The organism is Streptomyces specialis (genome assembly GCF_001493375.1).
Classification (GTDB): domain Bacteria; phylum Actinomycetota; class Actinomycetes; order Streptomycetales; family Streptomycetaceae; genus Streptomyces; species Streptomyces specialis.
The window spans coordinates 351,658-409,328 of record NZ_LN929894.1; the positions used below are offsets into that span (position 1 = coordinate 351,658).

The following is a 57,671-nucleotide window of genomic DNA, read 5'->3' on the forward strand; positions in this document are numbered from 1 at the left end:
CGTTGTTCAAGTGCCGTCCGGCTGCCGCGCGGTCGTCGCTCTCCCTTCTCCCTGCTCGCTTCTCCGCCCGCGCGGCGGCCTGCGGGTTTCGTTGTTCAAGTGCCGCTCGGCTGCCGCGCGGTCGTCGCTCCCCCTTCTCCCTGCTCGCTTCTCCGCCCGCGCGGCGGCCTGCGGGTTTCGTTGTTCAAGTGCCGCCCGGCAGCCGCGCGGTCGTCGCTCGGGGTGTCAGTGGGCCGCAGTAGGGTGGCGACCATGGCCGACCCCTCCAGCTACCGCCCGAGGCCGGGCGAGATCCCCGACTCGCCCGGGGTCTACCGCTTCCGCGACGATCACCGCCGGGTGATCTACGTCGGGAAGGCGAAGAGCCTGCGACAGCGCCTTTCGTCCTACTTCCAGGACATCTCGGGCCTGCATCCCAGGACGGCCACCATGGTCACCACCGCCGCCTCCGTCGAGTGGACCGTGGTCTCCACGGAGGTCGAGGCCCTCCAGCTCGAATACTCCTGGATCAAGGAGTACGACCCCCGTTTCAACGTCAAGTACCGCGACGACAAGAGCTATCCGTCGCTCGCCGTCACCATGAACGAGGAGTTCCCCCGCGCCCAGGTCATGCGCGGCCCCAAGCGCAAGGGCGTGCGGTATTTCGGGCCCTACGCCCACGCCTGGGCGATCCGGGAGACCGTGGACCTCCTGCTCCGCGTCTTCCCCATCAGGACCTGTTCCGCCGGTGTCTTCAAGCGCGCCACCGCCGTCGGCCGCCCCTGCCTCCTGGGCTATATCGAGAAGTGCTCCGCCCCTTGCACCGGCCGCGTCTCCGCGGAGGAGCACCGCGAGCTGGCCGAGGAGTTCTGCGACTTCATGGCCGGCCGCACCGGCACGTATCTGCGCCGCCTGGAGGAGCGGATGCACGAGGCCGCGGAGGAGCTGGAGTACGAGCGGGCCGGCCGGCTCCGCGACGACATGGAGGCGCTGCGGCGCGCCATGGAGAAGAACGCGGTCGTCCTCGCCGACGCCACCGACGCCGACGTGATCGCCCTCGCCGAGGACGAGCTGGAGGCGGCCGTACAGATCTTCCACGTGCGCGGCGGCCGGGTCCGCGGCCAGCGCGGCTGGGTCACCGACAAGGTCGAGCAGGTCACCACCGCCGATCTGGTGGAGGACGCCCTCCAGCAGCTCTACGGCGAGGAGCGCGGTGACACCGTGCCCAAGGAGGTCCTGGTCCCCGCCCTCCCGGAGCCCGCCGGGCCCGTCGGCGAGTGGCTCAGCGAGCGCCGCGGCTCCCGGGTCAGCCTGCGCGTCCCGCAGCGCGGCGACAAGAAGGACCTGATGGCGACCGTCGAGCGGAACGCGCAGCAGGCCCTCGTCCTGCACAAGACGAAGCGCGCCTCCGACCTGACGACCCGCTCCCGCGCCCTGGAGGAGATCGCCGAGGCTCTCTCCCTCGACTCGGCCCCGCTGCGCATCGAGTGCTTCGACATCTCCCATCTCCAGGGCGATGACGTGGTGGCGTCCATGGTCGTCTTCGAGGACGGCCTCGCCCGCAAGAGCGAGTACCGCAGGTTCCAGATCAAGAGCTTCTCCGGGCAGGACGACGTCCGGGCCATGCACGAGGTGATCTCCCGCCGGTTCCGCCGCTATCTGCGCGAGCGCGAGAGGACCGGCGAGTGGGCCGTCGAGGAGCCCGGCGAGGACGAGACCCCGGACGCGTTCCCGGACGGGACGCCGGCCAGGGACGAGGACGGCCGCCCCAAGCGCTTCGCCTACCCGCCGCAGCTCGTCGTCGTGGACGGCGGGCAGCCGCAGGTGGCCGCCGCCCGCCGGGCCCTGGACGAGCTGGGCATCGACGACGTCGCCGTCTGCGGCCTCGCGAAGCGCCTGGAGGAGGTCTGGCTGCCCGGCGACGACGACCCCGTGATCCTGCCGCGCACCAGCGAGGGGCTGTACCTCCTTCAGCGGGCACGTGACGAGGCCCACCGCTTCGCCATCCGCTATCAGCGGGGCAAGCGGTCACAATCGATAAGAAGGGGTCCTCTCGACGCCGTGCCCGGCCTCGGGGAGACCCGTAAGAAGGCCCTGCTCAAGCACTTCGGCTCGGTCAAGCGGCTGCGCGCCGCGACGATCGAGGAGATCTGCGAGGTTCCCGGGGTGGGCCGCAGGACGGCGGAGACCGTCGCCGCGGCCCTCGCCCAGGACAGCCGGCCCGCTCCCGCGGTGAACACCGCGACCGGCGAGATCATCGAGGACTGAGCGGGGGCGGCACCACCGCACCACGGACACCGCACCACGGACACCACCACACCAGACACCCGGCACGAACGAGAGGCACACGGGGGGACCGCATCATGAGCGAACAGATCAGCGGCGCAGACGAGCCGACCGCGACGGCCGACGACGAGGTGCTGACCACCCCGGAGCTGGTCATCATCTCCGGCATGTCCGGCGCGGGCCGCAGCACCGCGGCCAAGTGTCTGGAGGATCTCGGCTGGTTCGTGGTGGACAACCTGCCACCGGCCCTGATCCCCACCATGGTCGACCTCGGCGCCCGCTCCCAGGGGAACGTCGCCCGCATCGCCGTCGTCGTCGACGTCAGGGGCCGCGGGTTCTTCGACAGCCTGCGCCAGTCCCTGACCGACCTGGACGCCAAGGGCGTCACCCGGCGCGTCGTCTTCCTGGAGGCGTCGGACAACGCCCTCGTCCAGCGGTTCGAATCGGTGCGCCGCCCGCACCCCCTCCAGGGCGACGGCCGCATCGTGGACGGCATCGCGGCCGAGCGCGACCTGCTCCGCGAGCTGCGCGGCGACGCCGATCTGGTGATCGACACGTCCAATCTCAACGTGCACGAGCTGCGCGCCAAGATGGACGCCCAGTTCACCGCCGGCGCCGAGCCCGGGCTGCGGGCCACGGTGATGTCGTTCGGGTACAAGTACGGCCTCCCGGTTGACGCCGACCATGTGGTCGACTGCCGGTTCCTGCCCAACCCGCACTGGGTGCCCGAGCTGCGCCCCTTCACCGGCACCAGCGAGGAGGTCGCGGGCTATGTGTTCGACCAGCCAGGCGCCAAGGAGTTCCTCGACCGGTACGCCGAGCTGCTCCAGCTCGTCGCCGCCGGATACCGCCGCGAGGGCAAGCGGTATGTGACCATCGCCGTCGGCTGCACCGGCGGCAAGCACCGCAGCGTCGCCATGTCGGAGAGGCTCGCCCGCCGGCTCTCGGCCGAGGGCGTCGAGACGGTCGTCGTGCACCGCGACATGGGACGCGAGTAGGGATGCCGCTACGAGGCGTCCGGCAGCGCCGGACAGCGGAGAGCGAGAGCCGGGCCCGGCGCGCGGTCAGGTCGCCGCGCGGCGGGCGCCGCGCCGCCCAGCCCAAGGTCGTCGCCCTCGGCGGCGGCATGGGTCTGTCCGCCTCGCTCACCGCGCTGCGGCGCATCACGGGCGACCTGACCGCCGTCGTGACCGTCGCCGACGACGGCGGGTCCAGCGGCCGGCTGCGGGACGAGCTGGGCGTGCTGCCCCCCGGCGACCTGCGCAAGGCGCTGGCCGCCCTGTGCGGCGACGACGAGTGGGGCCGCACCTGGTCCGAGGTGGTGCAGCACCGCTTCACCAGCGGCGGGGCCCTGCACGACCACGCGGTGGGGAACCTGCTGCTGGTGGCTCTCTGGGAGCAGCTCGGCGACCATGTCCGCGCCCTCGACCTGATGGGCAAGCTGCTGGGCGCCCACGGCCGTGTCCTGCCGATGTCCGCCGTGCCGCTGGAGCTGGAGGCCGTGGTCAGGGGGCACGACCCCGCCCGCCCCGACGAGCTGGGCCGGGTCCGCGGCCAGGCCGCCGTCGCCCTCACCCCCGGCGAGGTCCGGCAGGTGGTGCTCGTCCCGCACGACCCGCCCGCCGTTCCCGAGGCGGTACAGGCCGTCCTTGACGCCGATTGGGTGATCCTCGGCCCCGGTTCCTGGTTCTCCTCCGTCATCCCGCATCTGCTGGTGCCCGACCTCCTCCAGGCCCTGACCGACACGAAGGCACGCCGCGTGCTGTCCCTCAACCTCGCTCCCCAACCCGGCGAAACTGATGGGTTCTCCCCGCAGCGTCATGTGGAGGTTTTGGTACAACACGCCCCTAAACTCGCCTTTGACGTGGTGCTGGCGGACCGCGCCGCCGTGCCGGACGAGGAGAGTCTGCGCCGGGCGGCGAAGCGGCTGGGGGCCGGAGTCGAGCTGGCGCCGGTGGCCGCGCCGGACCGTTCCGCCCGGCACGATCCGGAGCTGCTGGCCGCCGCGTACGACCGTATTTTTCGGATGCATGGAAGGATCGGCCCATGGCGATGACGGCTGCGGTGAAGGACGAGATTTCCCGGCTTCCCGTCACCCGCACCTGCTGCCGCAAGTCGGAGGTGTCGTCGATCCTGCGCTTCGCGGGCGGCCTGCACCTGGTCAGCGGGCGGATCGTGATCGAAGCCGAGCTGGACACCGGGATCGCCGCGCGGCGCCTGCGCCGGGACATCCTGGAGATTTTCGGCCACTCCTCCGACCTCGTGGTGATGGCCCCCGGCGGGCTGCGCCGCGGCAGCCGTTACGTGGTGCGCGTGGTGGCGGGCGGCGACCAGCTCGCCCGGCAGACCGGCCTGGTCGACGGCCGCGGCCGGCCGATCCGCGGCCTGCCCCCGCAGGTCGTCTCCGGCGCCACCTGCGACGCCGAGGCCGCCTGGCGTGGCGCGTTCCTCGCCCACGGCTCCCTCACCGAGCCCGGCCGCTCCTCCTCCCTGGAGGTGACCTGCCCCGGCCCCGAGGCCGCCCTCGCCCTGGTCGGCGCGGCCCGCCGGCTCCAGATCGGCGCCAAGGCCCGCGAGGTCCGCAGCGTGGACCGCGTCGTCGTCCGCGACGGCGACGCCATCGGCGCCCTCCTCACCCGGCTCGGCGCCCATGACTCCGTGCTGGCCTGGGAGGAGCGCCGGATGCGTCGCGAGGTGCGCGCCACGGCCAACCGCCTGGCGAACTTCGACGACGCCAACCTCCGCCGTTCCGCCCGCGCCGCCGTCGCCGCCGGTGCCCGCGTCCAGCGCGCGCTGGAGATCCTCGGTGACGACGTGCCCGAGCACCTGGCCGCCGCGGGGCGGCTGCGCATGGAGCACAAGCAGGCGTCGCTGGAGGAGTTGGGCGCGCGGGCCGACCCGCCGCTGACGAAGGACGCCGTCGCGGGCCGCATCCGCCGCCTGCTGGCCATGGCCGACAAGCGGGCGCAGGATCTGGGCATCCCGGGCACCGAGGCGTGCCTCACCGAGGAGATGGTCGGCTGAGCCGGTCGGCCCCGCCCGGCCCGAACACGCATGGCCAATGTCACCGGCGAAACCGGGGCGCGGTAGGGTCGGAAGAGGTCGGGGACATCCCAAATACAGTTTCGCCGGTGTTCGTTTCACCGGCGTACCAACGAGGAGATCGGTTCGTGACGATCCGCGTAGGAATCAACGGCTTTGGCCGTATCGGTCGCAACTACTTCCGCGCGCTCCTTGAACAGGGAGCGGATGTCCAGATCGTCGGAGTGAACGACCTTACCGACAACGCCACCCTGGTGCATCTGCTGAAGTACGACAGCATCCTCGGCCGCCTCAAGGAAGAGGTCACCCACACCGAGGACACCATCACGGTCGGCAACCAGACGTTCAAGACGCTGGCCGAGCGCGACCCGGCCGCGCTCCCCTGGGGCGAGCTGGGCGCCGACATCGTCATCGAGTCCACCGGCATCTTCACCAAGCGCGACGACGCCGCCAAGCACCTCGCCGCCGGCGCCAAGAAGGTCCTCATCTCCGCGCCCGCGAAGAACGAGGACATCACCGTGGTGATGGGCGTCAACCAGGACAAGTACGACGCGGCGGCCCACGACGTCATCTCCAACGCCTCCTGCACCACCAACTGCGTGGCGCCGATGGCCAAGGTGCTCGACGAGAGCTTCGGCATCGTCAAGGGCCTGATGACGACCGTCCACGCCTACACGAACGACCAGCGCATCCTCGACTTCCCGCACAACGACCTGCGCCGCGCCCGCGCCGCCGCGCTGAACATCATCCCGACCACCACCGGTGCCGCCAAGGCGACCGCCCTGGTCCTCCCGCAGCTCAAGGGCAAGCTCGACGGCATCGCCATGCGCGTTCCGGTCCCCACCGGCTCGGTCACCGACCTGGTCGTGGAGCTGGACCGCGAGGTCACCAAGGAAGAGGTCAACGCGGCCTTCAAGACCGCCGCGGAGGCCCAGCTCAAGGGCATCCTGGAGTACACCGAGGACCAGATCGTCTCCTCGGACATCGTCAACTGGCCGGCCTCCTGCACCTTCGACTCCTCGCTGACCATGGCGCAGGGCAAGCAGGTCAAGATCGTCGGCTGGTACGACAACGAGTGGGGCTACTCCAACCGTCTCGTCGACCTCACCGTCTACGTGGGCGAGCGGCTCTGACCGTTTTGTAACGCAGGGCTCGCAGGGCGCGTCACCGCGCGCTGCGGGCCCTGCGCCATACGGCGCCCTGCGGCGCCCGCGGAAGGCAAGCGGCAATAGCGGCCAGAGAAGCCTCTAGGAGTCCAGACAACCATGAAGACGATCGACGACCTCCAGGTCGCCGGGCAGCGGGTCTTCGTCCGCGCCGACCTCAACGTTCCGCTCGCGGACGGGACCATCACCGACGACGGCCGCATCCGCGCCGCCGTCCCGACCATCGCCAAGCTCGCCGGCGCGGGCGCGAAGGTGATCGTCGCCTCGCACCTGGGCCGCCCCAAGGGCGCGCCCGACCCGCAGTTCTCCCTCGCCCCCGTCGCCGCGCGACTGGGCGAACTGCTGGGCACGAGCGTGGCGTTCGCCCACGACACCATCGGTGACAGCGCCCGCGACACCGTCGCCGGCCTCGCCGACGGCGGCGTGGCCCTGCTGGAGAACCTCCGGTTCAACGCGGGGGAGACCAGCAAGGACGACGCCGAGCGCGGCGCGTTCGCGGATCAGCTCGCCGGGCTGGCCGACCTCTACGTGGGCGACGGCTTCGGCGCGGTGCACCGCAAGCACGCCTCGGTCTACGACCTGCCCGCCCGCCTCCCGCACGCGGCCGGTGGCCTGATCGCCACCGAGGTCGGCGTGCTGCGGAAGCTGACCGACGACGTCAGCCGGCCCTACGCCGTCGTCCTCGGCGGCGCCAAGGTCTCCGACAAGCTCGGCGTGATCGACCACCTGCTGGAGAAGGCCGACCGCATCCTCATCGGCGGCGGCATGGCGTACACCTTCCTCAAGGCCCAGGGCCTGGAGGTGGGCGACTCGCTGCTCCAGGAGGACCAGGTCCCGGCCGTCCAGGAGTACCTGCGGCGCGCGGCGGAGCGCGGCGTGGAGTTCGTGCTCCCGGTGGACGTCGTGGCCGCCAAGGACTTCCCGGACCTGAGGACGAAGGCCCCCGCCGACCCGGTGGTGCTCGCCGCCGACGCCATCCCGGCGGGCCTCCAGGGCCTCGACATCGGCCCGGCGACCCGCGAGCTGTACGCGGCGAAGCTGGCCGACGCGGCCACCGTCTTCTGGAACGGCCCGATGGGCGTCTTCGAGCACCCGGACTTCGCCGAGGGCACCAGTGCCGTGGCGCGGGCGCTGCTCGACAGCCCGGCGTTCACCGTGGTGGGCGGCGGCGACTCCGCCGCCGCGGTGCGCATCCTCGGCTTCGACGAGAACGCTTTCGGCCACATCTCGACCGGCGGCGGGGCGAGCCTCGAATACCTCGAGGGCAAGACGCTCCCCGGCCTCGCTGCATTGGAGGACTGACGACCATGGCGTCGCGCACCCCGCTCATGGCGGGCAACTGGAAGATGAACCTCAACCACCTCGAGGCCATCGCCCACGTCCAGAAGCTGGCCTTCGGGCTGTCGGACAAGGACTTCGACGAGGTCGAGGTCGCCGTGCTGCCGCCGTTCACCGATCTGCGGTCCGTGCAGACCCTGGTGGACGGCGACAAGCTGAAGATCAAGTACGGCGCCCAGGACATCTCGGCGCAGGACTCCGGCGCGTACACCGGTGAGATCTCCGGGCCGATGCTCGCCAAGCTCAACTGCACCTACGCGGTGGTGGGTCACTCGGAGCGCCGGCAGTACCACGGCGAGAACGAGGAGATCTGCAACGCCAAGGTCAAGGCGGCCTACCGGCACGGGCTCACCCCGATCCTGTGCATCGGCGAGCCGCTGGAGGTTCGCCGGGCGGGCACCCACGTCGCGCACACCCTCGCCCAGCTCGACGGCGGCCTCGCGGACATCCCGGCCGAGCAGGCCGCCACCGTCGTCATCGCCTACGAGCCCGTCTGGGCCATCGGCACGGGCGAGGTCGCCACCCCGGAGAACGCGCAGGAGGTCTGCGCGGCGATCCGGGCGCGGCTGGCGGAGCTGTACGACGGGGCGCTGGCCGACAAGGTCCGCATCCAGTACGGCGGCTCGGTCAAGTCCGGGAACGTGGCGGCGATCATGGCCCAGCCCGACGTGGACGGCGCCCTGGTGGGCGGCGCGTCGCTGGACGCCGAGGAGTTCGTCAAGATCGTGCGGTTCCGCGATCAGTAATCCGTGACGGCGCGGTCCGCCGCGCTCGCTGTACCCTGTCGGGGGCCGGACCGTACGTGTCCGGCCCCCGGTCCACCGTTCGTCCGTCGAGAGAGTTGGTCCAGTCGTGGAAACGGCGTTCCAGATCGCCCTGATCGTCTTCAGCTTCCTGTTGGGACTGCTCGTGCTGATGCACAAGGGCAAGGGCGGCGGCCTTTCCGACATGTTCGGCGGCGGCATGCAGTCCTCGGTCGGCGGTTCGTCCGTCGCCGAGCGGAACCTGGACCGGATCACCGTGGTCGTGGGCCTCATCTGGTTCTCGATCGTGGTGGTACTCGGTCTTCTCATGAAGTCCTAAGTCAGTAACTCGTAGCACTGGACGTGCGTTGTGCCTTGCATAGACTGAGGACTTCGCAGGACGTCAGGCAGGGAGTAACGACCGTGGCAGGTGGCAACGCGATCCGGGGCAGCCGGGTCGGGGCGGGGCCCATGGGTGAGGCCGAACGCGGGGAGTCGGCGCCTCGGCTGAGGGTCTCCTTCTGGTGCGCGAACGGGCACGAGACGCAGCCCAGCTTCGCCAGCGACGCGCAGATCCCGGACACCTGGGACTGTCCGCGCTGCGGCTTCCCGGCGGGCACGGAGCGCGACGCCCCACCCGCTCCGCCCCGCACCGAGCCGTACAAGACGCATCTCGCGTACGTCCGCGAGCGCCGCAGCGACGCCGATGGCGAGGCCATCCTGGCCGAAGCCCTGGCCAAGCTCCGCGGCGAAATCTGAGACAAAACCCCCCGTGCCCGGCCCCCGCTCCCCGAGCGGTCGGCCGGGCACCGGTGCTTTCCGGCTACTTTTTCCGCCGCCGCACTCCATACGCCTGCGTATGCCCGTTTTGGTGGTGTGGACGGGTGTGCGAGCGGTCTCTACGGTTCCTCTGGATCTGCGTGCTCCACGTGAAGCGCGTGTGGGTGCGGGGGAGGGGCTGGGATGGGAGCAGGAACGCGTGGCTCGCTGCTGCGTGGCGGGTTGGGGCTCGCTCTGGTGGTGGGTCTGCTGGGCGCGGCGCAGCCCGCGCACGGCGCGGACCAGGCCGGCGGCATCCCGGCACGCAGCACCGAGGAGCCCGCCGAGCCCGCCGCGCCCGGCGCCGAGGCCGGTACCGGGGCCGCGACGGAGGACGAGGCGCTGGCGGAGGCCGCGCGGACCGGCGAGCCCGTCGAGGTGCTGTCGCTGCGCGGCGAGAGCAGCGATGTCCACGCCACCCCGGACGGCACGCTGGAGGCCCGGGAGTACCTGCGCCCGGTCCGCGCCCGCGTGGACGGCGTGTGGCAGGACATCGACACCGACCTCGCCCCGGCCGGCGGCGGGATGGTCGCCCCGGCGGTGACCACCGTCGACCTGGCGTTCTCCGGCGGCGGTGACGAGCAGCCGATGGCCCGGATGACGCGCGCGGGCCGGACCCTGGAACTCCACTGGCCCGGCACTCTGCCCGCGCCGCGCCTGGACGGATCGCTCGCGGTCTACGAGAACGTGCTCCCCGATGTCGACCTCCAGATGGGCGCCGAGGCCGACGGCTTCACCCAACTCCTGGTCGTCCACACTCCCGAGGCCGCCGCCGACCCCGGACTGGCCGAGCTCTCACTGCGGTTGGAAGCGGACGGCATGACCGTCCAGATCGCCGCCGACGGCGGCCTGGAGGCTGTCGACGACGGCGCCGGCACGGCGGTGTTCGAGGCGCCGGCCCCGCTGATGTGGGACTCCAGCACCGGCGAGGAGACCGCCGCCCGCTCGGCGGCGGCGACCGAAGCCGCGACGACCGCGACCACGACCACCGCGACGACGACGGACGAGCAGGTCGGTGAACCGGGAGCGGGCGAGTCGGCGCGGCAGGGCCGCGTGGACGTCGAGGTGACGGACGACCACCTCGTCCTCACCCCCGACGAGGAGATCCTCCACGGCGAGGAGACCACGTACCCCGTCTACATCGACCCGCAGTGGTACAGCCCCCGGGCGTCCGCCTGGACCATGGCCTCGCGGTACTGGCACGACTCCCCGCAGTGGCTGTTCAACGGTGAGAACAACGCGGGTATGGGTTACTGCGGCTGGGACGGCTGCATGCCCAAGGACCTGAAGCGGCTGTTCTACCGCGTCCCCACCTCGCGTTTCGCGGACACCGACATCCGGTCCGCCGAATTCGTGGTGCCCGCCGTGCATTCCGCCTCCTGCACCGCCCGGGAGGTGCAGCTCTGGCGCACCCGGGGCATCAACTCCGGCACCACCTGGGACAGCCAGAACGCGTCCGGCTTCTGGGTCGACCACCTGGACACCCGGTCGTTCGCCTACGGCTGGGACGGCTGCGCCGCCAGAGACGCCGAGTTCGACGTCACGTCCGCCGTCCAGCAGGCCGCCGACGGCCGCTGGTCGACGCTGACCTTCGGCATGCGGGCCACCAGCGAGGACGATCCGCTGACCTGGAAGCGCTTCTCCGACAACGCCCACCTGCGCGTGGAGTACAACCGTCCGCCCGGCCAGATCAGGACCTCGCAGCTCAGCATGGAGTACGGCGGCACGTGCAAGCCGCCTTCCAGCCCGGCGATGGTCGCCACCCGCGGCAAGCTCTACGCCGTCAACGTCACCGACCCGGACGGCGATCGGGTGAGCGTGGAGTTCGCCGCGCGCTGGGACACCGGCGACGGCCAGGGCAACATCATCCGCTGGTCCACGACGACCACCGCCAAGGCGTCCGGGTCCACCTTCTCGGCGACGCTGCCCTCGACCATCCCGCAGAACCGCCGCATCGAGTGGGCGGCCCGCGCGTACGACGGCGCGCAGTACGGGGCGTGGTCCTCCACCGGCGCACCCGAGCGCTGCGCCTTCGTCTACGACACCACCAAGCCCAGGGCCCCGGCGGTGACATCGCCGCAGTACCCGGAGCCCGACACGGCCGACCCCGACGACCCCTGGTACGACGGCGTCGGCAAGTACGGCAGCTTCACGTTCGACGCGGCGGAGACAGACGTCGTCCGTTACGAGTACCGCGTCATGGCACCGACCGGTACGACGACGCCCACCACGTCCGTGACCACCAGCGGCGGCGGCGCCAGGACCGTGCAGGTCCTGCCGGAGACCGCGGGCGTCAACCGCATCGTCGTCCGGTCCTTCGACGGCGCAGGCAACGGCTCGGAGGAGCGCACCTACCTGTTCGCGGTGCGCGCCGGGGAGCCCGAGCGGATGGTGTGGGACCTCGACGAGGAGAGCGGGGCGACGGCGGTGACCGGCCAGGGCGAGCCATGGGACGCCGCCCTGTCCGGGGACGTGACGGCCGGTGCGGCCGGGGTGCGGGGCGAGGCGCTGGAGTTCGCCGGGCAGAACGGCTACGCCTCGACGGTGACGCCCGTCCTGGACACGTCCAAGAGCTTCTCCGTCTCGCTGTGGGCCCGCCTCCCGGAGACCGGGCTGACGCGTGAGGGGACCGCCGTCGCCGCGAGCGGGATGAACACCTGGGCGTTCCGCGTCACCGCCCACCCCACGGACGGCTGGGTGTTCTACCGTTCCAGCGGGGATACTGCTCCGACCACCACCGGCTGGTTCGCGAGGCAGGACACGCCACCCGTGCTGGGCCAATGGACTCATGTGGTCGCGGTCTTCAACAACGTCACGCAGCAACTGCTCCTCTACGTCGACGGCCAGCTCGCCGACTCCTCGCCGGTCAGTGGCGGTCCCTGGGAGGCGCGAGGCGCCACGACGCTGGGCGCGACGCTGGGCAGCACGAATCCGGGCGCCTTCTTCAACGGCCGACTGGACGAGGTGCAGTTCTACGACTACGGCCTCAGCGCCGCGCAGGTCACCCAGCTCCACGCCCACCAGCCCATCACGCAGACCAGCCGCCCGGCCAAGACGATCTGGTCCCTGGACGAGCCCGCCGACGCGGTATCCGTCGTGGGCCACAGCCAGCCGACCGAGGCCCAGGTGCACGGTGCCGCGCAGACGGGCGAGGCGGGGTTGCGGGGCCGCGCGGTCTCGTTCGACGGCTCGACCGGCCACGCGGCGACCACCCAGCCGGTGCTCGACACCTACCAGTCCTTCACCGTTTCGCTGTGGGCGAGGCTGCCGGCCGACAAGGAGAACCGCGTCATGGTGGCGGCGGACCAACTGGGCCTCCAGCAGCACGGCTTCGCGCTCTACCACCGGGCGGACGGCCTGGGGTGGTCGTTCCTGCGCTCCACCGCCGACACCGCGGACGCCTCCCACGTGCGCGTCAACCAGAATCCTTGTTCCGCCACCACACCCAACTGTCCGGCGGCGGGCCTGGGGACCTGGACCCATGTGGTGGGCACCTACGACATGGACGCCCAGACCATGCGGCTCTACGTCAACGGCGAGCTGGAGGGCACGGCCTCGTTCACCCAGCGCTGGAACGCGACCGGACCCGTGCTGCTCGGGTCGGCGCGGAACAGCGCCGGCCTGTACAACCAGATGGAGGGCACGCTGGACGACGTCCGGTTCTTCGACCGGACCGTCACCGCCACCGAGGTGCGGCAGCTCTTCGAACAGCGCCCCGTTCTCACCGCCCGCTGGCAGTTCGAGGCGACGAACCCGGGCGGGGACGGCGGAGTCGTGACCCCGGACGCCTCGGCCTCCGCCAACCCGCTGCGGCTCGGCGGCAACCCCGTGGTCGGCCCCGGCTGGGTCGACAGCGGCGCCCTGACGCTGGACGGCGTGGACGACCACGCCGCCACGACCCGCGTGCCCGTGGACACGACGGCCAGCTTCACCGTCGCGGCATGGGCTCAGGCGGCGGCGGCCCCGGACGGCGCGGTGACGCTGGTCAGCGCGGCGGGCACGACACAGAGCGCGTTCTCCGCCCGCTTCGTGCCCGATCCGGAGTTCCCCGGCTGGGGCTCGTGGCAACTCGCCCTGCCCAACGGCGATTCGGCGACGGCGACCGTCACCCGGGTCCATCACAGCCAGGCGCCCGATGTCCGGGACTGGAATCATGTCGCGCTCGTCTACGACGGGTTCCGGCGCGAGGCCCGGCTCTACGTCAACGGACGGCTGGCCGGCAGCACCTGCGCCGACGAGGGCGACGCCGCCTGCGAGCCCGGGTCCCTGGCCGAGAACGTCCTGACGTTCCGCGCCGGGAACTCCCTGCAAGTGGGGCGCGCCCGCACCGGCGGAGCCTGGGGCGAGTACTGGCCCGGCGCCATCGACGACCTCTGGACGTTCCAGGGCACCCTGTCGCCCTCGCAGATCGCGAACCTGGCGGCGGGCATCCCCGACGCCCCGACCGAAGTGCCCTGACAGACGTCCCGTACCGCCGGTCCGCCACGAGGCCCGGCCGACGTTCTCGACAAAGGATGAGTGACGGATGAACGGCACGGTCCGCCCGCACCGGGCGAGCGGGGTGACGCGGCGGCGACTGGCGTGGTTGCTCTCGCTGATGATGGTGGCCTCGCTGCTGCAGGCCCTGACGCTGCCGTCCGCGATCGCGGCGGACAGCGACGACTTCGGCAGCCACCTCTCGGACGAGGAGCCGGTCGGCGGCCGGGACGGCATCCCCGTGGAGCCGCGCCCGGAGGAGGAGACGCCACGCATCCCTCAGGAGGAGCCGCGCGGCGCCTGGCCGGAGCCCGGGACGGGCGCCGTGCGGCTGACCGGGGAGCCGGCCACCGCCCAGTCCGCGCGCTCCGGCGAACTGCCCGTGCGGCTGGCCGCCGACGAACCGGCGGACACCACGGCCGAGGTGCGGGTCCTGGACCAGGACGCCAGCGCGGCGGCGGGCGTCGAGGGCGTGCTGCTGACCGTGCAGCGGCGGGACGGCTCGCGCGGGCGGCCCGAGGGCGTGGACGTCGAGCTGGCGTACGGCGACTTCGCCGGCGCGTACGGCGGCGGCTACGGGTCGCGCCTGACGTTCTACGAGTTGCCCTCCTGCGTGCTGCGGACGCCGGACGAGCCGGAGTGCCGGGAGGCCACTCCGGTGACGTCCCGCAACGACACCGAGCGGGAGACCCTGACGGCCAGTGACCTCCGGCTGGCGGGGGGAAGGCCCGGTGGTGCTGGCGGCCGTGGCCGACGAGCAGGGCGTCGAGAGCGACTACACCGCCACCGAACTGGCGCCCTCCTCGACCTGGGACGTCGGCCTGAACACGGGTGACTTCCAGTGGTCGTACGAGATGCCGGTGCCGACCGTGCCCGGCGGGCTGATGCCGACCGTGGGGCTGTCGTACTCCTCGGGAGCCATCGACGGCCAGACCGGTGGGACCAACAATCAGGCGTCCTGGGTGGGCGACGGCTTCGACCTGTGGCCCGGCTACATCGAGCGGACGTACCAGTCGTGCGCCGAGGAGGGCGTGGAGAACGCCGACGGCAACGAGGTCGGGGACCTGTGCTGGGAGTACGACAACGCGTTCATCTCCTTCAACGGCCACGCCGGTGAGCTGGTCCCGGCCGGCGGCGACACCTGGAAGTTCCAGCAGGACGACGGCACCCGCATCCGGCACCTGACCGCGAGCGCGCGGGCCAACGGCGACAACGACAACGAGTACTGGGAGCTGACCACCCCGGACGGGACCCGCTACTACTTCGGCTACCACCGGCTGCCGGGCTGGGCCTCCGGCAAGGAGACCACCGACTCGACGTGGACCGTGCCGGTCTACGGCAACGACGCGGGGGAGCCCTGCCACGCCTCCACCGTGGCCGCCTCCTCCTGCACCCAGGCGTGGCGCTGGAACCTCGACTACGTGGTGGACGTGCGGGGCAACGCCATCGCGTACTACTACGACACCGAGACCAACACCTACGGCCAGTTCCTCGACAAGACCGACAACGCCTCCTACATCCGGGGCGGCTCCCTCGACCGGATCGAGTACGGCCTGCGCTCCGACACCGTCTACACCACCCCGGCCCTGGCCAAGGTGGACTTCACCGGCAGCACCCGCTGCCTGCCGCAGACCGGTGTGGACTGCTCGGCGTCCGCCATCGACGCCAACGAGCTGTACTGGTACGACACTCCGTGGGACCTCGACTGCGCCGCCACCGAGGACTGCGACACCGGGCGGTACTCGCCCACGTTCTGGACCCGGTACCGGCTGACCGGCGTCAGCGCCCAGGTGCTGCGTTCCGGCTCCTACGCGCCGGTCGACTCGTGGGCGCTGACCCACCGCTGGGGCGCGGCGGACGTCGACTACCAGCTCCTGCTGGACAGCGTTCAGCGGACCGGCCAGGGCACGACGTCCCCGATCACGCTGCCCAAGGTCTCGTTCACCTACGACCAGCGGCCCAACCGGCTGGACGCGGTCGGGGACGGCTACGCGCCGTTCGTCAAGGAGCGGCTGGCCACGGTGACGGACGAGTTCGGCGGGCAGATCGACGTCGAGTACTCCGGGGAGGCGTGCGACGCGGGGAACCTGCCGACGCCCGAGACCAACACCACCCGGTGCTTCCCGCAGTACATCGGTGGCGGCGGGGACATCGCGCCCGACCTGGAGTGGTTCAACAAGTACGTGGTGACGTCCGTGACCGCGACCGACCGTACCGGCGGCTCACCCGATCAGGTGCGGCGGTACCAGTATCTCGGGGGCGCCGCCTGGCACTTCGACGACGACAACGGGCTGGTCCCCGACGACGAGAAGACATGGTCGCAGTGGCGCGGCTACGGCCAGGTGCGGGTGCAGACCGGCGGCCAGGGCACGGACGGCATGATCAGCCAGGAGGACACGTTCTTCCTGCGCGGCATGGACGGCGACCGGCTCAACGAGTCCGGCGGCACCAAGGACGTGTCCGTCGCTCTGCCCACGGGCGAGGGCGACCCCATCACCGACCACCCCGCGACGCAGGGTTTCGCCTACCGGACGGTGACCTATGACGGCGTCGGCGGTCCCGTGCTGGAGAAATCGGTGACCAGGCCGTGGCACCACGAGACGGCGCGCAGCGTCCGCGACTGGGGCACGATCACCTCCGACTTCACCGGCGAGGCCCGGACCACCGCGTGGACCTCGCTGGACGGCGGCGCGGGCGCCCAGTGGCGCACGACCCGCGTCGACCACACCTACGACACCGTCGCCGGGCGCCTGACGGAGACCAACGAGCTGGCGGACACCGCCACCACGGCGGACGACCGGTGCGTCCGCACCACGTACGCCACGAACACCGGCGCCAACCTGCTGACGCTGCCCAGCAGGACCGAGACCGTCGCCGTGGCCTGCGGCGCCACACCGGACCGGGACACCGACGTCATCACGGACGAGCGGTTCGCCTACGACGGCGGCACGTACGGCCAGGCACCCACCGCGGGGAACGTCACCGCGACCGCCGTGCTGAAGAACCACGACGGCACCACCGCCACCTACCTGGAGAGCGGCGCGACCTACGACACGTACGGCCGGATGCTGACCAGCACCGATCTGACCGCGAACGTGACGGTCACCGGGGGCACGCTCACCCGGACCGCGCGCACGGACGGCCGCACGACGACCACCGCCTACAGCCCGACGACGGGCTTCGCGACGCAGGTGACCGAGACGTCGCCCCGCGCCAATCCGTCCGTGGCGACCTCCACCCAGGTCACGGTCACCAAGCTGGACGCGCTGCGCGGCCTGCCGACCGACATCACGGACACCAACAATCTGCGCACGGTCACCCAGTACGACGCGCTGGGCCGCGCCACCAAGGTCTGGCTTCCCAACCGCCAGACGACGCAGGTCCCCAACTACCAGTTCACCTACCGGATCAACGACGGCGAGCCGGTCTCCGTGGGCACCCGGGTGCTCGACGCCGACGGCACCCAGATCATCTCCTACGGCCTCCTCGACGGCTTCCTGCGGGAACGCCAGACGCAGCAGCCCGGACCGGGCGGCACCCGCCTGCTGACGGACGTCCTGTACGACGAACGCGGCCTGGTCGCCAGGACCAACGCCACCTACTACACCTCCGGCGCGCCGAGCGAGACGATCTTCGTGCCCGTCGAGGTCGACAAGGTGGAGACCCAGACCCGGCACACCTATGACGCGCTGGGCCGGGAGACCGAAGCCCGCGTCATGGCGGGCAGCACGGACGGCGGCGACACGCTGGCCACCACCACGACCAGCTACCGGGGCGACCGCACCACCGTCATCCCGCCCGAGGGCGCCACCGCCACCACCACGCTGCTCGATGCCCGGGGCCAGGTCACGGAGCTGCGCCAGCACCACAGCCGGTCGGCGACCGCCCCGTACGACACCACCCGCTACCGCTACACCCCGGCCGGACAGCTCGCCGAGGTCACCGACCCGGCCGGGAACACGTGGACGTACACCTACGACCAGCTCGGCCGGAACACCGCGACCACCGACCCCGACGCCGGAAGCAGCGTCAGCACCTACGACGACCGGGGGCTGCTGACCAGCCGCACCGACGCCCGTGACGTCACGCTGGCCTACGTCTACGACGGTCTCGGCCGCCAGACCCACCTGCGGGAAGGCACCGCGACCGGCCCGCTGCGCGCCGAGTGGGTGTGGGACACCGTCTCCGGCGCGGAGGGCGAACTCGCCAAGTCCATCCGCCACGAGGGCGGCGCGGCGTACACGCAGGAAGTCACCGACTACGACTCCCTCTACCGGCCGGCGCGCACCCAGACGGTGATCCCCTCGGCGGAGGGGGCCCTCGCCGGCACCTACACCACCCAGACCCAGTGGGACCTGTCCGGGACCGTCCGCAGCGTCGCCTACAACGCGGCGGGCGGCCAGGCCGGTTACGGCTACTCGTACCTGTACGAGGCCGACACGCTGCGGCCCACCGTCATCGACGGTCTGGGCGATCCCGGTCTTCTCGTCAACGTGGGGTACAGCCCGACCGGCAAGCCTCTCCAGTACGTCATGTCCGACCGCGGCGGCGGCGATGTGACGGTGGCCAACACCTACGAGTGGGGCACCCAGCGCCTGGCCACCACGCAGATGCGGCGGGAGAACCAGCCCGGCTGGGACCGGGGCGAGACGTACACGTACGACCAGGCGGGCAACGTCCGTTCCATCGCGGACGTGTCCCGGACCGGCACCGATGTGCAGTGCTTCCGGTACGACTACCTGCGCCGCATGACGGAGGCGTGGGCGCAGGGCACCGAGGGCTGTGCGAGCACGCCGTCCGCCGCCGCCATGGGCGGGCCGGCTCCGTACTGGCACTCGTACACCTATGACGCGGTGGGCAACCGGCTGACCGAGAACCTGCACGAGCAGGACACCGAGCGGGCCTACGACTACCCCGACCCGGGGACCGCGCAGCCGCACACCCTGACCTCCGTCACCGAGGACGCCCCGGGCGTCCAGTCGCTGGAGGAGTACACCTACGACGCCGGCGGGAACACGCGCACCCGCCAGATCGGCGGCGACACCCAGACGCTGAGCTGGGACCCGGAAGGGCACCTGGCGTCGGTGGAGGAGGCCGGCGGTTCCACGACCGAGTACCTCTACGACGCCAACGGCCAGCGGCTGATCGGCCGGACCTCGACCGAGACGACCGTCTACCTCGGGCACACCGAACTCACCCTGGCCACCGGTTCCTCCACCGTCCAGGCGACGCGTTACATCGACCTGGGCGGCGGCCACACGGCCGTCCGGAAGAACGACGGCTCCGTCTCCTTCACCCTGGCCGACCACCACGGCACCGGCCAGATCAGCGTCGACGCGGCCACCTCGGCCGTCAGCCAGCGACGCACTCTGCCGTTCGGCGACGTCCGCGGCGACGCGCCGACAGCCTGGCCCGGCACCCGCGGCTTCGTCGGCGGCACGACGGACACCGCCACGGGGCTCACGCACCTCGGCGCGCGCGAATACGACCCGGCGCTCGGGCGGTTCGTCTCGCTGGACCCGGTGATGGACCTGGCCGACCCACAGCAGATCCACGGCTACACGTACGCCGCCAACAACCCGGTCACCTTCTCGGACCCCAGCGGCCTGCTGTACATCCCGAGGCTCCCGGCCGGCTACGGCAAGGGCTCCGGAGGCGGTTCGAAGAACAGCGGAAAGCAGACCGTGAGCGGCTCGCGCGGCGGATCGAGCAGCTACAGCAAGGGCTCACTCATGCCGGCGACCTCGTCCGTCGCCCCCGCCGTCGCCAGCTCGGGAGGCGGGGGCCGCGTCCAGGGAATCGACTGGGAGATCGACATTCCCGGAGTGCCGGACGACGACCCGTGGGGGGTCACGGACTTCATCGAGGAAGGCGTCGGGCGGGGCCTGGCCTTCGTGGAACAGGGATCGGAATTCGCGGTCGAGCTGCTGATTCCGGATATCCCGGGTGCGATCGATTGTGTGACCGGCGAGAATGTCCACTGGGGCTGCATCTCGACGCTGCTTGATTTCACGCCGCTCAAGATCAAGAAACTGCAAAAGCTTTACGACAAAACCAGTGATGTGCTGCGCAGGGGCGACGACGCGGCAGCGGATGCCCGCCGTGCCGACCCACCCAGTTGCCGGAACAGCTTCGTCCCCGGCACCGAGGTGCTGATGGCGGACGGGACGTACAAGCCGATCGAGGACGTCGAGATCGGCGACGAGATCCTGGCGACCGACCCGGAGACCGGGGAAACGGAAGCGAGAACGGTCACCGCCGAGCTGATGGACGAGGGCACCAAGCACTTGGTCACCCTCACGGTCACCACCGACGATGGCGAAACGGAAACCCTCACCTCGACGGCCGCCCACCCCTTCTGGACACCGGGCTCGCAGACCTGGACCCTGGCGACGGACCTCGCCCCCGGCACGTGGCTGCTGGACGACACCGGCACCCGAGTACGCATCACCGCGGTCAGCCACCGCTCCACCACGACAGCGGTGCACAACCTGACGGTGGAGGGCCTGCACACGTACTATGCGCTCGCAGGCGGGACTCCGATCCTGGTTCACAACTGCAATGGGCGGGATCCGAGTACGGGAGGTCTTCGCGACGCGGACTATGATCGGATTGAGAGTGCTCATGGTTCAAACGTCGCCGAAGGTGTGGACTATCAGGTACAGCGTATGCACGATGGTTCGAGTACAGCAGCAGATCACGTGATCCCTGGTATTGGCCACGATGCGGATGCCCTGGGCGATTACTTCGCTTCATGGCGTGGTCAAATGACGCACGTGGATACTCGAACCGGTTCGCGTGTCGCGTATGACCAGACGAGAGGAGTCCTGATAGTCGAGAATTCCTATATGATTCACGGCTATAGGTACAATTACGACACCTTCGCGAATAGTGGGAGATATAGGACGCCGTGAGAACAACCCTGCGTGTCAGGCTAGAAGGGCATCTCTACTTGCTGGGCCTCGGAGAGCCACAGCGCGACTTGATTCGAGAGGTGCTGTTGTTCTTGAGGGATCGCGGTGATGGGGATACTGCCTCCGTGGTGCGTGCCGGGGTCGATCAAGCGAGTTTGGGGCGGATAGAGGAAAAGCTGGCTGGCGGCGATGTTGGGCTTTCGATCGGGGAGGTGCATGTCCTTTTCTCTGCGCTAACTGCCGCCGCCGTAGTGATTCCATCCGAGCAGGAATTCTTCACCAGGATTGGCTTCTTCAAAGACCAGGCAGTGTCACTAGCAAACGCGCTCGTACGAGACATCGCATCTGCAGTCGATTCGCGGTAAGCGGGACTGTGCGTAGTGCGAGCGTCGACCGGGTGTTATCCCTGCTGATCATCGCATCCGTGCTGTGGGTGGTGGGTGGTGGCTCGCTGACTCAGATGAGCAGGTCAAGCAGCAAGTTGCTGGATGGGACTCTTCTTTCGTTCCCACGGCCTACGAAGTTGCGGGTGAGGCGTGACGGCGAGTTGACCAGGACGGGTGGCGAGGCGGAGGTGGAAAGTGTGGGGTGGGATGTTTACCTCGAAGACCAGAACCACAAGCGTGGCGACATCGAGAGAGGGGCGGGTCGGTGGATCGCTGATGTCCTGCCGCTGGTGAGCTCCAGTTGCCCCCTGTCGGGGGTCACTGAACATGGGGACACCATGTTCAACGTCCTGCAAGTCAGACGGATCATCGAAGACCTTTCCGGCGTTCTCCTCTCTCATCCAGGCCGCGCCGAGCAGGTGGCGGGGCTGACGGAGGTACTGGAACGAGCGGTTCGCCTGCGGGGGTACGTCTGGATCTCGGGGGACTGATCCTGCGAGTCGGGGGCCCGTGATGCGGACGGCCGGGGCCTGTCGGCCGACCGCCGAGACGCCGAGGTTGCTTCGCGGGCCGGTCCGGGCGTATCGATCCGGATGTATCGACGCGCATCGACGTCTACGACGGGAGCAGTGTCCCGATGGCCCTGATTCATTCCGCTGATCCTGACTTCATCGTCAGCCAGATCAGTTTCCGTACGCTGCTCGACATCCAGTGGGAGGCGCAGGAGCGGGGGTGGGCGACTCGGTGGACATCGGTGGACGCGCTGCGTAGCCAGGTCAAGGAGGGGACCGTCCTCCTCCAGTCGCTGATGCGCGAGGAGCGAGGAGGGGTCGTGCGGGCCTACCGGTGTCTCGTGCTCTTTCCGACCGTGGACGGCAGCGACGCCGGCGGGGGTGCCACGATCGATCTCGATCCGGGGAGGGTCGCATCGCTGGAGCGGCTCGATCGAGATCCGGAGGTCCGGAAGGCGCTCGCCCGGGTGTTCTCCCTGGCGGTGGGTGGGATCTCCACGGTCTCGAAGAGATAGTGGGCGCATTTACCCCACTTCCAGGCCCCGCGACCGGCAGAAACATCGTTAGCCGGCGTTTGCTTGACGAATGAACGCTGCTGACCGGGCCAGGCTTGATCGGATGCCGGAGTGGAACGCGCTGGCGAAGCATCGTGAGGGGCTCGGGGAGGTGGGGCTGCGGGAGTTGTTCGAGCGGGATGGCGGGCGGGCCGCGCGGTACGGGGTCCGGGTCGGGAATCTCTTCATCGACTATTCCAAGCAGCTCGTCACCGACGAGACGCTGCGGCTGCTGCGCGAGCTGGCGGAGGCCGCCGGGGTGGCCGGGTTGCGGGACGCCATGTTCCGCGGCGAGAAGATCAACGTCACCGAGGGCCGGGCTGTTCTGCACACCGCGCTGCGCGCGCCGCGCGGCGCCGTGGTCGAGGTGGACGGGGAGAACGTCGTGCCGGCCGTGCACGCCGTGCTGGACCGGATGGTGGCGTTCGCGGAGCGGGTGCGGTCGGGGGAGTGGACCGGGCACACCGGGAAGCGGATCAGGACGGTCGTCAACATCGGGATCGGCGGCTCGGATCTGGGCCCGGCCATGGCGTACGAGGTGCTGCGGCCGTTCACCGCGCGGGAGTTGGGTTTCCGGTTCGTCTCCAACGTGGACGGCGCCGACCTGCACGAGGCCGTGCGGGACCTGGACCCCGCCGAGACGCTGTTCATCGTGGCGTCGAAGACCTTCACCACCATCGAGACCATCACCAACGCCACGTCGGCGCGGCGGTGGCTTCTCGACGGGCTCGGCGGGGACGAGACCGCCGTCGCCAAGCACTTCGTCGCCGTGTCGACCAACGCCGCGAAGGTCGGCGAGTTCGGCATCGACACCGCGAACATGTTCGAGTTCTGGGACTGGGTCGGCGGCCGGTACTCGTACGACTCGGCGATCGGGCTGTCGCTGATGGTCGCGATCGGGCCGGAGCGGTTCCGGGAGATGCTGGACGGGTTCCGGCTGGTGGACGAGCACTTCCGCACCGCGCCGTTCGAGGAGAACGCGCCCGTGCTGCTCGGCCTTCTCGGCGTCTGGTACGGCGCGTTCTTCGACGCCCAGGCGCACGCCGTGCTGCCCTACAGCCACTATCTGTCGCGCTTCACCGCCTACTTGCAGCAGTTGGACATGGAGTCCAACGGCAAGTCCGTGGACCGCGAGGGACGGCCCGTCAGTTGGCAGACCGGGCCCGTGGTATGGGGCACGCCGGGCACCAACGGGCAGCACGCGTACTACCAGTTGCTGCACCAGGGGACGAAGCTCATCCCGGCGGACCTGATCGGGTTCGCGCGGCCGGTCGCGGAGCTGGAGCCGTATCTGGCGGACCAGCACGACCTGTTGATGGCGAACCTCTTCGCTCAGGGACAGGCGCTGGCCTTCGGCAAGACCGCCGACGAGGTCCGGGCCGAGGGCGTCCCGGAGGAACTCGTGCCGCACCGGACGTTCCCGGGGAACCGGCCGACGACCACCATCCTGGCGGACGAGCTGACGCCGTCGGTGCTGGGGCAGTTGGTCGCGCTGTACGAGCACAAGGTGTTCGTCCAGGGCGCGGTGTGGGACATCGACTCCTTCGACCAGTGGGGAGTCGAGCTGGGCAAGGTCCTCGCCAAGCGCGTCGAACCGGCCCTGGTGGAAGGGGCCGAGGTACCGGGCCTCGACCCCTCCACCGCCGGGCTGGTCGCCAAGTACCGCGAGCAGCGCGGCCGTTGACCCCCGGCGCCGTCTAGGCGGCCGGTGCCGCCGCCCGGTCCAGGAGCCACAGGGTGCGTTCCGTGCCCCGGACGCGGGCGGCGGGCGCCGACGGGTCGGCGCCCGACAGGGCGGCGGCCACGGCCTCCGCCTTGTCCTCGCCCGCCGCCAGCAGCCACACCTCGCGGGCCGACCCGATCGCCGGCAGGGTGAGGCTGACCCGGACCGGCGGGGGCCTCGGGGCGTCGTGCACCGCGACCACCGTGCGGTCGGTCACCTCCAGCGCCGGATGGCCGGGGAACAGCGACGCCACATGCGTGTCCGGCCCGACGCCCAGCAGTACGACGTCGAACGGACCGGTGGCGGTGGCCAGTTCGGCGGCATACGCGTCGGCAGCCGCCGCCGCCGAGGCGACCGCGTCCGACGGCGGCACCGGGTACACCCGGGCCGGGTCGAGGGGAACCGCGTCCAGCAGCGCCGCGCGGGCCTGCGTGTGGTTGCGGTCCGGGTCCCCGTCCGGCAGGAACCGTTCGTCGCCCCACCACAGGTCGAGGCGCGCCCAGTCCACGGCGTCCCGCGCCGGGGAGGCGGCGAGCGCGGCCAGCAGGCCGTTCCCGTTCCGCCCCCCGGTCAGCACGACCGAGGCGGAGCCGCGCGCCGTCTGGGCGTCCACGATCGCCGTGACGAGCCGGGCGGCGGTGGCCCTGGCCATCACGTCCTTGTCCTCGTGGACGACCACCTGGCCGGTCATGACGCCGACTTGGCGGGGGCCGCCTTCTTGCCCCCGGGCTTCTTCGCGGCCGGGGCCGACGGCGCCGGGGCGGCGTCATCCCCGTCATCCCCGTCCTCCTGCGGGGTGCGCAGCGCGCCCACACCGAGCCGCACCGCCTGCGCGTACGCCTCGTCCGGGTCCAGCCGCCGCAGCTCCTCGGCGATCAGCTCGGCCGTCGCCCGCCGGTGCAGCGCCACGTGCCGGTCCGGCTGGCCCGGCACCGAAAGCGTGGCGAGCGCGCCGTCCGGCCGGTCCAGGCAGATCGTGCCGTCCTCCGTGGACAGCTTCACCGCCGTGATCCCCGGGCCCGCCGAGACGGCCCGTTCCACGGGCACCCCGAGCCGTTCGGCGATCCACAGCGCGAGCAGCTCCGTGCTCGGGTTGTACTCCTCGCCCTCCACCCGCGCCGAGGAGATCTTCGCCTGCTTCTGGTCCAGCGCCGCCGCCAGCACGCTGCGCCACGGGGTCAGCCGGGTCCACGCGAGGTCGGTGTCGCCCGGCGCGTACACCTCGGCGCGCAGCCGCAGGGCCGCGACCGGGTCCTCGGTCGCCGCCGCGTCCGTGATGCGCCGCTGTGCCAGCGTGCCGAGCAGGTCCTCGGCCGGGTCGCGCGGCGCGTCCTCGGGCCACCACACGACCGTCGGCGCGTCGGGCAGCAGCAGCGGCAGCACCACGCTGTAGGCGTGGGCCGCCCGCTCCCCGTGCAGCCGCAGCAGCACGGTCTCGCCGTTGCCGACCTCGCCGCCGACCCGGACCTCCGCGTCGAGCCGGGCGGTGGCCCGCTCGCGCGGGGAGCGGCCCGGGCGCTTGATGACGACGAGGATGCGGCAGGGGTGCTCCTTGGACGCCTCGCTGGCCGCCTTCAGCGCGTCGTAGTGGTTCCCCTCGTCGGTCACGATGACAAGGGTCAGGACCATGCCGATCGCCGAGCCGACCGCGCGGCGCGCCTGGATGAGGGCTCCGTTGATCTGGCTGGACGTGGTGTCCGTGAGGTCGATTTTCATGGCCGCCTCCAGCTCCGCCCGTCGCGGGCGAGCATGTCGTCCGCCGCCCGGGGGCCCCACGTGCCCGCCGTGTACGGCTCGGGCTTGCCGTGCTCGGCCCAGTACTCCTCGACCGGGTCGAGGATCTCCCAGGACCGCTCGACCTCCTGGTGCCGGGGGAACAGGTTCGCGTCGCCCAGCAGCACGTCGAGCAGGAGCCGCTCGTACGCCTCGGGGCTGGACTCCGTGAAGGACTCGCCGTACGCGAAGTCCATCGTCACGTCCCTGATCTCCATCTGCGTGCCCGGCACCTTGGAGCCGAACCGCACGGTCACGCCCTCGTCCGGCTGTACCCGGATGACCAGCGCGTTGTGGCCCAGTTCCTGGGTGTCGGTCGCGTCGAACGGCGAGTACGGCGCGCGCTGGAAGACGACCGCGATCTCCGTGACGCGCCGCCCGAGCCGCTTGCCGGTGCGCAGGTAGAACGGGACGCCCGCCCAGCGGCGGTTGTCGATCTCCAGCCGCATCGCGGCGAACGTGTCGGTCACCGACGCCGGGTCGATGCCCTCCTCGTCCAGGTAGCCGCGGACCTTCTCGCCGCCCTGCCAGCCCGCCGTGTACTGCCCGCGCACGGTGTGCCGGCCGAGGTCGGCGGGGAGCTTGACCGCCTGGAGCACCTTCAGCTTCTCGGTGACCAGGGCGTCCGCGTCGAACGACGACGGCTCCTCCATCGCGGTGAGCGCCAGGAGCTGGAGCAGGTGGTTCTGTATGACGTCCCGGGCGGACCCGATCCCGTCGTAGTACCCGGCCCGGCCGCCGATGCCGATGTCCTCGGCCATCGTGATCTGCACGTGGTCGACGTACGACCGGTTCCAGATGGGCTCGAACATCGTGTTGGCGAAGCGGAGCGCCAGGATGTTCTGGACGGTCTCCTTGCCGAGGTAGTGGTCGATCCGGAAGACCTCGTGGGCCGGGAAGACGTCGTGCACGACCCGGTTCAGCTCCTGCGCGGAGGACAGGTCGTGCCCGAACGGCTTCTCGATCACCGCCCGGCGCCAACTGTTCTCCCGGCCCTCGGACAGGCCGTGCTTCTTCAACTGCCGGACGACCGTGGGGAAGAACTTCGGCGGCACCGAGAGGTAGAACGCGAAGTTGCCTCCGGTGCCGCGCTCCTTGTCCAGTTGCTCCATCGTGGTGCGCAGCGTCGCGAACGCCTGGTCGTCGTCGAACACGCCGGGGACGAAGCGCATCCCCTCGGCGAGCTGGCGCCACACCTCCTCACGGAACGGGGTGCGCGCGTGCTGCTTGACGGAGTCGTGGACGACGGCGCAGAAGTCCTCGTCCGCCCAGTCGCGGCGGGCGAAGCCCACCAGCGAGAAGCCCGGGGGCAGCAGCCCCCGGTTGGCGAGGTCGTAGACGGCCGGCATCAGCTTCTTGCGGGACAGGTCGCCGGTCACCCCGAAGATGACCAGGCCCGACGGCCCCGCGATGCGCGGGAGCCGTCGGTCCTGCGGGCCTCGCAGGGGATTGCCGGCGCTGGGGCTGCCGCTCACCGGTGCCTCAGTCCTTCCCGCCGGCCAGACGCTCCAGCTCGGCCTGGGTGGATTCGAGCAGCCCGTTCCACGCCGTCTCGAACTTATCCACGCCCTCGTCCTCCAGGAGCTGGACGACCTCGTCGTAGGAGATACCGGCCTTCTCCAGCGCGTCGAGGTCGGCGCGCGCCTGCTCGTAGGTGCCCGCGACCGTGTTCCCGCTGATCTCGCCGTGGTCCTCGGTGGCGGACAGGGTGGCGCCCGGCATGGTGTTGACGGTGCCGGGGGCGACCAGCTCGGTCACGTACAGCGTGTCCGGGTAGGCCGGGTCCTTCACGCCGGTCGAGGCCCACAGCGGGCGCTGCGGGTTGGCCCCGGCGCGGGACAGCGCCTGCCAGCGGTCGGCGGCGGCGACCTCCTCGTACGCCTGGTACGCGAGCCGGGCGTTGGCCAGCGCCGCCTTGCCGCGCAGCGCCGTGGCGTCGCCGGTGCCCAGGGCGTCCAGCCGCTTGTCGATCTCGGTGTCGACGCGCGACACGAAGAACGACGCCACCGAGTAGATCGTGGCCAGGTCCAACCCCTTGGCCTGCGCCTTCTCCAGGCCCGCCTGGTAGGCGTCCATCACCTCGCGGTACCGCTCCAGCGAGAAGATCAGCGTGACGTTGACGCTGATGCCGCGCGCGATCGTCTCGGTGATGGCGGGCAGCCCGGCGCGGGTGGCCGGGATCTTGATGAAGATGTTGGGCCGGTCGACCAGCCACGCCAACTGCTTGGCCTCGGCGACCGTGGCCCGCGTGTCGTGCGCCAGGCGCGGATCGACCTCGATGGAGACGCGGCCGTCGAGACCGCCGGTCGCCTCGTACACCGGGCGCAGCACGTCGGCGGCGTCACGGACGTCGGCGGTGGTGATCATGCGCACCGCCTCCTCGACCGTGACCCGGCGGGCGGCCAGGTCGGCGAGCTGCTCGTCGTACCCCTCGCCCTCCGAGATGGCCTTCTGGAAGATCGACGGGTTGGTGGTGACGCCCACCACGTGCTGCTGGTCGAGCAGCTCGGCCAGGTCGCCGGACGTGATCAACGTGCGCGACAGGTCGTCCAGCCAGATCGCGACACCCTCCTGGGAGAGGCGCTTGAGTGCGTCGGTCATGGAAATCGCATCTCCTGCTGTCTCGTGTATCGGTGTCAGCGCTCGGCGACCGTGAGGGATTCCCGCGCGGCCAGCGCCACGGCGTCGTGGGTCAGGCCGAACTCGCGGTACAGCGTCTCGTAGTCGGCCGAGGCCCCGAAGTGCTCCAGGGACACCACGCGTCCGGCGTCGCCCACATACCGGTACCAGCTCATGCCCACTCCCGCCTCCACCGCCACGCGGGCGCGGACGGCGGGAAGCAGGACATGGTCGCGGTACCCCCGGTCCTGCTCCTCGAACCACTCGGCGCAGGGCATCGAGACGACCCGGGTGGGAACGCCGTCGGCCTGGAGCTCGTCGCGGGCGGCCAGGGCGATCTGCAGCTCGGAGCCGGTGCCGATGAGGATGACGCGGGGGGTGCCGCCCTCGGCCTCGGTGTGGATGTAACCGCCCAGCGCCGTGTTCTCGTTCGGCGCGTACGTCGGCACGTTCTGCCGGGTCAGGGCCAGGCCGTGCGGGGCGGGGTGGGTGCCCTGCCGCTTGATGATCTCGCGCCAGGCGATGGCGGTCTCGTTGGCGTCGGCCGGGCGCACGATGTTCAGCCCGGGGATGGCGCGCAGCGCGGACAGGTGCTCGATCGGCTGGGGCGTCGGGCCGTCCTCGCCCAGGCCGATGGAGTCGTGCGTCCACACGTAGGTGACGGGCAGCTTCATCAGCGCGGCCAGCCGGACGGCCGGGCGCATGTAGTCCGAGAAGACCAGGAACGTGCCGCCGTAGATCCGGGTGTTGCCGTGCAGCGCCACGCCGTTCATCGCCGAGCCCATGGCGTGCTCGCGGATGCCGTAGTGCACGGTGCGGCCGTACGGGTTCGCCTCGGGCAGCGGGTTGCCCTCGGGCAGGAACGACGAAGAGGCGTCGATCGTGGTGTTGTTGGAGCCCGCGAGGTCGGCCGAGCCGCCCCACAGTTCGGGGATGACCCCGCCCAGCTCCTTCAGCACCTGGCCGGACGCCTTGCGCGTGGCCACGGCCTTGCCGGGCTCGAAGACGGGCAGGACCTTCTCCCAGCCGTCCGGCAGCCGCCGGGCGCGGATCCGGTCGAACTCGGCGGCGCGCTCAGGGTTGGCCTCGCGCCAGGCGGCGAGCCGCTCCTCCCAGGCGGCGCGGGCCCGCTGCCCGCGCTCGACGGCCGCCCTGGTGTGGGCGAGGACGGCGTCCGTGACGTCGAAGTCCCGCTCGGGGTCGAAGCCCAGGACCCGCTTGGTGGCGGCCACTTCCTCCGCGCCCAGCGCCGAGCCGTGCGCGGCCTCGGTGTTCTGGGCGTTGGGGGCGGGCCAGGCGATGATCGAGCGGGCGGCGATGATCGAGGGCCGCCCGGTCTCCGCCTTGGCGGCCAGGAACGCCTCGTGCAGCGCGTGCGGGTCGAGGTCGCCGCTCTTCTTCGGCGCGACGCGCTGGGTGTGCCAGCCGTACGCCGCGAACCGGGCCAGCACGTCCTCGGAGAACGCGGTGGCGGTGTCGCCCTCGATGGAGATGTGGTTGTCGTCGTAGAGCAGGACCAGGTTGCCCAGCTTCTGGTGGCCGGCGAGCGAGGCGGCCTCGGCGGCCACGCCCTCCTGGAGGTCGCCGTCACCGGCGATGACCCACACGGTGTGGTCGAACGGCGAGTCGCCCGGGGCGGCGTCCGGGTCGAACAGACCGCGCTCGTACCGGGCGGCCATCGCCATGCCCACGGCGTTGGCCACGCCCTGGCCCAGCGGGCCGGTGGTGGTCTCCACGCCGTCGGTGTGGCCGTGCTCGGGGTGGCCCGGGGTCCGGGAGCCCCAGACGCGGAAGGACTTCAGGTCGTCCAGCTCCAGGCCGTACCCGGCCAGGTAGAGCTGGATGTACAGCGTGAGGCTGGTGTGACCCACGGAGAGCACGAAGCGGTCGCGACCGGTCCAGTCCGGGTCCGACGGATCGTGGCTCATCAGCTTCTGGCAGAGGAGGTAGGCGGCGGGCGCCAAACTCATCGCCGTGCCGGGGTGGCCGTTCCCGACCTTCTGCACGGCATCCATGGCCAGTACCCGGGCGGTGTCCACCGCCCGTTGGTCAAGATCGGTCCATTCGAGGTCTGAAGTGGTCGGCTTGCTGCTCACCCTGCGTCAGGGCTCCTTCCCGCATGTGTCAGGCCCGGCGGCCCGCCCTCCCCCTGCGGCGGGCACGGCTCATCGGGCGCGACCGAGCCTACCTTTCGGATCAACGGGCCGACCGCCGACGTTTCCAGGGTGCCCCAGCCCGGCGGTTCCGGCACGCGCGGCAACACGGGGGACCCGGCGACAAGCGGCGCAAGCCGGGCGTCTAGAGTGACGAGGTACTTGCCCGCAGCGCCTTCCGCTGATGTCGCACAACCATGAGGTGTCCGTGACGGCCGTCGATTCCCGTCCCGCGACGGAGCCCGGACCGGGCTCCGACCAGGGGACACCGGGAGCCCGGGTCAAGGCGTTCATCGCACTGACGAAGCCGCGCATCATCGAGCTGCTGCTGATCACCACCGTGCCGGTGATGTTCCTGGCGGAGCAGGGTGTGCCGGACCTGTGGCTGGTCCTCGCCACCTGCTTCGGCGGCTATCTGTCGGCGGGTGGCGCGAACGCGCTGAACATGTACATCGACCGCGACATCGACGCGTTGATGCACCGCACGCAGAACCGGCCCCTGGTCACCGGTGCCGTCCGGCCCGGCGAGTGCCTGGTGTTCGGCCTGGCCCTCGCGGTCCTGTCCACGCTGTGGTTCGGGCTGCTGGTCAACTGGGTGTCGGCCGCGCTGTCGCTCGGCGCGCTCCTCTTCTACGTGCTGATCTACACGCTGTGGCTCAAGCGCCGCACCGCGCAGAACATCGTGTGGGGCGGGATCGCCGGGTGCATGCCGGTGCTGATCGGCTGGTCCTCGGTGACCGGTTCGCTGTCGTCGGCCGCGGTCGTCCTCTTCCTGGTGATCTTTTTCTGGACGCCGCCGCACTACTGGCCGCTGTCGATGAAGGTGAAGGACGACTACGCGCGGGTGGGTGTGCCGATGCTGCCCGTCATCGCGGCGAACACGGTCGTGGCGCGGCAGATCGTCGTCTACAGCTGGGTGATGGTCGCGGTGTCGCTGTCGCTGTGGCCGCTGGGGTACACCGGCTGGTTCTACCCGGTGGTCGCCGCGCTCGCCGGTGGCTGGTGGCTCTGGGAGGCGCACGCGCTGTCGGCGCGCGCCCGCGCGGGGCTGAAGGGCGCGAAGCTGAAGGAGATGCGACTGTTCCACTGGTCGATCACCTATGTCTCGGTGCTCTTCCTGGCCGTCGCCATCGACCCCTTCCTGCGCTGATCTCTCCCCGACCCCCCTCCCCGTGGAACTTACTGGCCGGTAGGATGCGCTCATGACTGACACCGCTGAAGTGACCGAGGAGCCCGGCCCCGCCCGTCCTCCCGTGAACGGGCGCGAGGTGAAGCGCCTGACCCGCCGCATCCGCTCCTTCTCCGCCGCGCACGGCGGGCAGGCCGAGGGGCAGATCGCCTACCTCGGCACCCGGGGCTACCGCCTGGTGCTCGTCGGGTCCGACGGCGCCTGGGGTGACGTGGTGAACGCGCACCGCGAGGCGCTGGAGGAGGCGGCCCGGCAGAGCAGGGTCGAGCTGCGCGAGACGTTCGACGGCGACCTCGCCGCGCGGGTGAAGACCGGACCGTACGAATGGTCCCGGATGGCCGGCATCCAGATCGGCGGCCCGAGCAACAACGCCTGAGCCACCGGGACGGCTCCCTCCTCGACCCCGATGGACCGGTGCGGCCACAGGGAGCCGGTCCTCGGCGCCTTCGGGCGGAGGCCCGCGTCGTCCGCCGGATCGCGGGCCGGACTGCCCGGCCGCCGGCCATCCGTCCGGGCGCCGATGAGGCCACCGCGCGGGACGAGCCGGCCCCGGCGACGGGCGGTCGGCCCCACGGGCTGGAAAGCCTGAACGGCTCCCGGCGTGGGCCGGGGGGCGCCACCGGTCGCCGTCGGCGCGGGCGGCGTACGGAGGGCGGCCCGCCCGGACCGGCGCAGGTACGGCAGGCGGCCGGCCGCTCCGGCGCCGTGCGTACGGACCCGGCCCCGCTGCTGCCCCAGCCATCTGACGGCGGCGTCGCGGGGCCGTTCCAGCCGATGCGCTGGGCCGCGTGCACACCCCGGCGGACGCCGAACGGGCCGAGGCCGGGCACTCCACGATCCAGGATCCGGAAGGCAGACCCTAGGCCGGGACCGGGGTCTCCTCGGCGCTGTCCTTGATCCGTTCGGGGGCGTGGCCGGGGGTGGGGGCCTGGCCGCGGTCGCGGGTGGCGAGGAGCAGGCGCAGGACCGCGATCCAGACCAGGGTCGAGCCCAGGAGGTGGAGCGCCACCAGGCCCTCGGGCTCGTCCAGGAAGTACTGGGTGTAGCCGATGACGCCCTGGCCCATCAGCACGACGAACAGGTCCCGCGCCCTGGCCAGCGTCGCCGGGGGGGCGTCCATGGTCCGCAGGGCGATCCAGACCGCCGCCGTGCCCAGCACCACGGCCCAGGCCAGCAGCGAGTGGACGCGGGTGATCCACTCCCAGTCGAACGGCATCCGCTCGATGTCGCTGCTGTCGCCCGCGTGCTCACCCGTGCCGGTGACGGCCGTGCCGACCACCATCAGCGCCCCGGCGAGCCCGGTCAGTGCGACGACGGCGCGGCGCACGGGGACGCCGACGAGGGGCCGGGGCGTGTCGTCGCCCTCACGGACGCGCTGCCACGTGAGCGTGGTCACGGTGAGCAGCGCGATGGCGGCCAGGAAGTGGCCGGCGACGAGGAACGGGTTCAGCTCGGCGAGCACGGTGAGGCCGCCGAGCACACCGTTGAACATGACGACCCAGAACTGGGCCCAGCCCAGCCGCGTGACGCCGCGCCGCTCGGGCTTCGCGGCCCGGGAGGCGATGATGACCCAGCCGACGGCCGCGCAGACCACGTAGGTCAGCATCCGGTTGCCGAACTCGATCAGCCCGTGCACGCCCATCTCCTGGGTCGCGACGAGGCTGTCGCCGCTGCACTTGGGCCAGGTCTCGCAGCCGAGCCCGGAGCCGGTGAGCCGCACGGCGCCGCCGGTGATCACGATGGCCACGCTCATCACGAGCGAGGCGAGCGCGGCGCGCCGTACGGTCCGCGGGCTCGGGGTCCAGCGGGCGGCGATGAAGGCGAGGGGGTTTCGCACTGCTTTCAGCACCCGCTCATGGTATGCCCGCGCTTGTGCACTCCTTCACGAGGGGGCGGACGCCGTCACTCCCAGCGGAAGAAACGGGCCGCCGCCGCCAGGCTCGCCGCGGCCCACGCCGTCAGGACACCGGCCTGGGGCCAGGGCATGGGGCCGCCGTCGCGCAGGACCTCGCGCAGGCCCTCGGCGAGGGCCGTCACCGGCAGCAGTTCCAGCACGTCGCGCACGGTGGCGGGGAAGTCGTCCAGCGGGACCACCACGCCGCCGAAGAACACCAGCAGGACGAAGACGAGGTTCGCCGCCGCGAGGGTCGCCTCCGCGCGCAGCGTCCCGGCCATCAGCAGGCCCAGGCCGGACATCGCGGCGGTGCCCAGCAGCATCAGGACGGCCACGGCCAGCGGGTTCCCGCGCGGGGACCAGCCCAGGGCCAGCGCCACCGCCGTCAGCAGCGCGGTCTGGAGCGCCAGCGTCACCAGCACCGCGCACGTCTTGCCGCACATCAGCCCCCAGCGCGGCAGCGGCGAGACGGCGAGTCGTTTCAGCACGCCGTAGCGCCGTTCGAAGCCGGTGGCGATGGCCTGGCCGGTGAAGGCGGTGGAGAGCACCGCGAGGGCGAGGATGCCGGGCGCCAGGAAGTCGACGCGCTCGCCTCCGGCCCGTTCCTCGGCGGACACGTCGATGATGTCCACCGCGCCGAACAGCACCAGCAGCAGCGTCGGGATGACGGCCGTCAGCAGGAGCTGCTCGCCGTGCCGCAGCAGCATCCGGGTCTCGAGACCGGCCTGGGCGGCGATCATCCGGGCCAGCGGCGCCCCGCCCGGGCGGGGCGTGTGGCGGCCGGTGGTGAGGGTCATGAACGCAGCTCCTTGCCGGTCAGCTCCAGGAAGACGTCCTCCAGGGTGTGCCGCTGGGTGGTGATCCGGTCGGCCAGCACCCCGTGCTGGGCGCACCAGGCGGTGACGGTCGCCAGCAGCCGGGGGCCGACGTCGCCGGTGATCCGGTAGCTGCCGGGGCTCGGCTCGGACGCCTCGCTGCCCAGCGGCAGCGCCGCGCGCAGCGAGATCAGGTCGAGACCGGGGCGGCCGGAGAACCGCAGCACGTCGGAGCCGCCGCCCCGGCACAGGTCGGCCGGGGTGCCGCGCGCGATGACGCGGCCGGAGTCCACGATGGCGACGTCGTCGGACAGCTCCTCGGCCTCGTCCATCAGGTGCGTGGTCAGCACGGTGGTGACGCCGTCGGCCCGCAGCTCGCGCACGAGCTGCCACGTGGCGTGCCGGGCCTGCGGGTCGAGGCCCGCGGTCGGCTCGTCCAGGAAGACCAGCTCGGGCCGGCCGACCACGGCCAGCGCCAGGGCCAGCCGCTGCCGCTGGCCGCCGGAGAGCCTGCGGTAGGGCGTGCGCCCGCAGGAGCCGAGGCCGAGGCGTTCGATCAGGTCGTCCACGTCGAGCGGGTGGGCGTGCAGCCGGGCGACGTGCCGCAGCATCTCCTCGGCCCGGACGCCGGGGTAGACGCCGCCGTCCTGGAGCATCACCCCGATGCGCGGGCGCAGCGCCGGTCCTTCGGTGACCGGGTCCAGGCCGAGCACCCGCAGGTGTCCCGCGTCGGGGGCGCGGTAGCCCTCGCACAGCTCGATGGTGGTGGTCTTGCCCGCGCCGTTCGGCCCGAGCACGGCGGCCACGGTTCCGCGGGCGACGGTCAGGTCGAGGCCGTCGATCGCGGTCGTGCGGCCGTACCGCTTGACCAGGCCGAGTGCTTCGACCGCGGGTTCCGCCCCTGCGTTGCGCATGGGGGCGAGTCTAGGAACCTTTCGCGGCGGCCCGTGCGCCGGTCCCGCAGGTTAGGTATGCCTTACGTGACACACTGCATTGCGGCTGGTCAGAACGCGGCTTGCCCGTGTCGCCGGAATTACGCAACAATGGCGTTGTGAAAAACGGGAGCGGACGGCGGACGACGCCGGTGGCCGAGGGTGCCGCCGGTGGACCCGCGCTGTCCGCGGCGCCCGAGGAGCAGTCCGGCACGCGCCGCCGGGTCGCGCGCTCCATTCTGGACCACGGCCCGTCCACCGCGGCCGAGCTGGCCGACCGGCTGGGGCTGACCCAGGCGGCGGTGCGGCGCCACCTGGACGCACTGGCCGCCGACGGCCTGGTCGAGGCCCGCGAGAAGCGGGTCTACGGCTCGCGCGGCCGGGGGCGCCCCGCCAAGGTCTTCGCCCTCACCGACGCGGGCCGGGGCGCTTTCGACCAGGCTTACGACGAGCTGGCCGTCGAGGCGCTGCGCTGGATCGAGGCCGCCGCGGGCGGCGGCGAGAAGGGCGCGGCGGCCGTGATGGCCTTCGCGCGGGCCAGGGCCGAGGAGCAGGCGGAGGCGTACCGTCCGTTCCTGGAGCGGGCCGAGCCCGAGGGCCGGGCCCGGGCGCTGGCGGAGGCGCTGACGCGGCACGGTTATGCTGCGGCGACCCGGGGCGTTCCGGCGCCCGCGGGGGAGCAGCTCTGCCAGCACCACTGCCCGGTGGCGCACGCCGCCGCGCGGTTCCCGCAGCTCTGCGAGGCGGAGACCGAGGTCTTCTCCCGCCTGCTCGGCAGCCATGTGCAGCGCCTGGCGACCATCGCCCACGGCGACGGCGTGTGCACGACGTTCGTGCCCGGGCCGGAGCACCAGCCGCACCCGGTCCCACCGGCCGGGACCGAGAACGAGACCTCGTCCGAGACCACCGCATCACCACGCAACGCCGGGAGGAACCCCGCATGACGCTCCCCACGGAGACGGCCCACCCCGAGCTCGAAGGGCTGGGCAAGTACGAATACGGCTGGGCCGACTCCGACGCCGCCGGAGCCGCCGCGAAGCGGGGCCTGTCCGAGGCCGTCGTCCGCGACATCTCGGCGAAGAAGGCGGAGCCGGAGTGGATGCTGAAGCTGCGGCTGAAGGGGCTGAAGCTCTTCGGCAAGAAGCCCATGCCCAATTGGGGCTCCGACCTCAGCGGCATCGACTTCGACAACATCAAGTACTTCGTGCGGTCCACCGAGAAGCAGGCCCAGAGCTGGGAGGACCTGCCGGAGGACATCAAGAACACGTACGACAAGCTGGGCATCCCCGAGGCCGAGAAGCAGCGGCTGGTCGCGGGCGTCGCGGCGCAGTACGAGTCGGAGGTCGTGTACCACCAGATCCGTGAGGACCTGGAGAAGCAGGGCGTCATCTTCCTCGACACCGACACCGCGCTGAAGGAGCACCCGGAGCTGTTCCAGGAGCACTTCGGCACCGTGATCCCGGTCGGCGACAACAAGTTCGCCGCGCTGAACACGGCGGTGTGGTCGGGCGGCTCGTTCATCTACGTGCCGCCGGGCGTGCACGTCGACATCCCGCTCCAGGCGTACTTCCGGATCAACACCGAGAACATGGGCCAGTTCGAGCGGACCCTGATCATCGTCGACGAGAACGCGTACGTGCACTACGTCGAGGGCTGCACCGCCCCGATCTACGACTCGGACTCGCTGCACTCGGCGGTCGTGGAGATCATCGTCAAGAAGGGCGGTCGCTGCCGCTACACGACGATCCAGAACTGGTCGAACAACGTGTACAACCTGGTGACCAAGCGCGCCGTCGCCTACGAGGGCGCCACCATGGAGTGGGTCGACGGGAACATCGGCTCCAAGGTCACCATGAAGTACCCGGCGGTCTACCTGATGGGCGAGCACGCCCGGGGCGAGACGCTGTCCGTCGCCTTCGCGGGCGAGGGCCAGCACCAGGACGCCGGCGCGAAGATGGTCCACATGGCCCCGCGCACCTCGTCCAACATCGTCTCCAAGTCGGTGGCCCGGGGCGGCGGCCGGACGTCGTACCGCGGTCTGATCGAGATCGGGGAGGGCGCCGAGGGCTCGCGGTCCAGCGTGCTGTGCGACGCGCTGCTCGTGGACACGATCTCCCGCTCCGACACGTACCCGTACGTCGATGTCCGCGAGGACGACGTGACGATGGGCCACGAGGCGACCGTCTCGAAGGTCAGCGACGACCAGCTCTTCTACCTCATGAGCCGCGGCCTGTCCGAGCAGGAGGCGATGGCGATGATCGTGCGCGGCTTCGTCGAGCCGATCGCCAAGGAGCTGCCCATGGAGTACGCCCTGGAGCTGAACCGGCTGATCGAGCTCCAGATGGAGGGCGCGGTCGGCTGACCCGGCCGCCCGCGACGACCCGACAGACCGGCAGACCGGCAAGCGTTCGATCAAGAGAGTGAGCACGACGAGACCCATGGCTGAGGCCCAGAGCATCCCGGCCGGAGCGACATCCGGAGGGGCGATCGCGGTGGCCGCCGATTCCACGGTGGCCACCCGGATGAGCGCCCCGCCGTCCTTCGACGTGGCGGACTTCCCCGTGCCGCACGGCCGCGAGGAGGAGTGGCGCTTCACCCCGCTCGACCGCCTGCGGGGGCTGCACGACGGAACGGCGACGGCGGACGGCTCGGTGAAGGTCGTGGTCGACGCGCCCGACGCCGTCACCGTCGAGACCGTCGGCCGCGACGATCCCCGGATCGGCAAGGCCGGCAAGCCGGTGGACCGGGTGGCCGCGCAGGCGTTCAGCGCCTTCGAGAAGGCGACGGTCGTCTCGGTGCCCGCCGAGGCGGTGCTGACCGAGCCGGTGCGGGTGAGCCTGCACGGCGAGGGCGGCGTCACCTACGGGCACACCGTCTTCTCCGTCGGGGCCTTCGCCGAGGCCGTCCTCGTCCTGGACCACACGGGTGACACCGTCCGCTCCGCCAACGTGGAGTTCCAGGTCGGCGACGGCGCCAAGCTCACCGTCGTCTCCGTGCAGGACTGGGACGGCACCGCCGTGCACTGCTCGCAGCACAACGTGCTGATCGGCCGCGACGCGTCGTTCAAGTCGGTCGTCGTCACCTTCGGCGGTGATCTGGTCCGCATCCACCCGCGCGTCACCTACGCCGCCCCCGGCGGCGAGGCCGAGCTGTACGGGCTGTACTTCACGCACAACGGCCAGCACCAGGAGCACCGGCTGTTCGTGGACCACACCGCGCCCAACTGCCGCAGCGACGTGGCCTACAAGGGGGCGCTCCAGGGCACCGACGCGCACGCGGTGTGGATCGGCGACGTGCTGATCCGGGCCGCCGCCACCGGCACCGACACCTACGAGCTGAACCGCAACCTCGTCCTCACCGACGGCGCGCGGGTCGACTCCGTGCCGAACCTGGAGATCGAGACCGGCGAGATCGTGGGCGCCGGCCCCGCCTCGGCCACCGGCCGGTTCGAGGACGAGCAGCTCTTCTCCCTGATGGCCCGCGGCATCCCCGCCGAGGAGGCGCGCCGCCTGGTCGTGCGCGGCTTCTTCGCGGAGCTCGTCCAGCAGATCGGCGTCCCCGACGTCGAGGAGCGGCTGATCGCCAAGCTGGAGGCCGAGCTGAAGGCGTCGATCGCATGACCGCCGCCGCATTCGTCAAGGTCTGCGCGCTCGGCGACCTGGAGGAGGACGTCCCCCGGCGCGTGGAGGTCGGTGACGTGCCCGTCGCCGTCGTCCGCACCGAGGGCGAGGTCTTCGCGGTCAACGACATCTGTTCCCACGCGAACGTGTCCCTGTCCGAGGGCGAGGTGGAGGACTGCCAGATCGAGTGCTGGCTGCACGGCTCCAGCTTCGACCTGCGCACCGGCAAGCCCTCCGGCCTGCCGGCGACCCGGCCCATTCCCGTTTACCCCGTCAAGATCGAAGGAGACGGCCCCGACGCGGCCGTGCTCGTCTCCCTCACCCAGGAGTCCTGAGAGATCCCCATGGCAACGCTTGAGATCCACGACCTGCACGTCTCCGTCGACGGCGAAGGCGGCCCCAAAGAGATCCTGCGCGGGGTCGATCTGACCGTGAAGCAGGGCGAGACGCACGCCATCATGGGCCCCAACGGCTCCGGCAAGTCCACGCTGGCCTACTCGCTGGCCGGGCACCCCAAGTACACGATCACCGGCGGCTCGGTCGCGCTGGACGGCGAGGACGTCCTGGCGATGTCCGTGGACGAGCGGGCGCGGGCCGGTGTCTTCCTCGCCATGCAGTACCCGGTCGAGATCCCCGGCGTCTCCGTCTCCAACTTCCTGCGCACCTCCGCCACCGCCGTCCGCGGTGAGGCCCCCAAGCTGCGGACGTGGGTCAAGGAGGTCAAGGAGGCGATGGCGCGCCTGGAGATGAACCCGGCGTTCGCCGAGCGCAACGTCAACGAGGGCTTCTCCGGCGGCGAGAAGAAGCGCCACGAGATCCTCCAGCTCGAACTGCTGAAGCCGAAGATCGCGATCCTGGACGAGACCGACTCGGGCCTGGACATCGACGCGCTGCGCATCGTCTCCGAGGGCGTCAACCGGGTCCGCGAGTCGGGCGAGGTCGGCACCCTCCTCATCACGCACTACACGCGCATCCTGCGCTACATCAAGCCCGACCACGTCCACGTCTTCGCGGCCGGGCGGATCGTCGAGTCCGGCGGCCCCGAGCTGGCCGACAAGCTGGAGGCCGAGGGCTACGAGCAGTACACCAAGGGAACAGTGGGGTAGGGCCATGACCCAGACACATCCGGGTCCGGTATTGCCGGGCCTGCTCGACACCGAGACGATCCGCAAGGACTTCCCGATCCTGCACCGCACGGTGCACGGCGGGAAGCCGCTGGTCTATCTGGACAACGCGGCCAGCTCGCACAAGCCCCGCCAGGTCCTCGACGCGCTCAACGACTACTACGAGCAGCACCACTCCAACGTCCACCGCGGCGTGCACGTGCTGGCGGAGGAGGCGACCGCGCTCTACGAGGGCGCCCGCGACAAGGTCGCCGCGTTCATCAACGCGCCCAGCCGCGACGAGGTGATCTTCACGAAGAACGCCTCGGAGTCGCTCAACCTGGTCGCCAACATGCTGGGCTGGGCCGACGAGCCCTACCGCGTGGACGCCCGCACCGAGATCGTCATCACGGAGATGGAGCACCACTCCAACATCGTGCCGTGGCAGCTCCTCGCGCAGCGCACCGGTGCCGAGCTGAAGTGGTTCGGCCTCACCGACGACGGCCGGCTCGACCTGTCGGACATCGACCGGATCATCACCGAGCGGACCAAGGTCGTCTCGTTCGTGCTGGTCTCCAACGTGCTCGGCACCCTGAACCCGGTGGACCGCATCGTCCGCCGCGCGCAGGAGGTCGGCGCCCTCGTCGTCATCGACGCCTCCCAGGCCGCGCCGCACATGCGGGTGGACGTGCAGTCCCTCGGCGCCGACTTCGTCGCCTTCACCGGCCACAAGATGTGCGGCCCGACCGGCATCGGCGTGCTGTGGGGCCGCCAGGAGCTGCTGGAGGACCTGCCCCCGTTCCTCGGCGGCGGCGAGATGATCGAGACCGTCACCATGAGTTCCTCGACGTACGCCGCGGCGCCGTACAAGTTCGAGGCGGGCACCCCGCCGATCGCCCAGGCGGTCGGGCTCGGCGCGGCCGTGGACTACCTGAGCGGCATCGGCATGGAGAAGATCGCCGCGCACGAGCACGCCATAACCCGGTACGCGCTGGACCGGCTCGCCGAGGTGCCGGACCTGCGGATCATCGGCCCGGTGACGGGCGAGGACCGCGGCGCGACCATCTCGTTCACCCTGGGCGACATCCACCCCCACGACGTGGGCCAGGTGCTGGACGAGCAGGGCATCGCGGTGCGGGTCGGCCACCACTGCGCCCGCCCCGTCTGCCTGCGGTACGGAATTCCCGCGACCACACGGGCGTCGTTCTACCTGTACTCGACACCGGCCGAGGTGGACGCCCTCGTCACCGGTCTGGAGTACGTGCGTCGCTTCTTCGGATGAGGGTGGTTTGAGGACGTGCAGCTCGAATCGATGTACCAGGACGTGATCCTGGACCACTACAAGCACCCGCACGGCCGCGGCCTGCGCGACGGCGACGCCGAGGTGCACCACGTGAATCCCACGTGCGGCGACGAGATCACGCTGCGGGTGCGGTACGAGGGCCAGGTCGTCGCCGACGTGTCCTACGAGGGGCAGGGCTGCTCGATCAGCCAGGCCAGCGCCTCGGTGCTGAACGAGCTGCTCGTGGGCAAGGAGCTGCCGGAGGCGCTGGGCATCCAGGAGACGTTCCTGGAGCTGATGCAGTCGCGCGGGCAGGTCGTCCCGGACGACGCCATGGAAGAGGTGCTGGAGGACGCGGTCGCGTTCGCCGGCGTCTCGAAGTACCCGGCGCGTGTGAAGTGCGCGCTGCTGAGCTGGATGGCTTGGAAGGACGCGACGGCCCAGGCGCTGGGCGACGCGGGGCTGAAGGACAGCGCACCGAAGGGAAGGACCGCATGAGCGAGACCGCGACCACCGCGCCGGCGAGCGAGGAGGAGATCCTGGAGGCGATGATGGATGTCGTCGACCCGGAGCTGGGGATCGATGTGGTCAACCTCGGCCTGATCTACGGCATCCACGTCGACGACGAGAACATCGCGACCGTGGACATGACCCTCACCTCGGCCGCCTGTCCACTGACGGACGTGATCGAGGACCAGGCCAAGTCGGCCACCGAGGGCCTGGTCAGCGAGCTGAAGATCAACTGGGTCTGGATGCCGCCGTGGGGCCCGGACAAGATCACCGACGACGGCCGCGAGCAGCTCAGGGCCCTCGGCTTCAACGTCTGAGCCGTCCCGCCGCGTCCTCGTCAGTCGTGGTTCCGGGCGGCGGCGACGGGGTTCCTGGCCGTCGCCGCCCGGTGTTCGCCGTTCCGGCTGTCCGTCCCGGCCGTCAGGCGTGGTCGACGAGCTGGGCGTGTCCCTGGGTGCGGGCGCAGTGGGCGCAGCAGAAGAAGTGCCCGTCCTCGGTCTCCAGGCCGTGGCCCATGATGCGGCACTGGCAGTTCTCGCAGATCGGCGCCATCCGCTGGACGGCGCACTCGAAGCTGTCGAAGACGTGGACCTCTCCGGCGGCGCGCACCTCGAAGGCCATCCGGTAGTCGTTGCCGCAGACCTCGCACTCGGCCATGGGTTCCTCCTGTCTCTTCCGTGGTGATTTGTGGTGATTTGACGGCGTGTGTCGTGCTGTCGCGCCGCAAGGATCGCGGGCGGGCGCGGCGCGTTTCCGGCAGACGCGCAGGGCGGTCACTCCATCGGCCGGTCGTTATGTACGCTTGTACACATGGTGTATCTGACGCTGGCCGCCGCGATCACGGCGGAGATCATCGGGACCATGCTCATGAACCAGAGCGACGGGTTCAGCAGGCTGTGGCCCAGCCTGGGCACCCTCGCCTGCTACCTGCTGGCGTTCACGCTGCTGGCCCAGACGCTGAAGACGATGGAGGTCGGCGTCGCCTACGCCATCTGGTCAGGCGCCGGGACCGCCGTCGTCGCCGTCATCGGTGTGCTGTTCCTCAACGAGAACGCGTCCCTCCCCAAGGTGCTCGGCGTCCTGCTGGTCGTCGGCGGGGGCGCGCTGCTCAACCTCGGCGGGGCCCACTGATGCCCCGCCGCGACGATCCCGACCGCAGACGACGCCTGGGGGCCGCGGCCGTCGAGGGCGTCGCCGAACGGGGCATCGACGGGCTCACCCCCCGGGCCGTGGCCGCCGCCGCCGACGTGCCGCTCGGCTCGACCACGTACCACTTCGCGGACCGCGACGAGCTGCTGACGGCCGCGCTGGAACGGATCAACGACGCCTGGCTGGCCCACCTCGCCGCCCGGCTGGAGGGCGTGGGCCCCGCCCGGCCGCTCGCCGCCGCGCTGGCCGACCACCTCGGCGCCTGCCTCGGCCCCGACCGGACCGCGACGGAGCTGGCCTACGAGCTGTACTTCGCGGGCCTGCGGCGGCCCGCCCTGCGGCCCCTGGCCACCGCGTGCCTGGAGCGCACCGCGGAACTCCTGCGGTCCCGGGTGCCCGACGCGGCGACGGCGCACGCGCTGGCCGCGGCGGCCGACGGACTGCTGATCCAGCACCTGCTCACCGGGCGCCCGTACGTTCCGGAGGAGGCGCGCGCCGCCTTCGCGTGCCTGGTGTCCGGCATCGGGACGGGTTCGCCGCCGGACGCGCCCACCCGTTAGCGTCTGGGGCATGACCGACGCAACGTCCCTCCCGTCCGGCGCCGTCGCCGCCGGGCTCGCCACCGTCGACACCGACGGCACCGTGCTCGACACCTGGTTCCCCGCCCCCCGGCTCGACACCGAGCCCGGCCCCTCCGGCACCGAGCGGCTGACGCCGGAGCGCGCCGCCGAACTGCTCGGCGACGAGGCGCCCCGCGCGCTCGGCCCCGACCCCCGGCGCGGCGTCGAGGTGGTGGCGGTGCGCACGGTCATCTCGGACCTCGGCGCCAAGCCCCTCGACACGCACGACGTCTACCTGCGGCTCCACCTGCTCAGCCACCGCCTGGTCCGCCCGCACGGACTCAGCCTCGACGGCATCTTCGGTCTGCTGGCCAACGTCGCCTGGACCAGCCTCGGCCCGGTCCCCGTCCACGGCGTGGAGCGGGCCCGCCTGGCGGCGCGGGCCGAGGGCGCGCACCTGGCGGTCACCAGTGTCGACAAGTTCCCCCGGATGACGGACTACGTGCTGCCGACGGGCGTGCGGATCGCGGACGCCGACCGGGTCCGGCTCGGCGCGCACCTGGCCACCGGCACCACCGTCATGCACGAGGGCTTCGTCAACTTCAACGCCGGCACGCTCGGCGTCTCCATGGTCGAGGGCCGCATCAGCGCGGGCGTCGTCGTCGGTGACGGCTCCGACATCGGCGGCGGCGCGTCCATCATGGGGACCCTGTCGGGCGGCGGGAAGCAGATCGTCTCGATCGGTGAGCGCTGCCTGCTGGGCGCCGAGGCGGGCATCGGCATCTCGCTCGGCGACGACTGCGTGGGCGAGGCCGGGCTGTACGTCACGGCGGGCACCCGGGGCACGCTGCCGGACGGCGAGATCGTCAAGGCGCTGACGCTCTCCGGCGCGGACAACCTCCTCTTCCGCCGCAACTCCACCACGGGGGCCGTCGAGGCGTTGCAGCGCACCGGCCACTGGGGTGGCCTCAACTCCGTGCTGCACAGCCACAACTGACGTCCCGGGCGGTATCTCCCGCGCGGGCCGGTCCGGCGGATCGGTGGATCCCCGGAACGGCCCGCGCGGGGGCGCTCATGCCGCCGGCGCGGACCGTCGGCCCCGACCGCTGCCCGGACAACAGCCCGCGCGGCACCGCGAGTTAATCAGTTGCCGCGGGGCACGGAGTGACGGACGCTGCCATGGTGTTCTCGGATGCCGATGCCGCCGCGCTGTACGACCTGCTGAACCCCTGGGATCCCGACACCCGGCCCGACGACGGCTTCTACTTCCCGCTGGTCATGGGGGCGGAGTCGGTCCTCGACGTCGGTTGCGGCACCGGCGCCATGCTGCGTCTGGCTCGTGAGCGGGGCCACCGCGGGCGGCTGGTGGGCCTGGACCCGGACGCCGCCGCGCTGGACAGGGCCCGGCGCCGGGCCGACATCGAGTGGGTCCTGGGAACGGCGGCGGAGAGCGAGAGCGGCGTCGGCTTCCGTCTGGCGACGATGACCGGCCACGCCTTCCAGAGCCTGCTGACGGATCACGACGTCCGCGCCTCGCTCGGCGCGATCCATGGCGCGCTGCGCCCCGGCGGGCGTTTCGTGTTCGAGACGCGGCATCCGCAGGCGCGCGCCTGGGAGGGGTGGACGCACACGAACCCGGACGACGTGGTCGATGTCGTGGACGAGACCGGCCGTGCCCTGCGGTACTGGCATGATGTCGAATCCGTCGACGGCGACGTGGTCACGATCACCGGGACGGTGGCCCAGCCGGACGGCACGGTCCTGCGGGTGCTCAGAGAAGGGCTGCGGTTTCTCGACATCGCGGCACTCAACGGGATCCTCGCCGAGGCGGGCTTCGAAGTGGAGGCCCAGTTCGGTGACTGGAACCGGGAACCCGTCACCGGAGCCAGCCGGGAGATCATCACCATCGCCCGTCGTGGATAGAGCGCGGGTGGTCGCGGCCCACCGGGGTGAGGACCGGCCCTCGGCGTAGCCGGGCGGCCCCGCCGGGGAGCCGGATCCGGCCGAAGCGGAACGGGTTCACGCCGTGGCGCGTGATCCCGGAACCTGGACGGGGGCGTGAACGGGGCTCGACGGGCGCTAGCCTGACCGCCGTGCGCGATGCGATGACAGGGCTGCGGTTCATGCTGCTGGGGCAGCGTTGGGTTCTGACGAACCGGAGGTGGTTCGGCTTCGGGCTGCTGCCGGCGCTGATCACCCTGGTGATCTACGCGGCGGCGCTGATCCTGCTCGCGCGGTGGGCCGACGACATCATCACCTGGGCCACGCCGTTCGCGGACGACTGGAGCGACCTGAGCCGGACGGTGGTGCGCGTCCTGTTCGCGGCGCTGCTGATCGGCGGCGCGCTGCTGACGGCGGTGCTGACGTTCACCGCCGTGACGCTGCTGGTCGGGGACCCGTTCTACGAGAAGCTGTCGGAGCGCGTGGAGCGGGCCGAGGGCGGCCCCGGCGAGAGCGCGCCCGGGGTGCCGTGGTGGACCGAGGTCGCGGACAGCGTCCGGGTGCTGCTGCGGTGGGCCGTGTTCGGCGTGCCGCTGTTCTTCCTCGGCTTCGTACCGCTGCTGGGGCAGACCGTGGTCCCGGCGGTCGGTGTCGCCGTCACCGGCTTCTTCCTGACCATAGAGCTGACGTCGGTGCCGATGGCCCGCCGGGGTCTGCGGCTGCGGGACCGGATGCTGTTCTTCCGTCAACACCCCGCGCTGGCCCTGGGGTTCGGCGTGCCGCTGGCGCTGCTCTTCCTGATCCCGCTGGCCGCCGTCGTCCTGATGCCGGGCGCGGTCGCCGGCGCGACGCTGCTGTCGCGCCACGACGCCGCCCCCTACCGCGCGCTGAACCGGCCGCCGCTGTAGCGACGAAGCTCCTCAGCCCTCCCACACGGGCGAACCCAAGGCGGTCTTCAGGGCGTCGACCAGCCGTCCCGTCAGCTCCTCACCGGCCGGCAGCAGCGGGGCGCGGACCGGGCCGCCCGGCAGCCCCGCCACCCGGCACAGCGCCTTGCCCGCGACCGTGCCCGGCCCCTCGCCCATCACCGCCCCGACCAGCGGCAGCAGAGCCCCGTGGCGCCGGGCCGCCGGCGCGTGGTCCCCGGCGGCGAACGCGTCGAGTACCGCCCGCCCCTGGCGGCCCGCCACGTTGGCGACGGTGCTGACGCACCCGGCGGCGCCCAGGGCCAGCAGCGGCAGGTTCGTCTCGTCGCTGCCCGAGTAGTACGCGAGGTCCGTACCGGCCATCACCAGCCCGGACTTCAGGGGATCGGCCGCGCAGTCCTTGCCCGCCACGATCCGCTCGTGCTCCGCGAGCCGGTGCAGTGAGGCGGCGGTAAGAGCGGTGCCCGTTCCGGTGCGGGCCGGGATGTCGTAGAGCATGACGGGCAGCCCGGTGCCGTCCGCGACGGTCAGCAGGTGCTGGACGATCGCCTCCTGCGTCGGCCGCGAGTAGTACGGCGTGACGACCAGCAGCCCGTGCGCCCCGGCCGCCTCGGCGGCACGGGCGAGCGCGAGCGTGTGCCGGGTGTCGGCGGTCCCCACCCCGGCGACGACGGACGCCCGTTCCCCGACCGCCTCGACCACGGCCCGGACCAGCGCGGCCTTCTCGGCATCGGTGGTGGTGGGCGACTCCCCGGTGGTCCCGCTGACGACGAGGGCGTCGCACCCGCCACGCCCGACGAGATGAGCGGCGAGCCGCTGAGCACCGTCGAGGTCGAGCGAGCCGTCCTCGGCGAACGGCGTGATCATGGCGGCGGCACAACGGCCGAAGGGTCCGGTAGACATGGCCCGAGTCTGACCCCCCACCCCGCCCGAGGTCCACTGAGCACCACCGCGCGGTTCAGTCCAGCGGCACTACTCGTTCGTCTCGGCTTCGTGCTCTTGGCAGGCGACCATGTCGTAGGTCGCGGCCATGAAGGGCTGGATGAGCTCGGACAGTACCCGCTCGGATTCCTCGTCGTCGCCGGGGTGTTCGGCTTCGAGGACGATCGTCAGGGTCTCGATGAAGTTCGCACCGGCGATGCCTGGAATGGTGCAGGGCACGGTGGCCATGGCGACCCCGGGCCAGACAATGGCCTGATGGTCGCCCGGCACGACCGTGCCGTCTTCCTCCGTCATCTCCAGGCCGCGGCTGCTGATGGCGTCCGCGTAATCGTCGTAGCCCATTGCCTCCGCACGGAAGATCTCCTCGTCGTCCACGGACAGGACGCAGTAGCGGGATCCTGAGTGTTCTGAGAAGTCACCGAAGGATGGCCAGGAATGCAGCGCGGACCCGGGTGGAAAGAGGGGTTCGTAGAGTTCCTCGGGCACGTCCACCCCGCAGAGCGTGTCCGGTACGGCGTACTCCCTTTCGGTCGGCCCGCTCTGGCAAGCGACGGCCGACGAGGACAGTGCCAGCAGTGTGAGACTCATGGCCGTTTTTCGGCGCATTTCCATACCTCTCGGGCTAGTTCTGCGGCGCTCCTGACGGGGTCCAACCGATCTGCGCGCCGAAGAACAGGGTCACTGTCCTCGTGGCCGAGTTCCTGAGATGGGCAGGGGCATTGCTGTCCTCGTCGTAGCGGCCCTCGGTGGCCAGATCGACGGCATTCTGAGCTGCGCCGATGGCAGCTTGATAACCCTCGTCATAGGCGTTTCCGGCGTCCTCGGCGGCCTGCTCGCTGTTGTCCCGCTGAAGGGTTTCGAAAACGCTGCCGGAGAGCTCCCCTACACCCCAATCGATGATCGGTCCCGCAAGCGGGTACCTGTCGGTCGCTACGCCGACCGCCGTGTCGAGTACGATGCCCGTCCATTGCTCAACGGTTCCGAGGGTGCTGTTGAACTCCTCATCGCCCGCGATGCCCGCGTCATAGACCGCGCCTGCGCGGGCCTCGCTCATGATGCCCGCCATCTGGGCCCCGGGCGACACCGCGTTCTCGATGGCGTTGTCCAGGCTGATGTCCGCCTCACGCGGTTGGTTGATCGCCAAGTCCACAGCCACCGCGGTGTATGCCTGCTGGGCACCGGTGATGATCCCGTGGGCCTCCGAGTCCCTTCCCAACTGGCCGAGGAAGTCCCGGATATCCCGCGCGTCAAGTTCTGCGTAGCCCTCCGTCCCCTCCATGATCGTCAGATCGCTCAGCCCCATCTGGAAGTCGCCCATGTACGCCGCCGTCATTCTGGCCAGTTCCGGGCGCAGCGTGGCGAATTTGCCGTCGTCGGCGATCAGATCCTTGCCGTCGTCGGAGAACTTCTCGACCACGTCGTGCACGATCCGGCCGCCGGCCTCTGTGGGGTTGAGGCCGGTGATGGTGGGGCTCTGGTCGGCTGGGACGCCGGTGGTGGCTGCTTGGAGGGCCGCGCCGAGGCCCTGCATGTCGCCCGGGACGCTCAGCAGGGGGCCGCCGGTGGCCATGTTCACCTGGGAGTACCAGTCGCGTTCGTCCAGCAGGTAGTCGAGGCGGCCGTTGCCGTCCTGGGGGTCGAGGTAGGCCGTGGCGACGTCGGGCTGGTGGCCCATCACGCCGAGCACCGCGTCCATCGGGTCGGCGGTGAACCACTCCTGCTCGTCCGCGTCGAGGCCGTCCGCGCCGAGGTCGTCGCCGCGCAGGCGCCAGATGTCCTCGTCGCCGCCGAGGGACGGGTCCTCCGCCGCGCGGATGTTGTCGGCGAGGTCGTGCAGGAAGCGCTGGGAGTAGTCCGGGTCGTCGGTGCTCATCAGGCTGGTGAGCAACTGATAGCCGCGCACGTCCTGTTGCGTCAGTGAGTCGACCTCGTACCCGGCCATTCCGGCCTCGTGCAGTTCGTCCATGAAGCGGGCGTAGAACAGTCCCTGCTCGGTCTGCGCCCACTGCCCGTGGTCCAGCGTGCCCGGCTCCAGCGTCGGCACGTCGGTGCCGGCGGCCAGCGCGGTGGCCAGGTGGTGCTGGAGGCTGGTGAAGCTCTGCCGGGCGTCGCCCTCGCCGCCGATGACCTGATCCGCGATCCGGGCCGACAGGCTCACGAAGCCGTCCCCGCCGAGTCCTTCGAGCAGGGAGCGGGCGAACAGCGGGTCGGCGGCCTCCAGTTCCAGCAGGTGGTTCAGCTCCGACAGCTCCTCGCCGGACAGGTTCCCGCCGTCGGCCAGTCGGCGGGCCAGTTCCTCGGCGCGTCCGGCCAGCACCTCTTCCGTGCTGTCCTCCGCGCCGCCGTTGAAGATGCCCGCGCGGCGGCCGTCCTCGCCCTCCACGATCTGCGACAGGGCGAGGCGCAGGCTGTCGTCGGCCTGGGAGACCCCCTCGACGGCCCGGTCGAGCCTGCCCTGCCAGGTGCTTCGTTCGCGTTCCAGGCGTTCGGATTCGGTGTCGTTGGCCCATTCGGGGTTCAGGGTGACGCGGCCGTCGCCGTCGATCCCGAATCCCTCGGCCCTGATCTCGGCGGCCACGTTCTCCAGTTCGCCGCGCAGGCGCAGCAACTCGGCGTGGCCGTCCCTGATCACGCCCGCCAGGGAGCGGGCCTCGGCCTTGGCCGCGTCCAACTCCCCTTCGGTCTGGGAGAACTGGAAGCTCGCGGCGCCCGCGCTGTCCCCGACCCACAGTTCGTCGTGGTTCGGCAGGGACGCGACGCGGGTGCGGTAGGTGTCGGCGGCCCGGGCGAACCCGTCGGCGGCGGCGTCGAGTTCGGTGGCCCCGGCGTCCAGGGCGGCGAAATCCTGCTCGATGATCTCGTGGTACGTCGGCACGGTGGTCAGCTCACTCCGTGCCGTCGATCGAGCGGAGTTGGTACGTGATCTCCAGGTCCTCGCCCTGGAAGCCGGACGCGGTCGCCCGCAGGGCCTCCGTCTCCGCCCGCAACTGGGTGTCGAGGGCCCGGGACTTGGCGGCCCAGCTCTCCGCCACGGCTGCCAGGCCGGCGGCCGAGGCCCAGCCGCGCATCCTCGCGGCGGCCTCGGCCAGCTCGCCCAGCGGCTTGGTGCCCGCCCGCACCGCGTCCGGCAGCACCTCGCCCTCGACGACGTCGGCCGCCGCGCGCTGCGCGTCCCAGCTCGCGACGAGCCGGTCCCGCGCGCCTGTTCCGCCGCCTGTCGAGGAGTTGAGCCGGGTGTGGGTCTCCTGCTCCCTCGCGGCTGCTCGCAGCGCGGCCCACTCCTCGTCGAACGACCCCACGTCACGCTCCCCCTGAGCATCCGTCACGCGGTACCGCCGGGGTATCCGCAGGCATCGGGATCGTAACAGGCCGTGTGCGCGCGGCGCTCGTCGGTCAGAGGGTGTCGGACACGAGGGTGGCGCCGGCGGCCGCGGCGCGGTCGCCGATCATCGTGTTGAGCCGCGTCTGCACGCCGTCGAGGTAGGGGACGTCGCCGACCGAGATCGGGACGATCGGCCAGCAGCCCAGGGCGGGGGGCAGGATGCGGCACGGGTGTCGGCGGTTCGCACCCCGCGACGTCAAGCGCCCCTTCCCCGTGGTGTCGTCAAGGACGGGTGCCGATGCCTCCTAGCGGGTCAGTGCTCGGCGCCTGGATATCCGTGACGTAGTGGTTCAGGCGGTGATACCAAGGTCTTCGTGCGCGCGGCGGAGAAAGGCGCGCACCGAGGGTTCGCGGTGCCAGGGAGTCAGTGCGGCCTTGAACTCGCGCACGTAGTCCAGAGCACGGCTGGACCGGACCCCGGCGAGGATGTCGACCGAGCGGTTGCCCAGTTCCAAGCCGCGGTCAAGGTCGCGGGTCTGCAAATGGGCGGTCCCCACAATCGCCAGGCGCATGCCGACCGAGCGGGTGAACGCGCCCTGTGACATGGCGGTTGCCTGCTGATTCCACGCGAGCGCGGCTCGCGGATTCCGCAAGTCCCGGAAGATTTCGGTGGCGTCGGCCGAGAGGCGGGCATGGTGGTAGAAATCGATCCACGACGGTTCGTCGGTGGTGCTGTCGTCCGCCCGGCCGAGGAAGCTCTCGGACGCGCTCAGAGCGCGGGAGGCGGCTCGCGCGTCGCCCGCACGGGCGTGCGCGCGGGCCTCGATGAGCTTCGCGAACGCCAGAACCCGGGGCGTCGCCCGGCTCTTGGCGCGTTCGAAGGCACCTTGCGCCATGTCGACGGCCTCACCGGCGAAGCCTCGCATGAGGGACTGCATGGCCATGGTGGTGAGCACGTAGCAGCCCAACGGGACGTCTCCGCCCGCGCGGGCGAGACGAAGAGCCTGGATGAAATGACGCTGAGCCACTGGGTGCTGTCCCCTGTCGAATGCGGTCCAGCCGGCCAGCCTCGACAGTTCGGCCGTGACCGAGAACAACTGGCGGCCGACGCCATCGGAGAAGGAGCCGCTCAGCAATGGGGCGGCGCGGTGTTCCAGACAGGCAGTGACCGAAGTGGCCTTCCAGCTTCCGCCACCATATTTGGAGTCCCATCGCCGGGCGTCGTCGGCGGCCTCGCGCAACTCGACGAGATCCGTTCGGCCGACCTGCCGTCCCCCGCTGTGGCCGGCGGTCTCGTCCGCCGGGGTGACAAGCCAACGCGTCACGGGGGTGGTGAACGCGGAGGCGGCGAAGCCCGATCCGGTGAGGAAGTCTCGGCGATTCACGGCGCTCCAGAATGAGGTGGCAACGCGCACCGCGTCGCTGGGTTCCCGTGGAAAATCCAACCCCACCTCCGCGACGGGTGTTCCCGCCTCGTCCATACCGATCTCCGCCAGCTCAACCGGCCGACCGAGCCGTTCCCCGATCGCTTGGGCCAACAGCTTCGGTACCGGCCATTTCGGCGTCATGCCTCGGCGGCACCAGTTGGCTACAGAGGTGTGCGAGTAGTCGGTCCGCGTCCCGGCGGTACGGGCGAGCTGATTGACGCGATGGGCCAGCGCTTTGTGACTGGCACCGCTGGCCTCGATGAGCCGGGCGAGATCCATGTTCGGCGGACGGGTCCGGCGCGCAGTTGATGCCATGGTTTTCCTCTCGTCCGACGCGGCGGCAGACGGAGGGTACATGCTGCCCGCGCGGTCCGTTACGCACTGGAGGCTGTCAGGTAACCGAGGGTAGCGCCCTGTGGGCTCCTCGGTGAATCCGGCCTACGAGCTGTGAGCCCCCTTGTGAGCCCTGCCCGTCAGGCGCAGGAGCCGGTTGTCTGGCACAGGGCCATCAGCGATGGGACACGTGGATAGTGCTCGGAGGTGTACGAGATGTGCGGAATCGCAGGGCTGGCGGGACCTGACGCCGTCCGGCATGCGGGGACGGTAGGTCAGATGGGGCACACCCAGCACCACCGGGGACCGGATGGCACCATGCATACCGCCGCGATCGACGGGCGCGCGGTGCTGGCCATGAACACACTTCTGATCGTGAACCCGGCTGCCGAACACGGCCCTTACATCGACCGGGCAAGCGGCCTGATGCTGTCCTTCAACGGGGAGATTTACAACTACCGGCAGATGGCGTCGGCCTGGGGCGTCCCGCTGGGCGCCGGAGAGAGTGACGCCCACTTGGTCCTCCGTGCATGGGCGAAGCTGGGGCCCTCTTGTCTGGACGGGCTGGACGGCATGTTCGCCCTGGCGATCTACGATCCCCGCGTCGGCAGACTGTTCCTGGCGCGCGACCGGCTGGGGGAGAAGCCGCTCTATTGGCGTCTGGACGGGGCGCGCCTGGCGTTCGCCTCCGAAGTCACCACTTTGAGTGGCTACGGGGCCGCGCCGCTGGTCGTTCGCCCGGAGATGCTCGCTATCGAGACGCCTGTGGGTGTGGACACTCCCTTCCAAGGCATTCAGCTACTGGCCCCGGCGACCGTGCTGACATTCGACACGGCCACCGGCTCACTGGATCAACGGGCCTGGTGGTGCCTGGAAGCATGCGAACCCTTCGAGGGCGACTACGAGACGGCTCTCGCTTGCTTCTCGGTCACGCTGGCCGACCAAGTCCCGCTCCGAGGTCCGGGGGGAGACTTCGCTCTGCTGCTCTCCGGGGGGCTCGACTCATCCGTCCTCGCCTACCTCTTGCGTCCGCCGGTCTGCGTCACCGTCCGGTACCGCGACCAGGATGGCTTGGACGAGTCGCGAGTGGCCGCCGCCGTTGCCCGTGAGATCGGGGCCGAGTTGATCATCGTGGAACCGGACACCGATGACTTCATCAGCGTCCTGCCGCAGATCGTGGCGGCCCTCGACTACCCGATGGGCAACGCCTCGACGTTCTCAGAGCACATGGCCTATCGGGCGGTCTCCGATCACGGTATCCGCGTCGTGGTGGGTGGCTCGGGCCCGGACGAATTCCTCATGGGCTACGTCCGTCAGGCGCTCGTCCTGTTCGGCCCGAATGCCGTTCTCGGTGCCGGACTGAGCGCCTATCGGCCGCTGGCCAGCAAGCTCCTGAGCACTGCCGACGAGCCCTTGGAACCGAGTGAGGCCATCGCCCGGCTGATCCTTCGCGGTCCGGACCCACAGGGGCGCGTCCGCGAGTTGGTCGCCGAGGCATTCGTCCGCGCGGGCGGGAACCTCTCGCGTGGGCTCACACTGGCAGAGCTGGCGACGGCCTGGAGGCCACTGGTCGTGACGAGTGACAAGCTCGCCTCCAGTTTCGCCCTGGAACGACGATCGCCCTATCTGGCGCGGGACCTCGTGGAACTGTCGTATCGGTTGCCGACTGACCACAAGATCATCCGTCCGGGGGGAGGCAAGCGCATCCTCCGCGACGCCGCCAGAGCACTGGGGCTGCCCCGTGAAATCTGGGCCAGCCCGGAAAAGGTCGGCTTCGCCAGCCCGGTCCCGTCCTGGTTGACTGGTCGCCTCGCTGCTTGGACCGATGCCCAGATCCGTGCGTGCCTCGCTGATGCCCCGACGATTCTCCGTCCCGTGCTGGAAGCGGGGTTGAGCCCCCGCGGCGGTTTCGATCGCACCCGGACGCAGGCACTCATGACTGCGGCCTGGTTCTCGGATCACAGGGTGAGGGCCGCCGCCGCGTGACGGGGAGATGTGCCGCTAATTTGGGTGGATGCCATCGCGTGCCAGAGCCCAGGAGCCGACCACCGCCGACCCGCGTGGGGCGGTCGCCATCATTGTGAACGACCGAGGCGACCTGCTGATGCACCTGCGTGACGACATCCCGGACATCGTCTGGCCGGCCCACTGGAGTCTGTTGGGCGGTGGCGCCGAAGAGGGCGAGACCCCGACCGAAGCCGTTGTCCGCGAACTCGATGAGGAGGTCGGCTTGATGGTCAGTGGCGTCACCGAGCTGTTCGAGATCCGAGACGAACTGGGCTCGGGGCAGATCGTCACCTTCTTCGTCGTCGCCTGGGACGGAGAACCGCAGACTCTTCCGCTGAGGGAGGGCGTCAGGCTTGAGTTCTTCGCTCCCGGACACCTCCGCACGCTCACCATCCCGCCCTTCATCCGGGATGGAATCGATCGCTACCTGGCCGCCCGGCGGACCTGATCACCGGTTCTTGTCGCTGAGAGCCCTCCGTCGAACGGCCTGACTGACTCGCTGATTTCAAGGACGTCTACGTGAGGCTCACCGTCATCGGCTGTGGCTACCTCGGTGCCACGCACGCGGCCTGTATGGCCGAACTCGGCCACGAGGTTCTCGGCATGGACACTGATTCCGACAGGATCGCCTGCCTGAACCGGGGGAAGGCTCCCTTCTTCGAGCAGGGACTGGACGACCTGTTGGCCACACATACGGCCACAGGGCGACTCAGGTTCACTGACTCGTACACAGAGGCCGCCGACTTCGCCGAGCTGCACTTCCTCGGTGTTGGTACTCCACAACTGCCTGGGGAGGGTGCCTATGATCTCTCTCAGCTCTTCGCCGCCGTGCGTCAGCTTGTCCCTCGCCTGAACGGCCCTGCCGTCATCGTCGGCAAGTCCACCGTTCCGGTCGGTACAGCGGCTCTCCTCACCGCGTTGGTCCGCGAACTGTCCCCTGCAGGTGACCGGGTGGAGGTGGCCTGGAACCCGGAATTCCTGCGTGAGTCCTGCGCCATCGAGGACACCCTGTGCCCCGACCGTCTCGTCATGGGCTTCTTCGCCGAACGGACTTGGGCGGAGTCGATGCTGCGGCAGGTGTTCGCGGAGATCATCGAGGCAGGGACGCCGACGATTGTCACCGATCTGGCCACCGCTGAACTGGTCAAGTCCGCCGCCAACGCCTTCCTGGCCACCAAAATCTCCTTCATCAACGGTGTGGCCGAGATCTGTGACCTTGTGGGGGCGGATATCCGGCGACTTGCCGAGGCGCTCGGCCACGATGACCGGATCGGTATACGAGGGCTCCGACCCGGGCTGGGATTCGGCGGTGGCTGCCTCCCCAAGGATGTCCGCGGCTTCATGGCAAGAGCCGGGGAACTGGGAGCAGAAGGGATGCTGTCGTTCCTCCGCGAGGTCGACGCCATCAACAGCCGCTGTCGAGAGCGCATGGTCGACCTCGCCCGGGAGCAGTGTGGCGGTGTCATCCGCGGCAAGCGCATCACGATCTGGGGTGCCGCTTTCAAACCCGGCACGGACGACATTCGGGATTCTCCGGCTCTCGCCGTCGCGCAGCGCCTGCACGAAAACGGCGCCGAGGTTGTCGTCTCCGATCCCATGGCTCTGGACAACGCCCGCAAGGCTCACCCGGAACTGCACTACATCGATGATCCAATCGCAGCCGTGGACGGTGCGGACCTCCTGCTGCACCTGACGGAATGGGCAGTGTTCGCGGACATCGATCCGAGGCGACTCGCCATGCATGCCGCCGCGCTCAAGGTCATCGACGGCCGTGGCGCGCTCGACGCCGATCGGTGGTCTGCGGCGGGATGGGTCTACCGGGCACTGGGACTGCCATCACTCCCGGATGATCGGGAGCAGGTGTCGCGTCGTGGGTAAGCGTGAGCCCAATGCCGGGCTGGCGAAGGTGCTTCGGGAAACCGGCATGACCGGGGGCCAGCTTGCCAGGGGGATCAATCGTGTGGCCGGGCAGGCAGGTATGTCCGTGTCCTACGCGCAGCCGTCGGTGAGCAACTGGCTCGCAGGCACGCTGCCGCGCAGGGAAGTGCGGCCGTTCGTCGTGGAGGTGCTGTCGGCGAGGCTGGGCCGGGTCGTCACCCACGCGGAGTTGGGATTTCCCGCGCCGACCGGGGACGTGAGCGCCCGGGCGGGTATCGGTATCTGCGAAGAGTTGGTGGATCTGGCGAGGGGGGATATGGATCCGGACCGCCGGGAGTTGATGGGAGCAGCGCTATTCTCCGCCGCCCTGCCGGTTCCCGGCTGGCATGACGTCGTCGGGCGCGTGACGGCTGTGCGGTCCGGGCGGGCGCGTCGGATCGGTATGGCGGACGTGGACGTCGTCACGGCGGTGACCGAACAACTCGCGGAGGTGGACAACCAGTTCGGCGGTCGTCATGCCAGGCCCCTGGCGGTGGGCTTTCTGCTCCACTCGGTGACGCCCTATCTTCAGGCGGGCGGAACGGACGACGTGCGCAAGGCGATGCTGTCGGCCGCTGCCCGACTGTGCGATCTGACCGGGTTCATGGCCGTGGACGAGCACCTGCACGGCCTTGCCCAGCGGTACTACGGCAAGGCCCTGGAACTGGCCGGGGCCGCCGAGAACCCTGTGAGTTACCGGGGTACTCTGCGGATGATGAGCGTCCAGGCCCTGGACCTCGGCCATGCCACGCGGGCTCTGGGACTTGCCGAAGCGGCTTGGGAGGGCAGGTCGGGCATCAGCTCGCGCATGGAGTCCTTCCTCGCCGGGCAGGTGGCGCACACGCATGCCGTGGCCGGGAACCGCAAGCGTGCCCTCGATCTCATCCGGGTGGCGGAAACCGCCCTGGGCAAGGCCGAGGACCAGGATGAGGGGTTTGGTCCGGGCAGTTCCTCCTACAGCCGCTCGTCGCTCACCCTCCACTTGGCGGAAGTCAGGAACGCGCTGGGTGACGTGGCCGGCTCGGTCGAGTCGCTCACCGAGTCGGCGAGGCTCCGGACACGGATGCCCCGGCGGCGGAACGGGATCCGGTACCGGTCGCTGCTCGCCGAGCGGCAGTTGAGGATGGGGCATTTGGAAGCGGCATGCCGGACCTGGGATGCCGTCCTCGACGACTATCCGTTCGTGCGGTCGGGTAGTGCGGACCGGAAGATCGCCGACGCGAGAGCTCTGCTGCGGCCGTATCGCCACAACCGTTTCGCGCGTGCGGTGTACGAGCGAGCGCGGGGTGCGGTACGGCCGTGAGCGTCAGAGGGTGTCG

General features: G+C 70.8%; 51 protein-coding genes (1 of these 51 running past the window's edge). 35 read left to right on the top strand and 16 right to left on the bottom strand.

The annotated features are described in order from the left end of the window. Positions 1-252: 252 nt before the first annotated feature. From uvrC to pgi, 16 genes are all read left to right on the top strand, one after another. Positions 253-2,247 (top strand): excinuclease ABC subunit UvrC, encoded by a 1,995-nt coding sequence (gene uvrC / locus BN2279_RS13660; RefSeq protein ID WP_059009286.1) that lies wholly within the window; start codon positions 253-255, stop codon positions 2,245-2,247. Positions 2,248-2,342: 95 nt separating this feature from the next. Next, positions 2,343-3,263, top strand: coding sequence for an RNase adapter RapZ (gene rapZ, locus BN2279_RS13665; RefSeq protein WP_234347818.1), 921 nt, complete (start codon positions 2,343-2,345; stop codon positions 3,261-3,263). Positions 3,264-3,265: 2 nt separating this feature from the next. Next, on the top strand, positions 3,266-4,321 hold the full coding sequence (locus BN2279_RS13670) for a gluconeogenesis factor YvcK family protein (RefSeq protein ID WP_059009288.1): 1,056 nt from the start codon (positions 3,266-3,268) through the stop codon (positions 4,319-4,321). Beyond that, a complete protein-coding gene (gene whiA / locus BN2279_RS13675; protein ID WP_059009290.1) occupies positions 4,312-5,289 on the top strand; it encodes a DNA-binding protein WhiA in 978 nt (325 codons plus the stop codon). The genes BN2279_RS13670 and whiA overlap by 10 nt, the downstream gene beginning before the upstream one ends. 146 nt (positions 5,290-5,435) lie before the next feature. After that, the gene (gene gap, locus BN2279_RS13680) at positions 5,436-6,440 is read left to right on the top strand and encodes a type I glyceraldehyde-3-phosphate dehydrogenase (protein WP_059009292.1); all 1,005 of its coding nucleotides are present in this window, start codon (positions 5,436-5,438) and stop codon (positions 6,438-6,440) included. Positions 6,441-6,572: 132 nt separating this feature from the next. Continuing rightward, a complete protein-coding gene (locus tag BN2279_RS13685; RefSeq protein ID WP_059009295.1) occupies positions 6,573-7,775 on the top strand; it encodes a phosphoglycerate kinase in 1,203 nt (400 codons plus the stop codon). Between the two features lie 5 nt (positions 7,776-7,780). Continuing rightward, positions 7,781-8,557 (top strand): triose-phosphate isomerase, encoded by a 777-nt coding sequence (tpiA, locus tag BN2279_RS13690; RefSeq protein ID WP_059009297.1) that lies wholly within the window; start codon positions 7,781-7,783, stop codon positions 8,555-8,557. Positions 8,558-8,663: 106 nt separating this feature from the next. Next, entirely contained in the window at positions 8,664-8,894 is a 231-nt protein-coding gene (gene secG, locus BN2279_RS13695) for a preprotein translocase subunit SecG (protein WP_059009299.1), read from the top strand. 83 nt (positions 8,895-8,977) lie between these two features. Continuing rightward, complete coding sequence (locus BN2279_RS13700; protein ID WP_079032138.1) at positions 8,978-9,313, top strand: RNA polymerase-binding protein RbpA; 336 nt, start codon at positions 8,978-8,980, stop codon at positions 9,311-9,313. A 204-nt stretch (positions 9,314-9,517) separates the two neighbouring features. Further along, entirely contained in the window at positions 9,518-13,831 is a 4,314-nt protein-coding gene (locus BN2279_RS13705) for a LamG-like jellyroll fold domain-containing protein (protein ID WP_079032139.1), read from the top strand. Between the two features lie 67 nt (positions 13,832-13,898). After that, positions 13,899-14,684 (top strand): hypothetical protein, encoded by a 786-nt coding sequence (locus tag BN2279_RS13710; protein ID WP_059009301.1) that lies wholly within the window; start codon positions 13,899-13,901, stop codon positions 14,682-14,684. Continuing rightward, the gene (locus tag BN2279_RS31040) at positions 14,581-20,763 is read left to right on the top strand and encodes a polymorphic toxin-type HINT domain-containing protein (protein WP_059009303.1); all 6,183 of its coding nucleotides are present in this window, start codon (positions 14,581-14,583) and stop codon (positions 20,761-20,763) included. The genes BN2279_RS13710 and BN2279_RS31040 overlap by 104 nt, the downstream gene beginning before the upstream one ends. Next, positions 20,760-21,128 (top strand): hypothetical protein, encoded by a 369-nt coding sequence (locus BN2279_RS29365; RefSeq protein ID WP_159037219.1) that lies wholly within the window; start codon positions 20,760-20,762, stop codon positions 21,126-21,128. Before BN2279_RS31040 ends, BN2279_RS29365 begins: the two co-directional genes overlap by 4 nt. 32 nt (positions 21,129-21,160) lie before the next feature. Next, complete coding sequence (locus BN2279_RS13725; RefSeq protein WP_059009307.1) at positions 21,161-21,640, top strand: hypothetical protein; 480 nt, start codon at positions 21,161-21,163, stop codon at positions 21,638-21,640. Positions 21,641-21,786: 146 nt separating this feature from the next. Further along, a complete protein-coding gene (locus tag BN2279_RS13730; RefSeq protein WP_059009309.1) occupies positions 21,787-22,176 on the top strand; it encodes a hypothetical protein in 390 nt (129 codons plus the stop codon). Positions 22,177-22,246: 70 nt separating this feature from the next. After that, positions 22,247-23,899, top strand: coding sequence for a glucose-6-phosphate isomerase (pgi, locus tag BN2279_RS13735; protein WP_059009310.1), 1,653 nt, complete (start codon positions 22,247-22,249; stop codon positions 23,897-23,899). A gap of 13 nt (positions 23,900-23,912) precedes the next feature. Here pgi and pgl read toward each other — a convergent pair whose 3' ends face one another. The 5 genes from pgl to tkt are packed head-to-tail and all read right to left on the bottom strand — an operon-like array spanning position 23,913 to position 30,426. Continuing rightward, positions 23,913-24,629 (bottom strand): 6-phosphogluconolactonase, encoded by a 717-nt coding sequence (gene pgl, locus BN2279_RS13740; protein WP_059009312.1) that lies wholly within the window; start codon positions 24,627-24,629, stop codon positions 23,913-23,915. Then, positions 24,626-25,654, bottom strand: coding sequence for a glucose-6-phosphate dehydrogenase assembly protein OpcA (opcA, locus tag BN2279_RS13745; protein ID WP_059009314.1), 1,029 nt, complete (start codon positions 25,652-25,654; stop codon positions 24,626-24,628). Before opcA ends, pgl begins: the two co-directional genes overlap by 4 nt. Further along, on the bottom strand, positions 25,651-27,186 hold the full coding sequence (zwf, locus tag BN2279_RS13750; protein ID WP_059009315.1) for a glucose-6-phosphate dehydrogenase: 1,536 nt from the start codon (positions 27,184-27,186) through the stop codon (positions 25,651-25,653). The genes opcA and zwf overlap by 4 nt, the downstream gene beginning before the upstream one ends. Positions 27,187-27,193: 7 nt before the next feature. Continuing rightward, complete coding sequence (gene tal / locus BN2279_RS13755) at positions 27,194-28,312, bottom strand: transaldolase (protein WP_059009318.1); 1,119 nt, start codon at positions 28,310-28,312, stop codon at positions 27,194-27,196. A gap of 35 nt (positions 28,313-28,347) precedes the next feature. Continuing rightward, a complete protein-coding gene (gene tkt, locus BN2279_RS13760) occupies positions 28,348-30,426 on the bottom strand; it encodes a transketolase (protein ID WP_059009320.1) in 2,079 nt (692 codons plus the stop codon). A 265-nt stretch (positions 30,427-30,691) separates the two neighbouring features. Between tkt and BN2279_RS13765 the strand changes: the two genes are divergently transcribed. Beyond that, on the top strand, positions 30,692-31,633 hold the full coding sequence (locus BN2279_RS13765; protein WP_059009680.1) for a heme o synthase: 942 nt from the start codon (positions 30,692-30,694) through the stop codon (positions 31,631-31,633). A 52-nt stretch (positions 31,634-31,685) separates the two neighbouring features. Beyond that, positions 31,686-32,048 carry a hypothetical protein gene (locus BN2279_RS13770; protein WP_059009322.1) on the top strand — a complete coding sequence of 121 codons (363 nt, stop codon included), beginning with the start codon at positions 31,686-31,688 and terminating at the stop codon, positions 32,046-32,048. A 483-nt stretch (positions 32,049-32,531) separates the two neighbouring features. On the opposite strand, the gene BN2279_RS13775 is transcribed toward BN2279_RS13770, so the two are convergent. From BN2279_RS13775 to BN2279_RS13785, 3 genes are read right to left on the bottom strand one after another with little or no spacing between them, the layout of a single operon-like run. After that, the gene (locus BN2279_RS13775) at positions 32,532-33,521 is read right to left on the bottom strand and encodes a COX15/CtaA family protein (protein ID WP_059009325.1); all 990 of its coding nucleotides are present in this window, start codon (positions 33,519-33,521) and stop codon (positions 32,532-32,534) included. A gap of 53 nt (positions 33,522-33,574) precedes the next feature. Further along, positions 33,575-34,363 carry an ABC transporter permease gene (locus BN2279_RS13780; RefSeq protein WP_059009327.1) on the bottom strand — a complete coding sequence of 263 codons (789 nt, stop codon included), beginning with the start codon at positions 34,361-34,363 and terminating at the stop codon, positions 33,575-33,577. Further along, positions 34,360-35,295, bottom strand: a complete 936-nt coding sequence (locus BN2279_RS13785) for an ABC transporter ATP-binding protein (RefSeq protein ID WP_059009329.1) — start codon at positions 35,293-35,295, stop codon at positions 34,360-34,362. The genes BN2279_RS13780 and BN2279_RS13785 overlap by 4 nt, the downstream gene beginning before the upstream one ends. A gap of 137 nt (positions 35,296-35,432) precedes the next feature. Here BN2279_RS13785 and BN2279_RS13790 point away from each other — a divergent pair, with 137 nt between their 5' ends. The 8 genes from BN2279_RS13790 (at position 35,433) to BN2279_RS13825 (ending at position 42,145) form a co-directional block, all read left to right on the top strand. Continuing rightward, entirely contained in the window at positions 35,433-36,257 is an 825-nt protein-coding gene (locus tag BN2279_RS13790) for a helix-turn-helix transcriptional regulator (RefSeq protein WP_104531026.1), read from the top strand. Beyond that, entirely contained in the window at positions 36,254-37,675 is a 1,422-nt protein-coding gene (gene sufB, locus BN2279_RS13795) for a Fe-S cluster assembly protein SufB (protein WP_059009334.1), read from the top strand. The genes BN2279_RS13790 and sufB overlap by 4 nt, the downstream gene beginning before the upstream one ends. Positions 37,676-37,751: 76 nt before the next feature. Then, positions 37,752-38,933 carry a Fe-S cluster assembly protein SufD gene (gene sufD / locus BN2279_RS13800; protein ID WP_059009335.1) on the top strand — a complete coding sequence of 394 codons (1,182 nt, stop codon included), beginning with the start codon at positions 37,752-37,754 and terminating at the stop codon, positions 38,931-38,933. Further along, on the top strand, positions 38,930-39,268 hold the full coding sequence (locus BN2279_RS13805; RefSeq protein WP_059009337.1) for a non-heme iron oxygenase ferredoxin subunit: 339 nt from the start codon (positions 38,930-38,932) through the stop codon (positions 39,266-39,268). Before sufD ends, BN2279_RS13805 begins: the two co-directional genes overlap by 4 nt. A gap of 9 nt (positions 39,269-39,277) precedes the next feature. Then, positions 39,278-40,039, top strand: coding sequence for a Fe-S cluster assembly ATPase SufC (gene sufC, locus BN2279_RS13810; RefSeq protein ID WP_059009339.1), 762 nt, complete (start codon positions 39,278-39,280; stop codon positions 40,037-40,039). 4 nt (positions 40,040-40,043) lie between these two features. Continuing rightward, positions 40,044-41,318: a cysteine desulfurase gene (locus tag BN2279_RS13815; protein WP_059009341.1), complete on the top strand. Its 1,275-nt coding sequence runs from the start codon at positions 40,044-40,046 to the stop codon at positions 41,316-41,318. A gap of 15 nt (positions 41,319-41,333) precedes the next feature. Further along, positions 41,334-41,816, top strand: a complete 483-nt coding sequence (gene sufU / locus BN2279_RS13820; protein WP_059009343.1) for a Fe-S cluster assembly sulfur transfer protein SufU — start codon at positions 41,334-41,336, stop codon at positions 41,814-41,816. Next, positions 41,813-42,145, top strand: coding sequence for a metal-sulfur cluster assembly factor (locus BN2279_RS13825; RefSeq protein WP_059009344.1), 333 nt, complete (start codon positions 41,813-41,815; stop codon positions 42,143-42,145). Before sufU ends, BN2279_RS13825 begins: the two co-directional genes overlap by 4 nt. A 103-nt stretch (positions 42,146-42,248) precedes the next feature. Here the strand turns inward: BN2279_RS13825 and BN2279_RS13830 are convergent, their stop codons facing one another. After that, the gene (locus BN2279_RS13830) at positions 42,249-42,485 is read right to left on the bottom strand and encodes a hypothetical protein (protein ID WP_059009346.1); all 237 of its coding nucleotides are present in this window, start codon (positions 42,483-42,485) and stop codon (positions 42,249-42,251) included. Between the two features lie 153 nt (positions 42,486-42,638). Here BN2279_RS13830 and BN2279_RS13835 point away from each other — a divergent pair, with 153 nt between their 5' ends. From BN2279_RS13835 to BN2279_RS13855, 5 genes are all read left to right on the top strand, one after another. Continuing rightward, entirely contained in the window at positions 42,639-42,959 is a 321-nt protein-coding gene (locus BN2279_RS13835) for a DMT family transporter (RefSeq protein WP_059009348.1), read from the top strand. Continuing rightward, the gene (locus BN2279_RS13840) at positions 42,959-43,537 is read left to right on the top strand and encodes a TetR/AcrR family transcriptional regulator (protein ID WP_059009349.1); all 579 of its coding nucleotides are present in this window, start codon (positions 42,959-42,961) and stop codon (positions 43,535-43,537) included. The genes BN2279_RS13835 and BN2279_RS13840 overlap by 1 nt, the downstream gene beginning before the upstream one ends. 10 nt (positions 43,538-43,547) lie before the next feature. Next, the gene (gene dapD, locus BN2279_RS13845; protein WP_059009352.1) at positions 43,548-44,534 is read left to right on the top strand and encodes a 2,3,4,5-tetrahydropyridine-2,6-dicarboxylate N-succinyltransferase; all 987 of its coding nucleotides are present in this window, start codon (positions 43,548-43,550) and stop codon (positions 44,532-44,534) included. 182 nt (positions 44,535-44,716) lie between these two features. Next, complete coding sequence (locus BN2279_RS13850; RefSeq protein WP_059009353.1) at positions 44,717-45,460, top strand: methyltransferase domain-containing protein; 744 nt, start codon at positions 44,717-44,719, stop codon at positions 45,458-45,460. A gap of 170 nt (positions 45,461-45,630) precedes the next feature. Continuing rightward, entirely contained in the window at positions 45,631-46,386 is a 756-nt protein-coding gene (locus BN2279_RS13855; RefSeq protein WP_234347819.1) for an EI24 domain-containing protein, read from the top strand. 12 nt (positions 46,387-46,398) lie between these two features. Here BN2279_RS13855 and dapA read toward each other — a convergent pair whose 3' ends face one another. The 6 genes from dapA to BN2279_RS13885 all read right to left on the bottom strand — a co-directional run bounded on the left by dapA (position 46,399) and on the right by BN2279_RS13885 (position 52,410). Beyond that, positions 46,399-47,307 (bottom strand): 4-hydroxy-tetrahydrodipicolinate synthase, encoded by a 909-nt coding sequence (dapA, locus tag BN2279_RS13860; protein ID WP_059009357.1) that lies wholly within the window; start codon positions 47,305-47,307, stop codon positions 46,399-46,401. A 69-nt stretch (positions 47,308-47,376) separates the two neighbouring features. Then, entirely contained in the window at positions 47,377-47,838 is a 462-nt protein-coding gene (locus BN2279_RS13865; RefSeq protein ID WP_159037220.1) for a hypothetical protein, read from the bottom strand. A 130-nt stretch (positions 47,839-47,968) separates the two neighbouring features. After that, complete coding sequence (locus BN2279_RS13870) at positions 47,969-50,221, bottom strand: DUF6571 family protein (RefSeq protein WP_059009361.1); 2,253 nt, start codon at positions 50,219-50,221, stop codon at positions 47,969-47,971. Positions 50,222-50,231: 10 nt separating this feature from the next. Then, positions 50,232-50,645 carry a hypothetical protein gene (locus tag BN2279_RS13875; RefSeq protein WP_059009363.1) on the bottom strand — a complete coding sequence of 138 codons (414 nt, stop codon included), beginning with the start codon at positions 50,643-50,645 and terminating at the stop codon, positions 50,232-50,234. A 94-nt stretch (positions 50,646-50,739) separates the two neighbouring features. Further along, complete coding sequence (locus BN2279_RS13880) at positions 50,740-50,928, bottom strand: hypothetical protein (protein WP_059009365.1); 189 nt, start codon at positions 50,926-50,928, stop codon at positions 50,740-50,742. A gap of 90 nt (positions 50,929-51,018) precedes the next feature. Beyond that, the gene (locus tag BN2279_RS13885) at positions 51,019-52,410 is read right to left on the bottom strand and encodes an NsdA family TPR-like regulatory protein (protein WP_059009367.1); all 1,392 of its coding nucleotides are present in this window, start codon (positions 52,408-52,410) and stop codon (positions 51,019-51,021) included. A 297-nt stretch (positions 52,411-52,707) separates the two neighbouring features. On the opposite strand from BN2279_RS13885, the gene BN2279_RS13890 reads away from it, so the two are divergent. From BN2279_RS13890 to BN2279_RS13905, 4 genes are all read left to right on the top strand, one after another. Next, positions 52,708-54,414 carry an asparagine synthetase B family protein gene (locus tag BN2279_RS13890; RefSeq protein WP_059009369.1) on the top strand — a complete coding sequence of 569 codons (1,707 nt, stop codon included), beginning with the start codon at positions 52,708-52,710 and terminating at the stop codon, positions 54,412-54,414. A 28-nt stretch (positions 54,415-54,442) separates the two neighbouring features. Further along, positions 54,443-54,883, top strand: a complete 441-nt coding sequence (locus BN2279_RS13895) for an NUDIX domain-containing protein (protein ID WP_059009370.1) — start codon at positions 54,443-54,445, stop codon at positions 54,881-54,883. A 71-nt stretch (positions 54,884-54,954) separates the two neighbouring features. After that, positions 54,955-56,313, top strand: a complete 1,359-nt coding sequence (locus BN2279_RS13900; RefSeq protein ID WP_059009372.1) for a UDP-glucose dehydrogenase family protein — start codon at positions 54,955-54,957, stop codon at positions 56,311-56,313. Beyond that, positions 56,306-57,655: an NsdA family TPR-like regulatory protein gene (locus tag BN2279_RS13905; protein WP_059009373.1), complete on the top strand. Its 1,350-nt coding sequence runs from the start codon at positions 56,306-56,308 to the stop codon at positions 57,653-57,655. Before BN2279_RS13900 ends, BN2279_RS13905 begins: the two co-directional genes overlap by 8 nt. A gap of 3 nt (positions 57,656-57,658) precedes the next feature. Here the strand turns inward: BN2279_RS13905 and BN2279_RS13910 are convergent, their stop codons facing one another. Then, positions 57,659-57,671, bottom strand: the end of a protein-coding gene (locus tag BN2279_RS13910; RefSeq protein WP_059009375.1) for an SGNH/GDSL hydrolase family protein. 830 nt of this gene lie beyond the right edge of the window; only the last 13 of its 843 coding nucleotides appear in the window; its start codon lies off the right edge, out of view; the stop codon is at positions 57,659-57,661.

Coding starts and splice junctions, on each gene's coding strand:
- uvrC (WP_059009286.1), top strand. CDS start 253: ATGGCCGACCCCTCCAGCTACCGCCCGAGGCCGGGCGAGATCCCCGAC.
- rapZ (WP_234347818.1), top strand. CDS start 2,343: ATGAGCGAACAGATCAGCGGCGCAGACGAGCCGACCGCGACGGCCGAC.
- BN2279_RS13670 (WP_059009288.1), top strand. CDS start 3,266: ATGCCGCTACGAGGCGTCCGGCAGCGCCGGACAGCGGAGAGCGAGAGC.
- whiA (WP_059009290.1), top strand. CDS start 4,312: ATGGCGATGACGGCTGCGGTGAAGGACGAGATTTCCCGGCTTCCCGTC.
- BN2279_RS13685 (WP_059009295.1), top strand. CDS start 6,573: ATGAAGACGATCGACGACCTCCAGGTCGCCGGGCAGCGGGTCTTCGTC.
- tpiA (WP_059009297.1), top strand. CDS start 7,781: ATGGCGTCGCGCACCCCGCTCATGGCGGGCAACTGGAAGATGAACCTC.
- BN2279_RS13705 (WP_079032139.1), top strand. CDS start 9,518: ATGGGAGCAGGAACGCGTGGCTCGCTGCTGCGTGGCGGGTTGGGGCTC.
- BN2279_RS13710 (WP_059009301.1), top strand. CDS start 13,899: ATGAACGGCACGGTCCGCCCGCACCGGGCGAGCGGGGTGACGCGGCGG.
- BN2279_RS13730 (WP_059009309.1), top strand. CDS start 21,787: ATGGCCCTGATTCATTCCGCTGATCCTGACTTCATCGTCAGCCAGATC.
- pgi (WP_059009310.1), top strand. CDS start 22,247: ATGAACGCTGCTGACCGGGCCAGGCTTGATCGGATGCCGGAGTGGAAC.
- pgl (WP_059009312.1), bottom strand. CDS start 24,629: ATGACCGGCCAGGTGGTCGTCCACGAGGACAAGGACGTGATGGCCAGG.
- opcA (WP_059009314.1), bottom strand. CDS start 25,654: ATGAAAATCGACCTCACGGACACCACGTCCAGCCAGATCAACGGAGCC.
- tal (WP_059009318.1), bottom strand. CDS start 28,312: ATGACCGACGCACTCAAGCGCCTCTCCCAGGAGGGTGTCGCGATCTGG.
- BN2279_RS13770 (WP_059009322.1), top strand. CDS start 31,686: ATGACTGACACCGCTGAAGTGACCGAGGAGCCCGGCCCCGCCCGTCCT.
- BN2279_RS13780 (WP_059009327.1), bottom strand. CDS start 34,363: ATGACCCTCACCACCGGCCGCCACACGCCCCGCCCGGGCGGGGCGCCG.
- BN2279_RS13785 (WP_059009329.1), bottom strand. CDS start 35,295: ATGCGCAACGCAGGGGCGGAACCCGCGGTCGAAGCACTCGGCCTGGTC.
- sufB (WP_059009334.1), top strand. CDS start 36,254: ATGACGCTCCCCACGGAGACGGCCCACCCCGAGCTCGAAGGGCTGGGC.
- sufD (WP_059009335.1), top strand. CDS start 37,752: ATGGCTGAGGCCCAGAGCATCCCGGCCGGAGCGACATCCGGAGGGGCG.
- BN2279_RS13805 (WP_059009337.1), top strand. CDS start 38,930: ATGACCGCCGCCGCATTCGTCAAGGTCTGCGCGCTCGGCGACCTGGAG.
- sufC (WP_059009339.1), top strand. CDS start 39,278: ATGGCAACGCTTGAGATCCACGACCTGCACGTCTCCGTCGACGGCGAA.
- BN2279_RS13815 (WP_059009341.1), top strand. CDS start 40,044: ATGACCCAGACACATCCGGGTCCGGTATTGCCGGGCCTGCTCGACACC.
- BN2279_RS13825 (WP_059009344.1), top strand. CDS start 41,813: ATGAGCGAGACCGCGACCACCGCGCCGGCGAGCGAGGAGGAGATCCTG.
- BN2279_RS13830 (WP_059009346.1), bottom strand. CDS start 42,485: ATGGCCGAGTGCGAGGTCTGCGGCAACGACTACCGGATGGCCTTCGAG.
- BN2279_RS13835 (WP_059009348.1), top strand. CDS start 42,639: ATGGTGTATCTGACGCTGGCCGCCGCGATCACGGCGGAGATCATCGGG.
- BN2279_RS13840 (WP_059009349.1), top strand. CDS start 42,959: ATGCCCCGCCGCGACGATCCCGACCGCAGACGACGCCTGGGGGCCGCG.
- dapD (WP_059009352.1), top strand. CDS start 43,548: ATGACCGACGCAACGTCCCTCCCGTCCGGCGCCGTCGCCGCCGGGCTC.
- BN2279_RS13850 (WP_059009353.1), top strand. CDS start 44,717: ATGGTGTTCTCGGATGCCGATGCCGCCGCGCTGTACGACCTGCTGAAC.
- dapA (WP_059009357.1), bottom strand. CDS start 47,307: ATGTCTACCGGACCCTTCGGCCGTTGTGCCGCCGCCATGATCACGCCG.
- BN2279_RS13885 (WP_059009367.1), bottom strand. CDS start 52,410: ATGGCATCAACTGCGCGCCGGACCCGTCCGCCGAACATGGATCTCGCC.
- BN2279_RS13890 (WP_059009369.1), top strand. CDS start 52,708: ATGGGGCACACCCAGCACCACCGGGGACCGGATGGCACCATGCATACC.
- BN2279_RS13895 (WP_059009370.1), top strand. CDS start 54,443: ATGCCATCGCGTGCCAGAGCCCAGGAGCCGACCACCGCCGACCCGCGT.